Annotated in this window: 57 protein-coding genes (2 of these 57 cut by a window edge); 29 read left to right on the plus strand and 28 right to left on the minus strand. The window is 62.7% G+C overall.

Annotation, left to right across the window (positions count from 1 at the left end):
• On the minus strand, positions 1 to 493 hold the 5' end (the start) of the coding sequence (locus EY713_RS00260; RefSeq protein WP_131113032.1) for an ABC transporter permease. The gene continues 545 nt to the left of window position 1, outside the view; the window shows 493 of its 1038 coding nt (coding positions 1-493); the start codon lies at positions 491 to 493; the stop codon falls past the left edge of the window.
• Positions 494 to 832: 339 nt separating this feature from the next.
• On the opposite strand from EY713_RS00260, the gene EY713_RS00265 reads away from it, so the two are divergent.
• A complete protein-coding gene (locus EY713_RS00265) occupies positions 833 to 1066 on the plus strand; it encodes a DUF6894 family protein (RefSeq protein ID WP_131113033.1) in 234 nt (77 codons plus the stop codon).
• A 58-nt stretch (positions 1067 to 1124) separates the two neighbouring features.
• Here the strand turns inward: EY713_RS00265 and EY713_RS00270 are convergent, their stop codons facing one another.
• The 5 genes from EY713_RS00270 to EY713_RS00290 form a co-directional block, all read right to left on the minus strand.
• Entirely contained in the window at positions 1125 to 2012 is an 888-nt protein-coding gene (locus EY713_RS00270) for a PhzF family phenazine biosynthesis protein (RefSeq protein ID WP_131113034.1), read from the minus strand.
• A gap of 109 nt (positions 2013 to 2121) precedes the next feature.
• Positions 2122 to 3291, minus strand: coding sequence for a hybrid sensor histidine kinase/response regulator (locus EY713_RS00275; protein WP_131113035.1), 1170 nt, complete (start codon positions 3289 to 3291; stop codon positions 2122 to 2124).
• A 4-nt stretch (positions 3292 to 3295) separates the two neighbouring features.
• Entirely contained in the window at positions 3296 to 3721 is a 426-nt protein-coding gene (locus EY713_RS00280; protein ID WP_131113036.1) for a response regulator, read from the minus strand.
• The gene (locus EY713_RS00285) at positions 3705 to 5597 is read right to left on the minus strand and encodes a CHASE3 domain-containing protein (protein WP_131113037.1); all 1893 of its coding nucleotides are present in this window, start codon (positions 5595 to 5597) and stop codon (positions 3705 to 3707) included. Before EY713_RS00285 ends, EY713_RS00280 begins: the two co-directional genes overlap by 17 nt.
• Positions 5598 to 5748: 151 nt before the next feature.
• Positions 5749 to 5925 carry a DUF2256 domain-containing protein gene (locus EY713_RS00290; RefSeq protein WP_170314060.1) on the minus strand — a complete coding sequence of 59 codons (177 nt, stop codon included), beginning with the start codon at positions 5923 to 5925 and terminating at the stop codon, positions 5749 to 5751.
• Positions 5926 to 6056: 131 nt separating this feature from the next.
• Here EY713_RS00290 and EY713_RS00295 point away from each other — a divergent pair, with 131 nt between their 5' ends.
• Complete coding sequence (locus EY713_RS00295; protein ID WP_245572834.1) at positions 6057 to 7670, plus strand: cryptochrome/photolyase family protein; 1614 nt, start codon at positions 6057 to 6059, stop codon at positions 7668 to 7670.
• 81 nt (positions 7671 to 7751) lie between these two features.
• On the opposite strand, the gene EY713_RS00300 is transcribed toward EY713_RS00295, so the two are convergent.
• Complete coding sequence (locus EY713_RS00300) at positions 7752 to 8378, minus strand: YciE/YciF ferroxidase family protein (protein ID WP_131113039.1); 627 nt, start codon at positions 8376 to 8378, stop codon at positions 7752 to 7754.
• A 152-nt stretch (positions 8379 to 8530) separates the two neighbouring features.
• Here EY713_RS00300 and EY713_RS00305 point away from each other — a divergent pair, with 152 nt between their 5' ends.
• Positions 8531 to 9004: a hypothetical protein gene (locus tag EY713_RS00305; RefSeq protein ID WP_131113040.1), complete on the plus strand. Its 474-nt coding sequence runs from the start codon at positions 8531 to 8533 to the stop codon at positions 9002 to 9004.
• An 83-nt stretch (positions 9005 to 9087) separates the two neighbouring features.
• A complete protein-coding gene (locus tag EY713_RS00310) occupies positions 9088 to 9423 on the plus strand; it encodes a winged helix-turn-helix domain-containing protein (RefSeq protein ID WP_245572835.1) in 336 nt (111 codons plus the stop codon).
• 15 nt (positions 9424 to 9438) lie between these two features.
• Here the strand turns inward: EY713_RS00310 and EY713_RS00315 are convergent, their stop codons facing one another.
• Positions 9439 to 9645 carry a heavy-metal-associated domain-containing protein gene (locus EY713_RS00315; RefSeq protein WP_131113042.1) on the minus strand — a complete coding sequence of 69 codons (207 nt, stop codon included), beginning with the start codon at positions 9643 to 9645 and terminating at the stop codon, positions 9439 to 9441.
• A gap of 232 nt (positions 9646 to 9877) precedes the next feature.
• On the opposite strand from EY713_RS00315, the gene EY713_RS00320 reads away from it, so the two are divergent.
• Positions 9878 to 12166 (plus strand): heavy metal translocating P-type ATPase, encoded by a 2289-nt coding sequence (locus tag EY713_RS00320; protein WP_210215292.1) that lies wholly within the window; start codon positions 9878 to 9880, stop codon positions 12164 to 12166.
• Positions 12163 to 12609 (plus strand): Cu(I)-responsive transcriptional regulator, encoded by a 447-nt coding sequence (cueR, locus tag EY713_RS00325; RefSeq protein WP_131113044.1) that lies wholly within the window; start codon positions 12163 to 12165, stop codon positions 12607 to 12609. The genes EY713_RS00320 and cueR overlap by 4 nt, the downstream gene beginning before the upstream one ends.
• A 24-nt stretch (positions 12610 to 12633) precedes the next feature.
• Here cueR and EY713_RS00330 read toward each other — a convergent pair whose 3' ends face one another.
• Positions 12634 to 12894 carry a hypothetical protein gene (locus EY713_RS00330; RefSeq protein ID WP_131113045.1) on the minus strand — a complete coding sequence of 87 codons (261 nt, stop codon included), beginning with the start codon at positions 12892 to 12894 and terminating at the stop codon, positions 12634 to 12636.
• A gap of 246 nt (positions 12895 to 13140) precedes the next feature.
• Between EY713_RS00330 and EY713_RS00335 the strand changes: the two genes are divergently transcribed.
• The 3 genes from EY713_RS00335 to EY713_RS00345 are packed head-to-tail and all read left to right on the plus strand — an operon-like array spanning position 13141 to position 16865.
• Positions 13141 to 14637 (plus strand): sugar ABC transporter ATP-binding protein, encoded by a 1497-nt coding sequence (locus EY713_RS00335; protein WP_131119065.1) that lies wholly within the window; start codon positions 13141 to 13143, stop codon positions 14635 to 14637.
• 15 nt (positions 14638 to 14652) lie between these two features.
• Positions 14653 to 15747: an ABC transporter permease gene (locus EY713_RS00340; RefSeq protein WP_131113046.1), complete on the plus strand. Its 1095-nt coding sequence runs from the start codon at positions 14653 to 14655 to the stop codon at positions 15745 to 15747.
• Positions 15744 to 16865: an ABC transporter substrate-binding protein gene (locus EY713_RS00345; RefSeq protein ID WP_131113047.1), complete on the plus strand. Its 1122-nt coding sequence runs from the start codon at positions 15744 to 15746 to the stop codon at positions 16863 to 16865. The genes EY713_RS00340 and EY713_RS00345 overlap by 4 nt, the downstream gene beginning before the upstream one ends.
• Here the strand turns inward: EY713_RS00345 and EY713_RS00350 are convergent.
• Positions 16858 to 18261, minus strand: coding sequence for an MFS transporter (locus EY713_RS00350; RefSeq protein ID WP_131113048.1), 1404 nt, complete (start codon positions 18259 to 18261; stop codon positions 16858 to 16860). The genes EY713_RS00345 and EY713_RS00350 overlap by 8 nt on opposite strands.
• A gap of 112 nt (positions 18262 to 18373) precedes the next feature.
• Entirely contained in the window at positions 18374 to 18520 is a 147-nt protein-coding gene (locus EY713_RS22605; protein ID WP_165490977.1) for a hypothetical protein, read from the minus strand.
• A gap of 937 nt (positions 18521 to 19457) precedes the next feature.
• Here EY713_RS22605 and bcsA point away from each other — a divergent pair.
• The 4 genes from bcsA (at position 19458) to EY713_RS00370 (ending at position 27435) form a co-directional block, all read left to right on the plus strand.
• Complete coding sequence (gene bcsA / locus EY713_RS00355) at positions 19458 to 21635, plus strand: UDP-forming cellulose synthase catalytic subunit (protein WP_131119067.1); 2178 nt, start codon at positions 19458 to 19460, stop codon at positions 21633 to 21635.
• A gap of 91 nt (positions 21636 to 21726) precedes the next feature.
• The gene (locus EY713_RS00360; RefSeq protein ID WP_131113049.1) at positions 21727 to 24030 is read left to right on the plus strand and encodes a cellulose biosynthesis cyclic di-GMP-binding regulatory protein BcsB; all 2304 of its coding nucleotides are present in this window, start codon (positions 21727 to 21729) and stop codon (positions 24028 to 24030) included.
• A gap of 46 nt (positions 24031 to 24076) precedes the next feature.
• A complete protein-coding gene (locus EY713_RS00365; RefSeq protein ID WP_131113050.1) occupies positions 24077 to 25996 on the plus strand; it encodes a hypothetical protein in 1920 nt (639 codons plus the stop codon).
• 110 nt (positions 25997 to 26106) lie between these two features.
• Positions 26107 to 27435, plus strand: a complete 1329-nt coding sequence (locus tag EY713_RS00370; RefSeq protein WP_210215293.1) for an NAD(P)/FAD-dependent oxidoreductase — start codon at positions 26107 to 26109, stop codon at positions 27433 to 27435.
• A 34-nt stretch (positions 27436 to 27469) separates the two neighbouring features.
• Here EY713_RS00370 and ilvD read toward each other — a convergent pair whose 3' ends face one another.
• On the minus strand, positions 27470 to 29302 hold the full coding sequence (gene ilvD / locus EY713_RS00375; RefSeq protein WP_131113051.1) for a dihydroxy-acid dehydratase: 1833 nt from the start codon (positions 29300 to 29302) through the stop codon (positions 27470 to 27472).
• A 116-nt stretch (positions 29303 to 29418) separates the two neighbouring features.
• On the opposite strand from ilvD, the gene EY713_RS00380 reads away from it, so the two are divergent.
• The gene (locus EY713_RS00380) at positions 29419 to 29817 is read left to right on the plus strand and encodes a DUF6894 family protein (RefSeq protein ID WP_245572836.1); all 399 of its coding nucleotides are present in this window, start codon (positions 29419 to 29421) and stop codon (positions 29815 to 29817) included.
• Between the two features lie 123 nt (positions 29818 to 29940).
• Here EY713_RS00380 and EY713_RS00385 read toward each other — a convergent pair whose 3' ends face one another.
• Positions 29941 to 30714 carry an exodeoxyribonuclease III gene (locus EY713_RS00385; protein ID WP_131113052.1) on the minus strand — a complete coding sequence of 258 codons (774 nt, stop codon included), beginning with the start codon at positions 30712 to 30714 and terminating at the stop codon, positions 29941 to 29943.
• Between the two features lie 113 nt (positions 30715 to 30827).
• Between EY713_RS00385 and EY713_RS00390 the strand changes: the two genes are divergently transcribed.
• Together EY713_RS00390 and EY713_RS00395 are read left to right on the plus strand one after the other, a co-directional pair.
• Complete coding sequence (locus tag EY713_RS00390; RefSeq protein ID WP_131113053.1) at positions 30828 to 31169, plus strand: hypothetical protein; 342 nt, start codon at positions 30828 to 30830, stop codon at positions 31167 to 31169.
• Between the two features lie 128 nt (positions 31170 to 31297).
• Positions 31298 to 31579, plus strand: coding sequence for a hypothetical protein (locus EY713_RS00395; RefSeq protein ID WP_131113054.1), 282 nt, complete (start codon positions 31298 to 31300; stop codon positions 31577 to 31579).
• Positions 31580 to 31656: 77 nt separating this feature from the next.
• Here EY713_RS00395 and EY713_RS00400 read toward each other — a convergent pair whose 3' ends face one another.
• A complete protein-coding gene (locus tag EY713_RS00400) occupies positions 31657 to 32730 on the minus strand; it encodes a L,D-transpeptidase family protein (RefSeq protein WP_131113055.1) in 1074 nt (357 codons plus the stop codon).
• 107 nt (positions 32731 to 32837) lie between these two features.
• On the opposite strand from EY713_RS00400, the gene EY713_RS00405 reads away from it, so the two are divergent.
• A complete protein-coding gene (locus tag EY713_RS00405) occupies positions 32838 to 34007 on the plus strand; it encodes a dimethylmenaquinone methyltransferase (protein WP_131113056.1) in 1170 nt (389 codons plus the stop codon).
• A 102-nt stretch (positions 34008 to 34109) separates the two neighbouring features.
• Complete coding sequence (locus EY713_RS00410) at positions 34110 to 34502, plus strand: hypothetical protein (protein WP_131113057.1); 393 nt, start codon at positions 34110 to 34112, stop codon at positions 34500 to 34502.
• 15 nt (positions 34503 to 34517) lie between these two features.
• On the opposite strand, the gene EY713_RS00415 is transcribed toward EY713_RS00410, so the two are convergent.
• Complete coding sequence (locus EY713_RS00415; RefSeq protein ID WP_131113058.1) at positions 34518 to 34766, minus strand: hypothetical protein; 249 nt, start codon at positions 34764 to 34766, stop codon at positions 34518 to 34520.
• A 162-nt stretch (positions 34767 to 34928) separates the two neighbouring features.
• Here EY713_RS00415 and EY713_RS00420 point away from each other — a divergent pair, with 162 nt between their 5' ends.
• The 8 genes from EY713_RS00420 (at position 34929) to EY713_RS00455 (ending at position 43936) form a co-directional block, all read left to right on the plus strand.
• Positions 34929 to 36023, plus strand: a complete 1095-nt coding sequence (locus EY713_RS00420; RefSeq protein ID WP_131113059.1) for a sulfite oxidase — start codon at positions 34929 to 34931, stop codon at positions 36021 to 36023.
• A gap of 108 nt (positions 36024 to 36131) precedes the next feature.
• Positions 36132 to 38396: a putative bifunctional diguanylate cyclase/phosphodiesterase gene (locus EY713_RS00425; RefSeq protein ID WP_131113060.1), complete on the plus strand. Its 2265-nt coding sequence runs from the start codon at positions 36132 to 36134 to the stop codon at positions 38394 to 38396.
• Positions 38397 to 38545: 149 nt separating this feature from the next.
• Positions 38546 to 39427, plus strand: coding sequence for an SDR family oxidoreductase (locus tag EY713_RS00430; protein WP_131113061.1), 882 nt, complete (start codon positions 38546 to 38548; stop codon positions 39425 to 39427).
• A 67-nt stretch (positions 39428 to 39494) separates the two neighbouring features.
• Positions 39495 to 41141 carry a GMC oxidoreductase gene (locus EY713_RS00435; RefSeq protein ID WP_131113062.1) on the plus strand — a complete coding sequence of 549 codons (1647 nt, stop codon included), beginning with the start codon at positions 39495 to 39497 and terminating at the stop codon, positions 41139 to 41141.
• The gene (locus tag EY713_RS00440; protein WP_131113063.1) at positions 41138 to 41599 is read left to right on the plus strand and encodes a DoxX family protein; all 462 of its coding nucleotides are present in this window, start codon (positions 41138 to 41140) and stop codon (positions 41597 to 41599) included. Before EY713_RS00435 ends, EY713_RS00440 begins: the two co-directional genes overlap by 4 nt.
• Positions 41600 to 41617: 18 nt before the next feature.
• The gene (locus EY713_RS00445; protein ID WP_131113064.1) at positions 41618 to 42082 is read left to right on the plus strand and encodes a cupin domain-containing protein; all 465 of its coding nucleotides are present in this window, start codon (positions 41618 to 41620) and stop codon (positions 42080 to 42082) included.
• A 13-nt stretch (positions 42083 to 42095) separates the two neighbouring features.
• Positions 42096 to 43001 carry an SMP-30/gluconolactonase/LRE family protein gene (locus tag EY713_RS00450; RefSeq protein WP_131113065.1) on the plus strand — a complete coding sequence of 302 codons (906 nt, stop codon included), beginning with the start codon at positions 42096 to 42098 and terminating at the stop codon, positions 42999 to 43001.
• A complete protein-coding gene (locus EY713_RS00455; protein ID WP_131113066.1) occupies positions 42998 to 43936 on the plus strand; it encodes a VOC family protein in 939 nt (312 codons plus the stop codon). Before EY713_RS00450 ends, EY713_RS00455 begins: the two co-directional genes overlap by 4 nt.
• On the opposite strand, the gene EY713_RS00460 is transcribed toward EY713_RS00455, so the two are convergent.
• The 4 genes from EY713_RS00460 to EY713_RS00475 all read right to left on the minus strand — a co-directional run bounded on the left by EY713_RS00460 (position 43933) and on the right by EY713_RS00475 (position 47027).
• Entirely contained in the window at positions 43933 to 44871 is a 939-nt protein-coding gene (locus EY713_RS00460) for a 3-hydroxyacyl-CoA dehydrogenase (RefSeq protein ID WP_131113067.1), read from the minus strand. The two genes, EY713_RS00455 and EY713_RS00460, sit on opposite strands and share 4 nt — an antisense overlap.
• Positions 44872 to 44879: 8 nt before the next feature.
• Positions 44880 to 45194 carry an NIPSNAP family protein gene (locus tag EY713_RS00465; RefSeq protein ID WP_131113068.1) on the minus strand — a complete coding sequence of 105 codons (315 nt, stop codon included), beginning with the start codon at positions 45192 to 45194 and terminating at the stop codon, positions 44880 to 44882.
• A gap of 122 nt (positions 45195 to 45316) precedes the next feature.
• Complete coding sequence (locus EY713_RS00470) at positions 45317 to 46117, minus strand: alpha/beta fold hydrolase (protein ID WP_131113069.1); 801 nt, start codon at positions 46115 to 46117, stop codon at positions 45317 to 45319.
• Between the two features lie 106 nt (positions 46118 to 46223).
• The gene (locus EY713_RS00475) at positions 46224 to 47027 is read right to left on the minus strand and encodes an aspartate dehydrogenase (RefSeq protein ID WP_131113070.1); all 804 of its coding nucleotides are present in this window, start codon (positions 47025 to 47027) and stop codon (positions 46224 to 46226) included.
• 205 nt (positions 47028 to 47232) lie between these two features.
• Here EY713_RS00475 and EY713_RS00480 point away from each other — a divergent pair, with 205 nt between their 5' ends.
• Positions 47233 to 47649 (plus strand): cupin domain-containing protein, encoded by a 417-nt coding sequence (locus EY713_RS00480; RefSeq protein ID WP_342635969.1) that lies wholly within the window; start codon positions 47233 to 47235, stop codon positions 47647 to 47649.
• Between the two features lie 30 nt (positions 47650 to 47679).
• Here the strand turns inward: EY713_RS00480 and EY713_RS00485 are convergent, their stop codons facing one another.
• Together EY713_RS00485 and EY713_RS00490 are read right to left on the minus strand one after the other, a co-directional pair.
• Complete coding sequence (locus EY713_RS00485) at positions 47680 to 48135, minus strand: c-type cytochrome (protein WP_210215294.1); 456 nt, start codon at positions 48133 to 48135, stop codon at positions 47680 to 47682.
• A gap of 157 nt (positions 48136 to 48292) precedes the next feature.
• On the minus strand, positions 48293 to 49192 hold the full coding sequence (locus EY713_RS00490) for a DUF535 family protein (protein ID WP_131113071.1): 900 nt from the start codon (positions 49190 to 49192) through the stop codon (positions 48293 to 48295).
• 387 nt (positions 49193 to 49579) lie between these two features.
• On the opposite strand from EY713_RS00490, the gene EY713_RS00495 reads away from it, so the two are divergent.
• The gene (locus EY713_RS00495) at positions 49580 to 49759 is read left to right on the plus strand and encodes a hypothetical protein (protein ID WP_131113072.1); all 180 of its coding nucleotides are present in this window, start codon (positions 49580 to 49582) and stop codon (positions 49757 to 49759) included.
• A 51-nt stretch (positions 49760 to 49810) separates the two neighbouring features.
• On the opposite strand, the gene EY713_RS00500 is transcribed toward EY713_RS00495, so the two are convergent.
• The gene (locus tag EY713_RS00500) at positions 49811 to 50287 is read right to left on the minus strand and encodes an NfeD family protein (protein WP_131113073.1); all 477 of its coding nucleotides are present in this window, start codon (positions 50285 to 50287) and stop codon (positions 49811 to 49813) included.
• Positions 50284 to 51192, minus strand: a complete 909-nt coding sequence (locus EY713_RS00505) for an SPFH domain-containing protein (RefSeq protein ID WP_131113074.1) — start codon at positions 51190 to 51192, stop codon at positions 50284 to 50286. Before EY713_RS00505 ends, EY713_RS00500 begins: the two co-directional genes overlap by 4 nt.
• A gap of 187 nt (positions 51193 to 51379) precedes the next feature.
• On the opposite strand from EY713_RS00505, the gene EY713_RS00510 reads away from it, so the two are divergent.
• A complete protein-coding gene (locus EY713_RS00510; RefSeq protein ID WP_131113075.1) occupies positions 51380 to 51586 on the plus strand; it encodes a hypothetical protein in 207 nt (68 codons plus the stop codon).
• 46 nt (positions 51587 to 51632) lie between these two features.
• Here the strand turns inward: EY713_RS00510 and EY713_RS00515 are convergent, their stop codons facing one another.
• From EY713_RS00515 to EY713_RS00535, 5 genes are all read right to left on the minus strand, one after another.
• Positions 51633 to 52145, minus strand: a complete 513-nt coding sequence (locus tag EY713_RS00515) for a hypothetical protein (RefSeq protein ID WP_131113076.1) — start codon at positions 52143 to 52145, stop codon at positions 51633 to 51635.
• A gap of 179 nt (positions 52146 to 52324) precedes the next feature.
• Positions 52325 to 53677: a DUF2254 domain-containing protein gene (locus tag EY713_RS00520; protein WP_131113077.1), complete on the minus strand. Its 1353-nt coding sequence runs from the start codon at positions 53675 to 53677 to the stop codon at positions 52325 to 52327.
• 226 nt (positions 53678 to 53903) lie between these two features.
• Positions 53904 to 54293, minus strand: a complete 390-nt coding sequence (locus tag EY713_RS00525) for a pore-forming ESAT-6 family protein (RefSeq protein WP_131113078.1) — start codon at positions 54291 to 54293, stop codon at positions 53904 to 53906.
• A gap of 96 nt (positions 54294 to 54389) precedes the next feature.
• Positions 54390 to 55367, minus strand: a complete 978-nt coding sequence (locus EY713_RS00530; protein WP_131113079.1) for an SDR family NAD(P)-dependent oxidoreductase — start codon at positions 55365 to 55367, stop codon at positions 54390 to 54392.
• Between the two features lie 67 nt (positions 55368 to 55434).
• Positions 55435 to 56114 carry the 3' portion of an aldo/keto reductase gene (locus tag EY713_RS00535; RefSeq protein ID WP_131113080.1) on the minus strand. Its footprint extends 352 nt past the window's final position, so 680 of the gene's 1032 nt are visible here — the last part of the coding sequence; its start codon lies beyond the right edge, outside the window; the stop codon is at positions 55435 to 55437.

The following is a 56114-nucleotide window of genomic DNA, read 5'->3' on the forward strand; positions in this document are numbered from 1 at the left end:
AGAAGAGAAACAACCCCATCAGGCCCATCCAGAACACCGGCATGGAATAGCCGAACAGGCCGACGATCCGCACGACATGGTCAGGCCAGCGGCCCTTGCAGGCGCCGGCAACGACGCCGGCCGGCACACCCAGCAGAACGCCGAGGATCGTCGCGATGGTGGCGAGTTCAAGCGTGGCCGGAAAGAAATGCATGAGATCGGACAAGACCGGATTCGACGTGATGACCGACGTGCCGAGATCGCCGTGCAGGACCTTGCCGAGATAGATCAGAAACTGCTCCGGGATCGAGCGATCGAGCCCGAGCGCGAGGCGCGTCTGGTCGTAGGTCGAGCGCGTGGCGTGATCGCCGACGATCGCCAGAACCGGGTCGACCGGAATGAACCGACCGATCACGAAAGTGACGCATGTCAGGCCGAGCAGGCTGAGGGCAGCTGAAAGCAGAAAGCCGGATGTCGTCTTGGTGGACCGCCAGACGGCGAGGCTTACGTTCAAGGCGATGTCCAGATGATTAAACGATGACGCAGAGAACGCCCATCCATCATCGTGTCGTCCTCCTCATCAGGAATGCTGTCGAATTGCCCAGGATCGGGCGAGCCCGACCGCAATGCAAGTCGCGATCCAAGTTGCGCTCAAAATCGGATCTCTCGCCATGCTTTAAGTCGGCAGAGAGGCGTCATTCCAGAGGGGTCCGGTTGCTTCGATGGACAAAGCTGACAGGCTAACGATTGTCATAGCCAGCCGTGCGACTAACAACAGCATAAAAGAAATCTTTAATTAACCATATTCCGGCTAGAGTGGTGGTCTTGCTTCCAAGCAGGAAGGGGTCTCCCGATGAAGCGCTACTACTTCGACTTTTCGAGAGGGGCGGAAAACAACGACGATGTCGGATGCTGGCTCCCCAATGTGGAGGCCGCCCGGCTCGAAGCTCTCCATTTGCTGCCGACACTGGTGGCGCATCTCGATCGCCTCGAGGACCATACCGCCCTCCAGGTCACGGTCCGTGACGAGGCGGGTCGCGCCGTCCTGCTCGCCAAACTCTCGCTCGAAGCGCAGTGGCTCGGTTAACGACCGCACAGCGGAAGCGTCACGGCTGCAGGTGATCGCCGCCGGCCTGATCGTCTCTTTAAACCTGCGCCTCGCCGCTCAGGACAGGCACACAAGCACCACCCACGCTGGCCATAATACCGCCCGGCTCCCGCCAGGCCCGGACGTGAAGCAAACTGGGGCGGCCCATGTCGACGCCTTGATGCACGAGATAGGCCGCGTCGTCGTCCTGCGTCATCGAGAGTCGCAAAGCCGCGAGCGGCGCGGCCGCACTGCCGGTCGCCGCATCCTCGATCGTTCCGGTCAGGGGCGAGAACATGCGGGCCTGGATCGTCGCGCCCTCATGCGAATAGAGATAGAGCGCGAACCGTCCCGCGAGCGCCGGGGTCTCGAGCAACACCTGCCGGAACCGAGCCATGTCCGGTACGGCACGGCCCAAGGCGGTCGGCGACACTTCGGCCAGCACGAAGCCGGTGCCGACCGATGCGCGGACAGGCTGATGCGCGGTCGTGACGATGTCGTCCGGCTGCAGGCCAGCGCAAGCCGCGATGGCGTCCGCCTCGAGCGAGATCCCGAGCGACAGCGGCTGCGGAGCCGCAATCGTGGCGCGAACCACCGCCCCGGCGCCGTCGCGCTCAACCTCGACCCGCACCAGCCCCGCGATCTCCTCGAACAGCATGACGCCATCGTGATCGCGGCCGAGCTGAGCCAGCGCAAAGCCGGTGCCGACATTCGGGTGTCCGGCGAACGGCATTTCGGCCGTGCGATTGAAGATGCGGACGCGGGCCGTGTGGGCCGGATCATCCGGCGGCAGCACGAAGGTGGTCTCGCTGAGATTGAACTCCGTCGCCAGCGCCTGCATGTCGGCGTCCGACAGACCTCGCGCATCCGGGAAGACCGCGAGCGGATTGCCGCCGAACCGCCGTTCAGTGAAGACGTCGAACGTGACGAAACGATAAGCGGGCATAGCGAAGCTTCCAAAGGTCGGTGCCCTCTCGGGCCGAACGTCGACTTCTATAGAGCCAACGCCGGGCGGCGTCACGGCGCCTAGGGTCGACCGTGTGGCCGCTCCAGGATCACGTCTCTTCGGCGATCGCCACGGGCTCCGCGAGCTGTGATGCGGCCGCCAGCGTGAGGTGGAATGTCGTGCCGCGATCGACCTCGCTTTCGACCGACAAGCTGCCGCCTTGGCGCTCCATCAGGTCACGGCAGAGCAGCAGACCGAGCCCACTGCCGCGCTCGCCCGCGGTCCCTTTGGTCGAGACCCTTCGGTCGAGCCGAAACAGATCGGCGAGCTTGTCCGGCGACATGCCGACGCCGGTGTCGGCAACACTGATCGTGATGGCTCCGCCGTCGAGCCGGGCCGACACCGCGACGCTGCCGCCGACATGCGTGAACTTGATCGCATTGCCGACCAGATTACGCAGCACCGCGAGCAGCATGTCGCGCTGCGCCTCGACCACGAGGCCCGAACAATCATGGGTCAAGGCGACGGTCTTGGCCGCCGCTGCGGCGGCCGCGCCGGCCAGCGTCTCGCGAGCCACGTCGTCGAGCAGGACAGCGTCGAGATCGACCGCCGTGGTCTCCATCTGCAGGCTTGCCCAGGCGAACAGGCTTTCCATCAACGCATAGGCCTGCCCGGCTGCCTGATGCAGCCCTTGGGCACGACGCTCGACCGCCGCCGTGTCTTTTGTCGTGGCCGCCTTGCTCAGCACTTCGGACAGTCCGAGCAGCGCCTGGAAGGGATTCCGCAGATCATGCGCGATGATCGAGAACAGCAGCGTCTTCTGACGATTCAGCGTGTCGAGCGCGATCGACTTCGTTTCCGCCTCGCGTCGCGCCGTCTCGAGTTCGGCCAAAAACCCGCGGCGCGCCCGCGCATAGCGGATCGCGCGCGCCAGGATCGAAGGCGTTGCCTCGGATTTGGCGAGATAGTCGAGCGCGCCGGCCCGCATCAGACGGAGCGCCAGCTCCTCGTCGGTCTCACCGGTGAGCATGAGAACGGCGTGATTGCCGCCTTCGGGAGACAGTAATGCCTGGAGAACCTCGAATGCATCGATGTCGGGCAGGCGATAGTCGAGCAGCACGCAATCGAAGTTTTGCTGCGCGGCGATCAGCAAGCCGGTCGTTCCGTCCGCAGCCTCGATGAGATCGTGCGACAAGCCGGATTTGTTCAGCGCTCGACGCACGCTGGCCCGGTCCACGGCATCATCGTCGATGAGAAGAATACGAGTCGGGCTGGTCATGTCTTTACTGGGGGAACTCGACGATCTTCCAGAAATGCTCGAGCATCGACACGGCCTGCATGAAGGTATTGGCCGGATCCTGCTTGACGATATAGCCCGCTACATTGTGACCGTAAGCGCGCGCCTTGTCTTCCTCGGCCTTCGACGTCGTGATCATGAAGACGACGGCGGACTTGAGGTCATCGTCTTTGCGTAAGACTTCCAGAAATTCGAGACCATTCATCCGCGGCATGTTCAGGTCGAGCAGGATCAGATGCGGCTTGGGAAGCTTGGTCTTACCGTTTTCACCCCGAAGGATCTCGAGTGCTTCCAAACCATCCCGCGCCACCACGATCGGATTGCCGATCCGGCTCTTGACGAAGGCCCGCTTCAGGCCTTGCACATCAACTTCGTCGTCGTCGACCAGCAGCAGATTAACGGTCGGTGTCATCGTGTTTTCCCAACGCAATTTCGGGCCAGGTGAAATGCACCTTAAGCCCCCGGCCCGCTTCGCCCCCGCTCAGCCAAACCTTACCGCCGCGACGCTCGATCAGCTTCTTTACGATCGCAAGACCCATCCCGCTACCCTCCACCTCATCGCGCGGCTTCAATGTCTGAAACATACCGAAGACGCGGTCGAAAAAGCGATCGGGAATACCCGGTCCATCGTCCGTAACCGTAAATTCCGTGACGCCCTCGCCCGGCGCGGCCGCCACCATGACGTGCCCGACAGATGGGCGGTCATGATGCTTGATCGCATTCCCGATCAGATTTTGAAAGACCTGAGTCAGAGGCGCGCGCGGTGTCTGAAGTTTCGGCAGGGACGGGTCGGCCGTGATCTCGAAGCCCTCCGGCGGACTGACCAGCGCCGCGAGTTCTTCGACCACAAGGCGCGTGTCGACCGCATCGCTCTGATCGTCGGCTCGTCCGGCGCGCGAATAGGCCAAAAGATCGTCGAGCAGACTTTCGAGGCGCCGGACGCGACTTTTCAACAAATCCATGTTGGTCTGCGTGTCGCCCGTCAACACACCTTCGAGATCCTCCTCGATCCAGCTCACGAGATTCTCGATCCCGCGCAGCGGCGCTTTCAGATCATGCGAGGCCACATAGGCGAATTGCTCGAGTTCCTCGTTGGATCGCAGCAGATCGCGCGCCTGTTGCGCCAGCCGCCGTTCCATACGCTTGCGATCGGTGATGTCGGTCAGCAGCGTCACGACGCCGAGGACCGTGCCATTGGGGGCGCGATGCGGGCGGTAGAAAGCTTCGATATCCCGGCTCGGTCGCCCGGGGCGAAACAAGCGTTGCTCGAACCGCGTATCCTTGCCGCCGAGCGCGGTTTCGAGTTCGAGGCGCGCGCCGGGAAACGGGGTTGACCCGAACACGTCGATCAAGGGCTTGCCATAGACTTCGGAGACGTCGCCCTGTCCGAGGTCGAAAGTCCGTGAAAATTCGCCGTTGAGAAAGCCGACGCGACGTTTGTTATCGACATAACCGACCATGGCCGGCAGCGTATCGGCTGTGACGCGCAACAGAGACGTCCGGTCGAGTTCGATCAATCCCTTTTTGAACACCTCGACCGCACGGGCCATCTCGCCCACCTCGTTGCGCTGTTTGATACTCGGGACGACGACGTCGAGGTCGCGATGCGTCAGCCGACGCATCACTTGAGCCAGCAGGACCAGCGGCTGCACGATGAGCCGATTGATCGCGATGCCCATCCCGGCGCAGATCAACAGGGTGATGATTGCGCCGACGACGAGCACGAGCAATGAATTGTGTTTGGCCGCCTCCACCACCGCATTCTGATGGGCGAAGATCTGCTCTTCGCTATCTTGGATCGCCTTCAGTCTCGTCCTGAACTGGTCGAAGAGCCGTTTCCCGTCACCCTTCATCTCGATCCCGACAGCCTCGTCGCGCGTCGCTGACACCGCCATCTGATGAACGGCGGGCTCGCCGATGTCGGTCTGCCAATGGCGCGCCGCATCTTGGGCCTGGACGAGGAGATCGGTCTCGGTCCGGTTTTCCGTCACGAGACGCTGCAGATCGACCAAGGTCTGGTCGAGCTCGATGCGACCGGATCGGTATGGTTCGAGGCTGCTATCGTCGCCGGTCAGAAGATACCCGCGCAGCCCGGTTTCCTGGTTCAGCATGGCGACGCGGAAGGCGTCGAGCGAGGACATGATTTGGCGGGAGCGACCGCGCGCGTCGATCGCCTCGTTCTGTTGGGTTTGAGTCATGTAGAGGGCGAGGCTGCTCAGCAGCGACACCAGCGCGATCGCGCCGATCGCGCCGCCAAGCGAGCGGTTCAGACCAAACGAATTGGGCATGCGGAGTTCGACCCTTCCATCACCAAGGCGGCGTAGCGCATAGCATGGATTGCGCGGCACCGCTTCGGTTGCCGCGCTTCGAAACCGCCGTCGCACAAGCGTGAGGCATTCGGTCGGCGCCTGATGGCGCGGGGCGCCCTATCGGGCCTGATCAGTCGGCTCGCTTGCTGTCCGTCCCGCCGGTCGTGCCGCGTTCCCGCCGGCACCGATCGGAACAATATTTCACCTCGGACCAAACCGCCGCCCAAGCTTTGCGCCACGCGAAGGGACGGCCGCATGTGGCGCAAATCTTTTCGGGCAAATCCCCCTTGCGTCGCATTTTCGGCACGTGATCCCCCATCGACGCAGCGACCCGATGCGGCAAATCGCCAAGTCGCTCGTCTCGGCCCGAACCATCGGGCCCCTCTGGTTATATAGAACACAGACGGAACAGAGACAGGCTGAGGATTGATGGCGCGCGTGAAGGCACCCAGCGAGGGCGGGGCAACAACTCCGATTCCGAAGACGCTTCGCTTCGTCCTCGGCGACCAAGTGAGCCACGATATCTCCAGCCTGTCCGGTCTCGAAGCGCAGCACGACGTGGTCCTGATGGTCGAGGTGGCGGACGAGACGACATATGTGGGCCACCACAAGCAGAAAATCGCGTTCATCTTCGCGGCCATGCGGCATTTCGCGGCCGAACTGACCGCCAGCGGCGTAACGGTCGATTACGTCCGGCTCGACGACGCCGCAAACACGGGGTCGTTCACGGGCGAACTCCGGCGGGCCGTTGCGCGACATGCGCCCCATCGGGTCGTCGTCACCGAGCCCGGCGAGTGGCGCGTGTGGGAGATGATGCGCGCCTGGTCGAGCGAATTGGGCCTGCCGGTCACGATTGAGGATGACGATCGCTATTTCTGCTCGCGGGGGCGCTTCGCGCGCTGGGCCGAGGATCGCAAATCCTACCGGATGGAGTTCTTCTACCGGGAGATGCGGCGCGAAACCGGGCTGCTGATGCGCGGCGACGAGCCGGAGGGCGACCGGTGGAACTTCGATACAGAGAACCGCAAGCGGCTGCCGACGACGGTTCACCAACCGAACCGGCGTCGGTTCGAGCCGGATGCGATGACACGCGAGGTGCTCGACCTCGTCGCCATGCGCTTCTCCCATCATTTCGGCGATCTCGATGGGTTCGGCTGGGCTGTGACGCGAGCCGATGCGCTGGAGGCGCTGGAGCATTTCATCCGCGCGTGCCTGCCGCTCTATGGCGACTATCAGGATGCCATGAAAGCCGATGAGCCGTTCCTGTTCCACGCGGTCGTGTCGCCCTACCTCAATGCTGGATTGTTGACCGCGCGGGAGATCTGCGTTGCGGCCGAACGCGCCTACCAGCGTGGCGAAGCTGGTTTGAACGCTGTGGAAGGGTTCATTCGGCAGATCCTTGGCTGGCGCGAATATATCCGCGGGATCTATTGGCTTCGAATGCCGGGTTATGCGGCCACCAATATGCTTGGCGCGAGCCGTCCGCTGCCATGGTTCTACTGGTCGGGCGAGACCGATCTGAATTGCATCGCGAACGCGGTCGGTGACACCCGCCGCAACGCCTACGCACATCACATCCAAAGACTGATGGTGACCGGCAATTTCGCGCTTCTGGCCGGTATCGACCCGCGCCAGGTCGAGGAGTGGTATCTTGCGGTCTACGCCGATGCTTACGAGTGGGTGGAACTGCCCAACGTGCATGGCATGGCACTCTTCGCCGACGGCGGCCTGTTGGCGTCCAAGCCCTATATCGCGTCCGGCGCCTACATCGATCGGATGTCCGATTATTGTGGCCCGTGTCGCTACGATCCGAAGATCAAAAGCGGCCCGAAAGCTTGCCCGTTCAATGCGCTTTACTGGAATTTTCTGATCGAGAACCAGAACCAGCTCGGCAAAAACGCACGGCTCGCCATGCCCTATCGGACGTTGGCGCAGATGCGGCCGGAGCGGCGCGACGAGATTGTGCGCGAGGCTGGAGCCTTTTTGGCAGGTTTGTCGTCACAACCGGCCGAGCCGAGCGCGATGCCGAAGCAGGCTGCGCTCGAATTTTGACATGTCTCTTTGCTGCGACCAGTCGAAAAAAAGGGCGATGCTGCATCCGGCAGCATCGCCCGGATACCGGGTCGACGAAGACTAACCCTTGGCTTTAGCCTTGGCCGGCTTCTTGGCAGGTGCTTTCCCGCCGTCGTCGGATTTCGCGAGCTTTGCATTGGCTTCGCGATCTTCCGACTTCTCCTTGGACTCGCTCTCGTCGTCTTCCTCGCCTTCGCCCGCAGCCGCATTGGCGATCGTCTCGGCGAGTTGCGACAGCGTCTCGTCGGCAGCTTTCTCTTCCTGCAACGTTTCGTCGAGCAACTTCGCCGCGTTGTCGTGGCCGAGTTGCATCGCCCAGCTCTTCAACGTGCCATAGCGCGCGATCTCGTAATGTTCGACCGCCTGCGCGCAGCCGATCAGAACCGCGTCACCTGCCGGCGTGCCACCGAAATCCTCGAGGTCTTCCTGCATTTCGCTGACGATGCCCTGCATGGCCTCGCAGGTCTTGGCGCGTGCGGCCTTGCCGATAATCTCGAAGACTTGCTCGAGGCGTTCGACGTGGTGACCGCTTTCGTCGCGATGGTGTTCGAAGGCGGCTTTCAGTTCGGGAGCCTTGGCGGCCTTGGCCGATTTCGTGAGCGCGCGAACCGATTGCTTCTCAGCGAAATAAACGTCCTTCAAGGTCTCGTAGAAGGCGTCGGTCAGTGTCTTGTCTTTAGAAGCCATGGTGCACCCCGGTATTCGACCGCGCGGAACTGAGTGGTCGTGCTGCGCGAACGCCACGCGTCGCAACATAGTTTCGTCGTTATGACGTTGACGACAAACAATGCAGCGAGGGCCGCCTCCGCCGGAGCAGGCGGCATCAACCCGCCAGGCTCATGTCGCTCTCGTCCGCCTGCCGCAGCGATCAGCGTTGTCTCGACAATCCAAAACAAGATTTGAAACCGCAACGTCGATGCCGCGTGGATTCGATGTTGTCCGCGTCAAAGTCGTGGAGCCGGTCGTTGAGTGGACCAGCCGCGTTTTGCGATGAGAACTTTTATCACCGTGATGAAGTTGACCTCGGGCGGGTCGTGGAGAGCAATTGTGAAGGTGGGAACATGCTGAATCAAGCGATGATATATACGGGATTGGTCGTTGCTTTGGCTCAGCCGGCTTATGCGGAGATCAGTAAATACAACATAACCGACGCAGAAAAAGCCGCTTGTCACGACGATGTGATGGCCTTTTGCAGCGAAGCCTTTCCGGATGAAGACAAGATACTGGCTTGCATGAAAGTGAATAAAGCAAATCTGACGACAAGTTGCAGAACGGTCTTCAATGCCGGAATGAAGCGCCGCCACCTCGACTAAGTCATGTCAAGCCGTGGCTTGAAGTGGGTCATGTTCGGGAACATTCTCACGACCTGCCACCTTGGATCGCGATGCCGATACACGTGACCTTTCGTTTGGATTTCGACGACGAGCGTCGCCTCGGCCCAGGCAAAATCGCCTTGCTCGAAGCCATTCAAACCTCGGGGTCGATCGCTGCTGCCGGTCGACGTTTCGGGATGGCCTATCGTCGGGCGTGGCTCCTCACGGATGAACTCAACCGCATGTTTGCCGACCCCTTGGTTTTGACGCGAGGCGGCGGCCGGAATGGAGGAGGCGCGATCTTGACGCCCCTCGGCGAAGAGATCGTCGCAGCCTATCGCGAGGCGGAGCGCAAAATCAGGCAAGCAACGACGGTCGAGGTCGATCGCTTCGAACGTGCGCTCGTCAAACGCTCCTGACGCCTCGCGGATCCTCTAATGGCCGGCCGGGCTTGCGACGGTGTAACCCGCCGCCTCGATCGCGGCCGTGATGTCGGCGGGGGGCCGGTCCGTCTCGATCGAAACGATGTGGCTCGATAGGTCGACGACCACGACGGCAGCGGAATCGGTGGCTTTGACGGCCCGCTCGATCGTCGAGACGCAATGATCGCAGCTCATGTCGGGTACGTTCAGCGTCAGCATTGTGGCTCCTGGGTGTTGCGCGCCATCCAGGCACGTGTGGCCTCGATGGTGCGGGGTGCTCAGGGTGGAGAGTCAAGAGGCTCGATCAATCAGGACAACCGAGCCACCCCTTGACCTTCCCATCATGGGAAGCACCATATGGAGCGTGTCGGACACCCTCGCTTCTTGCGGGCGACGGATCGAAGGCCGAGCCATCGGCCGATCAGCCCATGTCCGACACGAAAGGACGCTCATGCGCCTTGCCATCGATGGAATGAGTTGCGCCTCCTGTGTCGGGCGCGTCCAGAAGGCCCTTGCGGCGACGCCAGGGGTTGCATCAGCCGCGGTCAATCTCGCGACCGAGCAGGCTGAGATAACCTTTGTGGCTGATCCTGATCCCGCAGCGCTGCTGGCGGCCGTTAAGCGTGCCGGATATGACGCCCGCGTGCTCGCATCGGGCGAGACGGATGACGTTGGGGAGACCACTCGCAAGGCGGAGCGCGAGGCGCTCGGGCGCCGGCTCGCTATCGCGATCGCCCTCACGCTTCCGGTTTTTCTGGTCGAAATGGGGTCGCATCTGTTCCCGGCGTTTCACCGGTGGATCATGGCAACAATGGGCGACTGGAACTGGCGCATCCAGTTCGTGTTGATCACGGCGCTTTTGGCCGGGCCCGGCCGACATTTCTTCCGCACCGGCCTGTCGGCCTTGCTGCGCGGCGCGCCTGACATGAACGCGCTGGTGGCGATCGGCGCCGGGGCCGCCTGGGCCTTTTCGACGGTTGCGACCTTTGCGCCGGGAGCGCTGCCGGCCGGAACCGCCCATGTCTATTTCGAGGCCGCGGGCGTTATCGTCACGCTGATCCTGCTTGGCCGCTCTCTCGAAGCCCGCGCCAAGGGGCAAACCGGCACCGCCATCCGGAAATTGGTGGGGCTGCAGGTCAAGACCGCGCATGTCATGCGGAACGGCATCGCCACCGATGTCGCAATCGCGGACGTGCGGGTCGGCGATATCGTGATGGTCCGCCCCGGCGAGCGCCTTCCGGTCGATGGCGAGGTCGTTGAAGGCTCGTCCTCGATCGATCAATCCGCCATCACGGGTGAACCCACCCTGGTCCGGAAACGCGTCGGCGATGCGGTGGTTGGCGGCACGATCAACAAGGCCGGATCGCTCACGTTCCGTGTCACCCATGTCGGTCGCGATACCGTTCTGGCCGGCATCGTCCGCATGGTGCAGAACGCGCAGGGATCACGGCTGCCGATCGAGGCGACGGTGGATCGCGTGACCGCCTGGTTCGTGCCCGCCGTGCTCGTCGCCGCGCTCGTGACCTTCGCGATCTGGATGGTGGTCGGCCCGGCTCCTGCCCTGCCGCTGGCGCTCGTCAACGCCGTCGCGGTGCTGATCATCGCCTGCCCATGCGCCATGGGCCTTGCCACCCCGACCTCCATCACGGTGGCGATCGGCCGAGCGGCCGGATTGGGCGTGCTGTTCCGCCGTGGCGACGTGCTGCAAACGTTGCGCGACGTCACGATCGTGGCGTTCGACAAGACTGGAACGCTGACGGTCGGGCGATCGACGCTGACCGACCTGACGGTTGCGCCGGGGTTCGAGGAGAATGACGTGCTGACGCTCGCGGCATCCGTGGAAGCCCGGTCCGAACATGCGACGGCAGGCGCGGTCGTGGCAGCCGCCGTCGACCGGCATCTCGCCCTGGAGCCTGTCGAGGATTTCGAAGTCGCGACGGGCGCGGGCGTGTCGGCGATCTGCCGTGGCCACCGCATCGACATTGGTTCGGCTCGCCACATGATCGCGCTCGGGATCGAGACCGGAAGCTTTGCAACGGCGGCAGAACGGCTCAGCCGGAACGGTCGATCACCCCTGTTCTTCGCGATCGATGGGCGCGGCGCGGCGGTCGGCGCGATTGCCGACGAGATCAAGCCGACCTCAGCGGCGGCGGTGTCGGCGCTGCAGACCTTGGGTCTCGAGGTCGTGATGATCACGGGCGACAATCGCCAGACCGCCGAGGCCGTCGGGGGTTGGCTCGGCCTTGCGCGCGTGGTGGCCGAGGTCCTCCCGGCCGGCAAGGTGGACGCCATTGCGGCGATGAAACGCGACGGCGGTCGCGTCTGCTTCGTCGGAGACGGCATCAATGACGCGCCCGCCCTCGCCACGGCGGATGTCGGGATCGCGATCGGAACCGGAACCGATATCGCGATCGAGAGCGCCGATATCGTGTTGATGTCCGGCAATCTGCAGGGGGTCGTCAACGCGATCGCGCTGTCCAAGGCCACGATGACGAACATCCACCAGAATCTCTTCTGGGCGTTCGCCTATAATATCGTGCTGATCCCGATCGCGGCCGGTGCGCTCTACGGAATCGATGGAACCTTGCTGTCACCCATGCTGGCGGCCGGCGCGATGGCGATGTCGAGCCTCTTCGTGCTCGGGAATGCGCTGCGGCTTCGGCGGTTCAAGCCACCGGTGCCAAAGCCAGCGACCGCGTCGGCGCAACAGCGGGCAGTGCAGGAAAGGAGCCTCGCATGAATATCGGAGAAGCCTCCAAAGCATCCGGCGTGTCGGCCAAGATGATCCGGTACTATGAGTCGATCGGTCTCATTCCAGGCATCATGCGAACGCATGCGGGTTATCGGGTCTATGGCGAGAGCGACGTTCATACGCTTCGGTTCATTCGTCGATCGCGCGATCTTGGATTTTCAGTCCCGGATATGACGCGGCTGCTGAAGCTGTGGAGCGACGGCTCCCGCGCCAGTTCCGACGTCAAGCAGATCGCGCTTCAGCACATCGCGACGATCGAGGCCAAAATGCGCGAGCTGCAGGAGATGGCCGACACGTTGCGCCATCTGGCAGACCATTGCCATGGCGATGACCGCCCAAACTGCCCGATCATCGACGGGCTCGCGGCGGGTTTGACGTCGCCGCCCCGCCCAACGACCCCGCGTCGTCGGGCGGAGCATCGCGGTGTTTAAACCGCGGTGGCGTGTTTCGATCTCTTAGTGGTGGCGGTGATGGCGGTGGTGGCGCATGGGCTTCATGCCGCGCGACCCCGTTGTACTCGTGCCGACGCCTGACCCGCTCATCCCCTTAGCGACCGCACCTGGGACGCCTGTGCCGCTGCCGGGCGCACCCGAACCACCCTGTTCCGCGCCACCGCCCGATCCGCCGCCCGAGGCGGGCTGCTGAGCCATGAGCGGCGTTGCCACGAAGAGAAGGCCGATCGAAGCGGCACCGAGTATTGTCGCGAAAGATTTCATTCAATTATCCTTTGATTGCCTTCGTCCTGCCTCGCCAGACGGCAAGCCAGAGCAGCGGTGGGGGCTAACGCAACACATCGATCTTCGTTGCCTGCTCGCACCGCGCGCGATGACGCATCGTCGCTGCGAACGCGGCTTGACAGGCCTTCCGGGCTAGCTTCCACTCAGGTTTGCCGGACGCAAAGATCCTGGCGCAAGCACAAGCCGACAGGCTTGCGCGGGAGGTCAGCCTTGGTCGCAAGCACGATGCTGCGGTTCGACAACGTCATGAAAGCGTTTGGGGGAACCCAAGCGCTGAAGGGCGTGAGCTTCGGCGTCGGTCGCGGCGAGATCGTGGCGCTGCTCGGCGAGAACGGCGCCGGTAAATCGACCCTCATCAAGATTTTGGGCGGCATCTACAAGGCCGATGCGGGTGGCATCAGCATCGGCGATCAACCCTATGCCCATCGTCCCGCTGCGCGGGGCGGTCGCCAGCCGGTCGCCTTCATTCATCAGGATCTCGGCCTCATCGAATGGATGACCGTGTCCGAAAATGTGGGTCTTGCGCAAGGCTACGCGCGCCGAACGGGGTTCGCGCGCTTCGGCGCGATCGATTGGGCCGCGAGCGGGCGCGTCGCGCAGCGCGCCCTGGCTCTGGTCGGATGCGATATCGACCCCGAGCGCCGGGTTCAAAGCCTCAGCCGCACCGAGAAATCTCTGGTTGCGATTGCCCGGGCGCTGGTGAGCGATTGCGACTTCCTCGTGCTCGATGAACCGACCGCCAGCCTTCCGGCCGATGAGGTCGAGCGCTTGTTCGCCGCGATCCGGAGCCTTCGCGCCCGCGGCGTCGGCATGATCTACGTGTCGCACCGGCTGGATGAGATCTTCCGGGTTGCCGACCGGGTGGTGGTGATGCGCGATGGTCGCCTCGTCGGCGAAAAGTCGGTCGCCGAAACCGATCCCGACGACCTCGTGCGGCTGATCGTCGGACGCTCCACCTTCGATGCCTTCGATAAAGGCGCCTTCCGGGCCGGCACAGCGCGGGTCACCGTCTCGAATCTCTCGACCGACGCCGCCGGCCCCGTCGATTTCGACATTCGCGAAGGCGAATTGCTCGGCCTCGTCGGCTTACGCGGCGCGGGTCAGGAAGAAGTCGGACGCGCCTTGTTCGGCGCCCTTCCGCATCGCGGACGCGTCACGATCGATGGCGGCCTTGTGGACCTCACCTCCCCCCGCAGTGCCCTACGGCACGGCGTCGGGTTGATGGCGCGTGACCGAACGGAAGAATCAGTCGCGCCGTCGCTGAGCGTCCGCGAGAACGCGTTTTTGAACCCGAGCGCTTGCCAGCGCAGCCTGCTGTCCATCCTGTCGCCCCGCGCCGAGGCGGCCCGTGCCCTCGATCTTGGCCGCAGCGTCGACCTTCGGCCCAATAGCCCGGAATTGCCGATCGAGCGTTTGTCCGGCGGCAATCAGCAGAAGGTCGTGGTAGGCCGCTGGCTGGCAACCGCCCGTAAGCTCCTGATCGCCGAGGATCCGACCGCCGGTGTCGATGTCGGGGCCAAGGCAGAAATCTATCGCCTCATCGCGCGCGCCTTGGGCGAGGGCCTCGCCGTTGTGGTGGTGTCGACCGACTTCGAGGAAGTCGCCCATATCTGCCACCGCGCCCTGGTGTTCAACCGGGGGCGGATCATCGCCGAACTGGCAGGGCCTGCCCTGACCATGGAGGCGGTGGTGCTTAGCGCCTCCGCGTCCGAAGCCGCATGAGCGAAGGGACCCCGGATGGCGCTTAACTCGGTCAAATCGAATGCGCTCGAGCCGACGCGCTTCGAGCTCGACCAACTCTCACCGATGGGCCGAGTGGTTCGCCTGTTGCCGGTCTATGGGTTGGTGATTCTCGCGGTCGTCCTGGCCGTGTTCTTCTCGTTGATTCTGCCGTCGACGTTCCCGACGCTCCTTAATCTCCGCTCGATCGTCTCCGACAAAGCCATCATCGCGATTCTGTCGCTTGCCGTGATGATCCCGATGGTGACCGGCAAAATCGATCTCACGGTCGGCTACGGCATCGTGCTGTGGCACATTCTCGCGATCAGCCTGCAGGTCTGGTTCGGCGTGCCCTGGCCGCTCGCCGCCATCATCGTGCTGCTGCTCGGGGCGGCCGTGGGTTTTCTTAACGGCGTCCTGGTCGAAGTCGCGCAGATCGATAGTTTTATCGCAACACTCGGCACCGGCACGGTGCTCTATGCCATCGCGATGTGGCATTCGAAGGGGCGCCAGATCATCGGGACACTGCCGGAGGGGTTCTTTACGCTCAACGGCGCGCGGTTTCTGGGCTTGCCCATCACCGGCTTCTACGTTCTCGCGCTGGCCGTGGTGCTCTGGTTCGTGCTCGAATATCTGCCGATCGGCCGGTATTTCTATGCCATCGGGGCCAACCCCAAGGCGGCGGCCCTCAACGGCATCCCGGTCCGGCGCTATACGATCGCGGCTTTCGTCACCTCCGGCACGCTGACGGCGGCCGCCGGCGTCATCCTGGCCTCGAAACTCCGGATCGGCCAGGCGAGCGTCGGGCTCGAATTTCTGCTGCCGGCGCTGGTCGGCGCCTTCCTCGGCTCGACCACGATCAAACCGGGCCGCGTCAATGTCTGGGGCACGCTGATTGGCGTCGCGATCCTGGCGATCGGCATTTCCGGCATTCAGCAGCTCGGCGGCTCCTTCTGGGTCGAGCCGATGTTCAACGGATTGACGTTGCTGGTGGCGATCGGGATCGCCGGCTACGCTCAACGCAAACGCGGCGCGGCCGCAAGTCCACCCAAAGCGGTGGTCCTGCGCGACCCACAAGCCGTGCCAACACCACGGGAGGACACACAACCATGACCAGACACCTGTTTCGACGCGGCGCAGCTTTGCTGGCCGGCACCGCATTTTTGACCGGCTTGGCCTTGAGCGCGGCGCAAGCCGATGCTCTCGTCGATGCCGCCAAGGCGAAAGTCGCTGCCGCAACGCAAAAAGCCGGCAAGTGGGACGGCCCGACGACGGGCCCGAAGGCCGCGACCGGCAAGACCATCATCTATGTCGCCGGCGATCTCAAAAACGGAGGCACCGAAGGTGTGTCACGTGGCGTCGACGAAGCCGCCAAAGCGATCGGCTGGACCCTGCGGATCATCGACGGCCAGGGCGAAATCTCCGGTCGCACGGCGGCGCTCAACCAAGCCATGGCGCTCAAGCCCGACGGCATCATCGTGGGCGGCTTCGACGCCATCGAGCAAAATGCCGCGCTCGGTGCCGTGAAAGATGCCGGTATTCCGTTTGTCGGCTGGCACGCGACGGTGGCGCCCGGCCCGGACCCGAAGACCGGCATGTTTGCCAACGTGAATACCAGGATCGCCGACGTGGCCGAGACAGCGGCCGATCTCGCGATCGCGGATTCGGACGGCAAGGCCGGCGTCGTGATCTTCGGCGACTCGCAATATGAGATGGCGATCACCAAAGCCCGCATGATGGAGGCCGCCATGAAGAAATGCAGCGGCTGCACCGTGCTGACGCTCGAAGACGCGCCGATGAGCGAAGCCTCGACCCGTATGCCGCAGCTCACCACCTCGCTGCTGCAGCGCTTCGGCGACAAGTGGACTTATTCGCTCGCGGTGAACGACCTCTATTACGACTTCATGGGACCTGCGCTTGGGGCCGCCGGCAAGTCGGGAACCGACACGCCCAAGAACATTTCGGCGGGAGACGGGTCCGAGTCGGCGTTCCAGCGCATCCGGTCGAAGCAATATCAGATCGCCACGGTGCCGGAGCCGTTGCACGAACAGGGCTGGCAGCTCGTGGATGAACTGAACCGTGCCTTCGCCAAGCAGCCTTGGTCCGGCTATGTCTCGGGCATTCATCTCGTGACCGCCGACAACATCGGCTTCGACGGCGGCCCCGACAACGTCTACGACCCGGCCAACGGCTATCGCGACGTCTATAAGTCGATCTGGAACGTCAAGTAACGGTCGCAACCGATTCGACGGCTTTCGCGGCGGGTCGCTCGATCCGCAAACAACTGACGATCGCGGCCGCCAGCGCCATGGCGGCCGCGACACCAAGCCCGATCCGAGGCGCGTTGGCGGCGAAGAGCGAAAATAGGATCGCCATGATGACCGCGCCAGACGTCTGGCCGAACTGCCGCGCGGTCGCCTGCATGCCGCCCGCCGCGCCGCTCCGCGCTTTCGGGGCCGAAAGCAACATGTTGCGATTATTCGGAGTCTGAAAGAAGCCGAACCCGAGCCCACCGATCACCATGAAGGCGATCAGAGGCGCGATGCTTGACGAAAGCGGCCATACCGCTGCCAGGGTCAAGCCGACCGCCATGCAGGCGGCCCCCAGCGCACAAAGGATCGCGGTGGAGACACGATCCGACAAGCGGCCGGCCAAAGGAGCCGCGATCGCCACCGTGAGCGGCCAAGGCGTCATATAAAGCCCGCTCATGAAAGGATCGAACCCGAGCCCATGCTGCAGATAAAAGGGGAGCGCCACGAAGGACAGCATCTGCGCGCCAAACATACAGACCGACGAAATGACCGAGTAGCGGAACGTCCCGCCGCGCAAGAGATCGAGCGGGATGAGGGGCGCGACCTGCCTCGTCTCGCGCCGCACCAGCATCATGAGGCTGACCGCCGCGACCGCCAGCAGCAGACCCGCGATCAACGGCCGGCTCAGCAGCCAGTCGGCACCAATGACGAGCGGGGCCAGAAACGCGATGTTGAGCCCGACGCTGATGAGATCGACGCGACGACCATGCGCCTCCGTGATCGGCAGCGCCCGCGCCGCAACCAAGACGATCAGACCGAGCGGAATGTTGATGGCGAAGAGCCAAGGCCAGCTCGCCAGAGAGAGAATGCCGGCCCCGAGCGTCGGGCCCGCGGCCGAGGATAGGCCCACCACAAGGGCGTTCATGCCGATGGCGCTGCCGAGCAGGCGATACGGAAAGGTGAACCGCAGCAAGGCCGCGATCATAGACATGATAGCGGCTGATCCCAGGCCCTGCAGAACACGCGAGGCGATAAGGATGGGGAGATTGGGAGAGAACGCACAGCAGGCGGATGCCAGCGTGAAGAGCAGCACGCCCCCGATGAAAACGCGTCGAAAGCCGATGCTTTCGCCCAAAGCCGCAAAGGGCAAAAGCGCGGCAACCAAGGCGACCTGATAGCCGGTGACGATCCACACGGATGCCGCCGCCGAGACCTGCAGCGTGGTCGCGATGGTCGGCAGCGCCACATTGGCGATGGCGCCGTCGAGAACCGCGAGAACAATCGCGGTCAGGATCGCGAAGGTCGCAACGTAACGTTGTGGCGTGGGGAGCCCGTCCGTGGGGATGGCGGCTTGGGGTGCGGACGGAGCATGCATGGACGACGTTGTAGAGCAAGACGCACGGGGATCAACCGGTTCCGTCTTGCCACGGTCGACCCCAATTCCGCGTCACAAACTCAGGGTCGAGACATCGCTCGACGGCTGCCGCTCAATGCCGTTTGTGGCGCCGGTGTTGCTCCCAAAGAGCGCCGGCACCGTCGCCGCCATAGATACAGATCAAGACGACCAGCGGGACTGCGGCAAAGACCATCAGCAAAGCATTGAATGAAGTCATCGAGACCGACATCATGGTCATGTCCTCCGATCCACACCGTGTTGTTCCGGCGCGTGACCTCCTAATATTACTCCTAACTCTATTCTGGCCGATATCACATTTGTGTGAAGTCGTACCGCCTCAGAATGTGGCCGCGACCCTGAACAGATCACGCAGATCCCGACCACGCGAGGGAGGCCATAATTCTGTTTCAGACCGGCCATCGCTTGTTGAGCGACTTGCCATCTCGGGCCGCCGAAATCACTCCGGATCGCAGTGATCGCGTCTTTGACGGCATCTGGATCGTCGTATGAAACTCGGTACGCGTGATCCGCGCCAAGGTGGAGAGATGCTTCCGCGTCGGCTTGATCGACGATGATCACCGCTTCGCTATAGGCGGCTATCAAACTCTTGGTAAACGGCTTGAACCCATCGAACCCGTGACGGTGTCGGAGCGCAAAGTGGCAAGCGCCTTTTTAAGTCTGATCTCTAGTAACGTAAGATCGGCTTTCTGACGCTAACGGTTCAGATAAGCGTCGATGACATCCAAGTAATGATCCCAGATATCTGATCCAATCGGCGCAGACTGGTCCCAGATTTCCCGATATGTGCTGAACATCCCGCCCCCGCCGGTTCCAGCCGGTCCCATCATCGGCACCGATTCTGCTCTCGCGTCGATATCAGCGCACCGGGTTAGCGGAAAGGCAGGCGGGCTTTTCCCACGTCACTCCCATTCTTTTAGGCCGGAGCAGTCTCTTGCCTCACAAGCACCACAAACTTTTGAGTAATGAGTTAATAAAAAATTAATATTACGAAACGGCACATGATAAAAAGTTGAATCAAATATTGACGAATCAGCCGTTCGCTCCCCTTTTATCGTCACCAGCAGCAAGGCGGTTACGGCGTCTCTGAGTTAGGAAGCTAGCCTGACAACATTGACGGCTGCCTTAACAGCAGAGAATTAGCCATGATCAAAACAATGACTTTTCTCATCTGGGGCATCGCCGCTGTTGTCACATTCGTCGCGGCTGGATTACCCCTCGGGGTCGAAGCACAGATCGCACTTGCGTGCTCGGCTTTGGTCGTCATGGTTGCGATCAAGCTCCTGAAGCTTTCGGGTGCCTGGCGTCCAGTGTTCCTGGCACTCGGGACGTTCGTGGTCTTGCGTTATGTGCTCTGGCGCTTGACCAGCACGGTGCCCTCGATCGACTCGCCGTTGGATTTCACCGCAGGAATGATCCTGGTCTGCGCGGAATGCTACTGCGTCACTATGCTGTTTCTCAGTCTCTTCACGGTTGCTGACCCGATCGACCGCCCCAAGGCGCCGCAATTGAGCGCGGCCGACGCTCCTGTCGTCGACGTCTTCGTGCCGTCCTATAACGAGAGCATCGACATCGTGGCGCCGACCCTCGCGGCGGCCAAGCGAATGACCTACCCGGCCGGCAAGCTCAACGTCTTCCTGCTCGACGACGGCGGTACCGAAGAGAAGGTGCAATCTGACAATCCCGGCATTGCCGCGAAAGCCCAGGCCCGCCGCGAAAGCATGCAGGCGCTCTGCCGCGAGCTCGGGGTCACCTATCTGACCCGCGATCATAATTCGCATGCGAAGGCCGGCAATCTCAACAACGGCTTGGCCCATAGCGACGGCGAGATCGTCGCTGTGTTTGACGCTGATCACGTGCCCGCAGTCGATTTCCTGACCGAGACGGTCGGGTTCTTCAGCACGGACGACAAGCTGTTTCTGGTGCAGACACCACATTTCTTCCTCAACAAGGATCCGATCGAGAAGAACATCTCGGCGGCCCACATGCCATCCGAAAACGAGATGTTTTACGGCATGGTCCAGAAGGGCCTCGACAAGTGGAACGCGGCGTTCTTCTGCGGTTCGGCAGCGCTATTGCGCCGGCAGGCTCTCGAACAAGTGGGTGGTTTCCAGGGATCCTCGATCACCGAGGATGCCGAAAGCGCGCTCGAACTGCACTCGCGCGGCTGGAACAGTCTCTATGTTGAAAAGCCGCTCGTGGCCGGCCTGCAGCCCGAGACGTTCGACGCCTTCATCACCCAGCGGTCGCGTTGGTGCCGCGGCATGGTGCAGATCATGCTGCTGAAAAACCCACTGTTCAAGAGCGGCCTTAGCTTGCCGCAGCGGCTCTGTTATCTATCGAGCAGCATGTTCTGGCTGTTCCCACTGTCCCGCATGGTCTTTATCTTTGCGCCAATGCTCTACATCTTCTTCGGCATGAAGATCTATATCGCGAATGGGCAGGAATTCTTGGCCTATACGCTGACCTACATGCTCGCCGCGCTCATGATTCAAAGCTATGTCTTCGGCCAGTTCCGTTGGCCATGGGCGTCCGACATCTATGAATATATTCAATCCGTCATGCTATTCCGCGCCGTCATCAGCGTCTTCATCAACCCGCGTCGTCCCAAATTCGACGTGACCGCCAAAGGACAGACGCTGGACGAAAGCCGCCTATCGGGCCTCGCCACACCTTATTTCGTCATCTTCTTCCTCGTGTTGGCCAGCATGATCGTGCTCGGCTTCCGATTTGCCAATGAGCCGAACACCCGCGACCTCATCACCGTGGTGGGCGTGTGGAGCGCCCTGAACCTGTTCCTGACCGGCATCTCGCTGGGCGCCGTCTGCGAGCTGCAGGAACGTCGCAGCGTTCCCCGCGTCAGCAGCAATCTCAAGGCAAGTCTCGTGTTCGGAACCGAGATTCTGCCGGTCGTGATCGAGGATATGTCCTTCGGTGGCCTGCGGGTGCGTCTGCTCGGAACCGCTCAGCTGCCGCCTCGCACCCCCGGCATTCTCCGCATCGTGAGCGGCGATGCACTTGGGACCGTACTCGAAACACCCGTGACGAGCGTCGGTCGCCGCTCCTTCGACGAGGGGCGGGGCGCCGGCCTCAAATTCTACGGCGTCAATGCGGATCGCTTCAAGATCATCGCCAAGGTCGTGTTCGCCGACATCACGCCGGTCCACCAAGGGCGGGTCGATAATTACAAACAGGTCGGCGTGCTTCGTGGCACCGCCATCATCGTGACCTGGTGGTTCGCCCAGACCACGCGCGGCCTCTATTACGCCGTGTTCCGTCGCGGCCAAGTCAGCGCCGGCCGAACCGACGCCTCGACCGAGACGACCACGAGCTGAGCCTCGATCCGATCCGCCGCCGAAGCATCCGCCCTTTAAGCGGGTGCCTCGAAGCCCCTGCACCCTGATCTCCCGTTCGAGAGCCGCCACCATGCTGGTCCCGTCGCCCCCCCTTCTGTCGACCCTGCTTCGTTCAACTGCCTTCGCGGCCTCCGTCCTCCTGGCGCTTGCCGGGCCGACGCAAGCGCAGTCGGCGGCTCAATTCCTGACAATCGGCAAACCGGGCACTCCGAGCGTCGATCAGGCCAATGCAGTCATCAAGCACCTGCCCGCCGGCCGCCTCGAACTCATGTTCAATGGCGAGAATACCACCAAGACCTGGCAGATCTCCCTTGGCCGCCTCGAAGCCGCCCGTACCCAAACGTTTCAACTGGCCTTGCTCAATGCGGTGTCGCTGCTGCCCGAGCGCTCGACCGTGAAACTGTCGATTAACGGCGTCACCTTGGCCACGATCCCGGCCTCGTCGCATGAAGAGGTCACCGCCTTTCCGGTGAAGATCCCGAACGGCCTCTTGGTGCCGGGCCTCAACACCGTTCAGGTCAGCGTGGCGCTGACCCATCGCGTCGATTGCTCGGTCAAGGCCACATACGAGCTCTGGGCCTCGCTTGATCCGGCCAAAACCGGGTTCATCGTGCCGAAGGACGCGGCTTTTTCGGTGCGCTCGCTCGGCGATCTCGCAGCCGAACCGCTCGCCGATGACGGCACGACGCGCATCCACATGCGCCTGCCCCAGGGCGCCGGTGAGGCCAGCATCGGCCAAGCCGGGCGCTTCATCGGTGCGATCGTCCGTCACGCCGGCCTTGCTCGCCCGATCGTCGACAGCGGCCCCGACCTTGGTCGCGGACCGGGCTTTGACGTCTTGATCAACAAGGGCGCGCTGCAGGACGACAGCATCAAAGCGCTGCATCTGCTGGCGCGTGACGAGACCCTGACGATCGGCCGCGACCCGGCGACCAACCGTCTCGTGCTGGTGCTATCGGGCAACGACGATGCCGACATCGAACGGCAGATCGACAGCCTTGGCAGGAGCGGGCTTGGATCGGTGGCGCGCAGCGGCGGATCCGTCATCAACAGTGGCAGCCGCCGCAGCTTCGCCGAACTCGGCTTCGCGACCGAGAATTTCGCCGGCCGTCATTACATGTCGAGCCTCGACATCACGCTGCCGTCCGACTTCTACCCGGCCAACGACCGGGCCCGCCTGCTGCTCGATGGCGCGCATTCGGGCGCCCTCGACGACAACAGCGCGCTCGTGTTCCGTGTCAACGGCACCCTGGTCTCGACCATGCCGCTGGCTGGCGGAAAACCCGAACGGCTGCAGCATGCCATCGTGGAACTGCCGTTACGGTTCTTCCACCCGGGCCACAACGAAATCGCGATCGAGGGCATGACCAGTTCGCCGCTCGACCAGCAATGCGACCATTCCACCATGTCGCATGACCCACGCCTGATGATCGCCGGATCGTCCGAGCTCGAATTTCCCGACTTCGCGCGGCTCGTGACCCTGCCGCAGATTCCCTCCGCGCTCTCGTCAAGGACGGTCGCGGACGGTCAGCACCTGAACCTCTACCTCCCGAACGCGGATAGCGGCTCAGTCGGCGCCGGGCTCACCCTGTTGGCCAATATGGCAGCGAGCCGGATCGACGTCGGATCTCCTGCCGTGCACGTCGGCTCCGTCGCGAGCAGCGATGCGCCTGGCATCGTGATCGGCACCCCCGATCAACTGCCCGAGACCCTCGCCTCCGGCTTGCACGATATCGCGAAGCCAGCCTCGAACGAACTGCCTGTGGTGGCCGAAACAGGCGAGGCGCGCAGGGCCGAGCCGAACCCGATGAGCACCGACATGCCGCTCGATGCAGCCGCAACGGACAACAGCGTCATGGTCAAGTCCGGCGTCCAAGCGGTCGTGAACGGGGCGGAGCAACTTCTGCGAAGCCGGGGGTTCTTCTTCTCGGGCAATCAGAGCCGGTTCGATCGGCTGCCCGCCACCAGCACCACGATGCTGATCGCCGCTATCGCGCCCGATGTCGGGTCTGCGTCGATCGGGGGTCTCGAACTCCCGCATTTCACGCGGAACCCGTCTCAATGGTTGGTCGTGACCGCACCGACGGCCGACCTGTACCAAAACGGGATCGCCCATCTCGTCGCCAACGGGCAATGGTCTGATCTCGCAGGCCAAGCCATCAGCCTCAACGTCAAGACCGACGCGCTGCAATCGATCCAACCCGCCCGAGTCACCTATGTGATGCCCGAGCGGCTGGTCCTGTCCGACATTCGACCAATTTTCGGCGGCGTCTTGTCGAACAACATCATGCTGAGCATCGCGCTTCTCATGCTGCTCATGACGATCCTCGGCGTTTCGACCCACATCCTCATTCGCCGCACGGGATCGAAGTAACGCCACACCGCGTCTCGATCCGTCGTTCTTCAGGAAAGCCTCCGCCATGCCCATTCGCCATCCCGTCCTACTCTCGGTTCTTCTGCTCGGCGCCTCGACCGTGGTCCACTCGCAGGCGGTGCGAAGCGCGGCGGAGGTTCCGCTTTCCGCCTCGCTGTTCAGCGCGCCCTCGACGACTACCCCCGCCGAGGCGACGCGCGTCCCTGGCGGCCCCTCGACACTCTCGCCCGAGCAGCAGGCCGCGCTTGGCGGCACCCTGCCCCGCGGTGCGAAGTTCGACACGCCAAGCGCCTTCGTGCTCCAACGGCCCAAGCCGCCTGGATCGAGCCAGGATGGCACAGCCTCCGACAAGGCCGCGGCCATCGATCTCGGTCCGCTGCGGTATTACGCGGCCCAGAACGATCTTGCGCGCGTCGCGGCCGAGATCCGTCTGCTCCGGTCGAGCTATGCGGGTTGGGAGCCGCCGGAGGATCTCTTCGCCGAGGTGCGGAGCGGCGTCTCCGAACAGCCGCTCTGGGATCTGTTCGGCAAGCATGACATCGTCGGCGTTCATGCCGCGATGGACGACATGCGCGCGCGTATTCCCGGATGGCAGCCGTCGAGCGATCTCAGCGGCAAGCTGGCCCTGGCCGAAGCCTATGACACGCTCGTCAAGGCGTCGGACACGCAGCAATGGGGCACCGTAATCGACATCGCGACCGCGAGCCCAGGGCTGCTGACCTGCGGCAACGTCGACGCAATCTGGCGCACCGCCGAAGCGCTGGCACAATCCAATGACGAGCAACATGCGGCCGATGCTTATCGTTTCGTCATCGCCTCGTGTCCCAAACCCGAGGACCGCCTTGCGACGGTGCAAAAGGCGAACGGAATCCTTAAATCACCCGAATTGATTGAGAACCTCATTCAGAGTGGTAAGCGCGTCGGCGGCCACGGAGAATTCGATCAGGTGCGCTTCGATGTCCTCCGCCAGAAGATCGGCGAGGCGGCGGCTGGGAAATCCATAGATACTCCGGCCCAGTCCGACATCGACGCGCTCGCCGCAAACGCGCGGGCCAGTGGCGGCAAGACCGATGCCCAGTTGCTCGGTTGGTATGCTTATTCGCACAAGGACTATGCCAAGGCCGAGACGTGGTTCACCATGGCGCTGCAGAATGGCGCAAATCCGAAGAGCGCCGAGGGGCTGGTGCTGACCCTGCGCGATGGCGGCAAGCTTGCGGACGCCCAAAAGGCGGCGATCCAATATGCCGATCTCGACCATCCCAATCGCAAGCTGATGATCGAGATCCTGAGCGCAAACCTCGGTGCCCCGGGCGCGACACCGTTGAACCCCGCCGATCTCGCCATGCTGGGGCGGGCCATCGACACCGAGGCGTCGGCCGATGGCGCGCAGGCCTATGGCTGGTCTCTCTATAAGGCCGACGACCTCGCCGGAGCCGACGCCTGGTTCCACAAATCCGCGGCGTGGCAGCCGAGCGAATCCGCCGCCATCGGCTTGATGGTCACGGCCAAGCGCCTCAAGCATAACGCCGAATATGCCGCGCTCGTGGCGCAATATCGCACTGTCTATTCGCGCGTCGCCGATCTCGACAAGCTGATGCATGGCAGCACTAACATCGCCATGACGTCGACCCGCAAACAGCCTCGTCTGGCGCGTAACAACAAGGGAACCCACGCCCGCGTCGCTCAATCGGAGGACGGTGGCTGGGATCAGAGCGCGACCGCGATCGTCAAAACGTTCGAGAGCGGCCAATACGACCAGGCGGTCGCGATGCTTGAACAGCGGAAGAGCCAGGGCCGATCCGAGCCGCGTGGCCTCTCTGTAGTGCGTGGCTGGGCCATGTATCACAAGGGCGACTGGACCGGCGCCCAGCAGGTCTTCGCCGATCTCAAAAATGGCATGCCGCGGGAAAGCCAGGAGGGGCTCCGCGTCATTCAGCAAGGCTACACCAACCCGCGCTATCGCTGAGGTCGTCGCCCTCTCGGGCAATGGCCTCGTGACGCTCGAAACTCGGCATGGCATGGTTTTGTCAAAGGGTCGATGCGACGACACGGGGCGCCATGCCCGATGAGGGTCAAATGGGTCCAGAGGTCGATCGGGTCATTCCCGATACAGAGATGCCGCGTCATGCCGAAGTCGTCATCATCGGGGGCGGCATCATCGGTGCCAGCGCGGCCCTGACGCTGGCACGGCGGGGCATCTCGGTCGTACTCTGCGAAAAAGGGCTCGTGGCGGGCGAGCAATCCAGCCGGAACTGGGGATGGGTTCGCAAGGCGCGGCGCGATCCGCGCGAGATCCCGCTGGTGATCGAAAGCCTGCGCCTCTGGACCGATATGAACGAAACCGTGGGGGCCGAGACCGGCTTTCGCACCACCGGTATCGTCTTCGCGGCCGACAACGACAGCGACGTCGCGCGTTTCGAGACATGGCTCGATCATGCGCGGCCGTATCAGATCGACGCGCGCCTCATTTCCGGGAGCGAACTCGATCGCCACTTGCCAGACGGCGGATCGCGCTACAAGGCCGCGCTCTATTGCGCCAGCGACGGCTGCGCCGAGCCCCAGGCCGCCACACCCGCGATCGCGAGAGCGGCGCAGCGCGACGGAGCCGTGATCCTCACCGATTGCGCCGTGCGGGGGCTGGATCGAGCGGGTGGGCGCGTGATCGCCGCCGTCACCGAACGAGGCCGCATCGGGTGCAATGCCGTCGTGCTGGCAGGTGGCGCGTGGTCGCGCCGCTTCCTTCGAGACCTCGATGTGACGTTGCCACAGCTCAAAGTGCGGTCCAGCGTGCTGCGAACCGCACCGCTCGACGGCGCGCCCACGACCGCCTTCTGGGGTGATCACGCGGCCTATCGCAAGCGGCTCGATGGCGGTTACACGATCGCCAACGGCAGCGTGAACGTCGTGCCGATCGTGCCGGACAGCTTCCGCTTCCTCAAGCACTTCCTCCCGCCGTTCTGGGACGACCGAAAAAGTCTGAGGCTCCGCGCGGATCACCGCTTCGCCGAGGAATGGCGCGAGGAACGCCTGGTTCCGCTCGATGAGGTGTCGCCCTACGAGACAACGCGCGTGCTCGATCCCGAGCCGGACCGGCGCTACAACCGCGAGGCGCTGGCGCATCTCGTCAAAACCGTTCCGGCTTTCGCCGGCGCCCGCGTCGTGCAGGAATGGGCCGGCATGATCGACGTCATGCCGGATGCGGTGCCGGTCATCTCACCGGTCGATAGCATTGCCGGATTGGTGGTCGCAACGGGCTTTTCCGGCCATGGTTTCGGCATCGGCCCTGCCGCGGGTCGGCTCGCCGCGGATCTGGCGACCGGTGCCGCGCCTCTGGTCGATCCGCGTGAGTTCCGTTTGTCGCGCTACAGCGATGGCTCCAACCCGCGCGCCGCCGTCGGCATCTGAGCGACGGACGACGGCACGGGCGGGAGCAGCCGCGTCAGATTTTGCGAACTGCGCCCTTGGCGGCACTCGTCGTCATCGACGCATAAGCCCGCAGGGCTCCCGACACCTTGCGCTTCCGCACCTCGGTCGGGTGCCATCCGGCCTCCTCCTGCGCCTGCCGACGGTCGGCAAGCTCGGCATCGCTCACGGCGAGATGGATCGAGCGCTTCGGGATATCGATCTCGATCCGGTCGCCTTCCCGTACGAGCGCGATGGTGCCGCCTTCAGCGGCTTCCGGCGAGACATGACCGATCGACAGGCCGGACGAGCCGCCCGAGAACCGTCCATCCGTCACAAGGGCGCAGACTTTGCCCATTCCCTTGGATTTCAGATAGCTGGTCGGGTAGAGCATTTCCTGCATGCCGGGGCCGCCGCGCGGCCCCTCGTAGCGGATCAGCACCACGTCGCCCGGCTTGACGCCGCCGTTGAGAATACCGAGCACCGCCGTATCCTGGCTCTCGAAGATCCGCGCCGTTCCGTGAAACGTCAGGATCGAGGCATCGACGCCCGCCGTCTTCACGATACAGCCGTCTTCCGCGAGGTTGCCGTACAGCACCGCGAGGCCGCCATCCGTCGAATAGGCGTGTTCGAGATTGCGGATCACGCCCGTCTCGCGGTTCGTGTCGACATCCTCGTATCGGCTGTCCTGGCTAAACGCGACCTGCGTCGGCACACCACCGGGGGCCGCTCTGAAGAAGTGATGGACGCTCTCGCTTGTGGTGCGCTTGACGTCCCAGCGATCGAGCGCCGCCCCCAGGCTTTCGGCGTGGATCGAGCCGACGCTGCTATCGAGCAAGCCGGCGCGATCGAGTTCACCCAAAATCCCCATGATGCCACCGGCGTGATGGACATCCTCCATGTGAACGTCGGCGATGGCGGGCGCGACCTTGCACAAGACCGGAACCCGTCGAGATAAGCGGTCGATATCCGCCATGGTGAAGTCGATCTCGCCTTCATGGGCAGCGGCCAGCAGATGCAGCACCGTATTGGTCGAGCCGCCCATCGCGATATCGAGCGTCATGGCGTTTTCGAAGGCCGCGAAACTCGCAATGGCACGCGGCAGCACCGACGCGTCATTCTGCTCGTAATGGCGGCGGGCGAGATCGACGATCAAATGCCCCGCCTCGACGAACAGACGCCGACGGTCGGCATGAGTCGCCAGCGTCGAGCCGTTGCCCGGCAGCGACAAGCCGAGCGCCTCGGTCAGGCAGTTCATCGAATTGGCCGTGAACATGCCCGAGCAGGAACCGCAGGTCGGGCAAGCCGAGCGCTCGATTGCCTGCACATCCTCGTCGCTGACGCGGTCGTCAGCGGCCGCCACCATCGCGTCGACGAGGTCGAGTGTCTTGACGACACCGTTTTTCAACGTGACCTTCCCGGCCTCCATCGGGCCACCCGACACGAACACGACCGGGATGTTGATCCGCAGGGCCGCCATCAACATGCCGGGCGTGATCTTGTCGCAATTGGAGATGCAGACCATGGCGTCCGCACAATGAGCGTTGACCATATATTCGACGCTGTCGGCGATGAGTTCGCGCGAGGGCAACGAATAGAGCATGCCGTCGTGGCCCATCGCGATGCCGTCATCGACCGCGATCGTGTTGAATTCCTTGGCGACACCGCCGGCCGCCTCGATCTCGCGCGCCACCAACTGGCCGAGATCCTTGAGGTGGACGTGACCGGGGACGAACTGGGTGAACGAGTTCACGACCGCGATGATCGGCTTGCCGAAATCGCTGTCCTTCATGCCGGTGGCGCGCCAGAGGCCGCGTGCGCCGGCCATGTTGCGACCGTGGGTGGTGGTGCGTGAACGATAGGGAGGCATGAGATCGGACCTTCGATGTTTTACGACTTTACTTCGGCCTATTCCCCTCGGCGGCCGCAAGCAATCTTTTCGACGTCCGATCTCGACTTTTAGCTCCCAGCTTTGCGTCTCCCGACATGACGACACCTCCTGTTCGGCCGGCCGGACCCGATGGACGCGGCAGTGCCTTCAACGGTCTGTTGCGTGATCCGATGGAACTCAACCCACCCCCGATGCGATGTCACTCCACGATCGGCCGGAGAGCAAAAATGCAGCGGTATCACTTCAACGTTTATGACGGCGTCGCGTCGATCGACAACGAAGGCACGGAACTCGTCAGCATTGATGAGGCTCGACGCCACGCGCTCGAATTGGCCGGAGAACTTCTGAAGGAAGAGGCTCGTCAGCGGCGCTTCGGAGACGATTGGCGCGTCGAGGTCACCGATCACCGCGGGCTCATCCTGTTTCGCATGGATATCAATGTTGCGGAGACAGCGGCGTCCTTACAGCGCAACGGCCCGCCGGAGTGCCGGTAGATCGACCCATCGCCAAACGGCGTCCGCAAAGACGGTTAGGCCGTTTCGGTCGCGGCGGTGAAGCAGGCCGCCAGCGCCTGTGCGGGCCAAGCCGGTAGCGATCGGAGCCCTGCGCCCGCCGATTCAGTCGAGAAGGTCGATCCAGACGGGCGCATGATCGCTCGCGTTGTCGACGCCCCGCACGGCTCGATCCACCCCTCCTGCGACGAGACGCGACACGAGCGCGGGGCTGACCAGCAGATGGTCGAGCCGTAAACCGGCGTCCCGCGTCCACGATTGGCGCAGATAGGCCCAGAACGTGTAGACGCGCCCGTCTGGGTGAAGGTCGGCGATCGCGTCCGTCCAGCCCGCCCGCAATAAGGCCGCGAAGGCGGCGCGTGGGGCCGGCTGCACGAGAGCATTGTCCAGCCAAGACCGCATCGCATAGATATCGTGGTCTGTGGGCACGACATTATAGTCGCCGGCGAGGACAGCTGGGACATCGTCGCGTCGAAGGCTTGCCGCATGGGCCAGCAATCTCTCGAACCAAGCCATTTTATAGCTGAATTTTGGCCCTGGCTGCGGGTTACCATTGGGCAGATATAAGCAGCCGATCAGCACGCCATCGACGGCGGCCTCGATGTAGCGGGCCTCGTGATCGAGCGGGTCGCCCGGCAAGGCGCGGCGCGTTTCGATCGGGTCGAGGTCGCGGGCCAGGATGGCGACGCCGTGATTGGCGCCCTGCCCGCTCCATACGGCCCGATATCCCGCCTTGGCGAGAGTCTCATGCGGGAAGGCAGCGTTGGTGCATTTAATCTCCTGAAGACACGCCACATCCGGCCGCGCCTCCTCCAACCACGCCAGCAAGTTGGCGATCCGCTGGTTGATTCCGTTGATGTTGAAGGTCGCGATTTTCATACCGTCGTCGAGCGCTTCCGACCGTTTCAGTGACGCTCGACTGTCGGGCGTCCTCGATACGGTGTACAGCACCGGCGTGATCGTAACGGTGCGACACCTCCGGATTTTCCGCCATGTTCACGCTTCGTGAAAAAGAAATCTTCGACGTCACCACCCTCACCTGGGTGCACAAGCTCGATGCAGAATATTTCGTCCGGTTTCCCGTCGAGGGCGGCACGTTCAAGCTCGGGCTCAAGATCTACGAACTCGACATCGGTGGCTTCGACTTCGCGCAGAGCCACTTCATTCGCGAGCCGTTCCGTCTGTCGGACCAGATCCACGAGCCGGCTGTGTCAAACAGCTCTGATTCAGCGCTCGAGCGTGCCGTCGACGCCATCACGGCTCGGTATGAAGCTGCGGTTCAGGCGGGCGAGCAGCCGCAGGCCGCCTGGTTTGTGACCAATCCCGATTATTAAAGCGGCATCGTGAGGCCGAACCGCTCATGAACGCGTTGTGAACCCGACCAGCACGGGACGTTCATGATGTCCCTGCTACGGAAGCGTAACGGCCAGGGCATGTGAAGCCTGGCCAAGGGAGAAAACCAATGCTCAAGACCAATTTCAAGCTCGGCGCCATCGCGCTTGTGCTCGCATGTTCGGCTTTCGCCAACGGCACTGCCTCCGCGCAGGGCTATGACGGTGGTCGGGACGACGGTTATCACGGTGGGTATCATCACCATCACGATGGCTATGGCGACCGTGAGATGCATCACCGTATGATGCGCCACGAAATGATGCGCCATGAGATGATGCGTCACGAGATGATGCGTCATGAAATGCGTCGTCACGAGATGCACCGCATGATGCGAAACGACATGAACGACTAAGCTTTTCATCACCAGCGTTAAAAAAAATGGCTCCGAAAGGGGCCATTTCTATTGGGGTACAATCAGGAGATGATGCCTTATGGCTTGACCGACGCTGCTGGGGCAGCGGCCGCGATGGGCTTGTCAGTCGTCACAGCGGGTTGAGCCTGGTCCTCGAAATCGACCGGGACGCCCTTGCCAACCATCGAGGCGAGATCCTCGACATCCCAATTGGTCAACCGGATGCAGCCATGCGACTGAGTCTTACCGACGAGATCGGGCTCCGGCGTGCCATGGATGCCGTAGCCCTCGTCCGACAGGTCGATCCACACGGACCCGACCGGATTGTTAGGGCCCGGCGCGATCCTGAACGGCTTCGTCGATTTCACGCCCTTGAAGGCATATTTCGGATTGTAGGTGTAGTCCGGATTATGGGTCACGTGCACGACCGAGAATTGGCCGCTCGGTGCGGGCTTCTCCTCGCTGCCGATCGACGCGGGGTAGAAAGCCAAAAGGGCGCCATCGGCCGCGAAGGCGCGGACAGCGTGATCGGCTTTGTCGACGACGATGCGGGCGACCTTGGCCGGAGCACCGCGCTGAACGACGACTTGAGGGACCACGATTTTCACCCCAGCCTCGAGCGTGTCATGCGGATTGAGCGCTTTCAGCAAGCTCGGGCTGACATGAACCTCTTCCGACAGCATCTCGGCGATGTTGCGGTAGCCCATCCGGTCCAGCTTGGACTGCTGTTCCATCTTGGCCGGGATGCGTTTGACGAAGGGGCCCTTCGCTTCTGCAGCCGAGATGGGGCGTTCGGTCAGCACGGGCGCCGCATCGTCGCCGACGAGCTTATTCCATGTCGCTTGATCGAGGTGCCCGCTCACCGGCAATTTCATTTGTGCCTGATAGGCCGCGATGGCCTTACGGAAGTTATCGCCGTCGATCCCGTCGATCGCGCCGGGAGAGAACCGCGCCCGATCGAGCAGGACTTCGGCCTTGACGACCTCCGGGACGGGCCGTACCGACGGTTTGTCCGAAAGCGGCGAAAACGTCGCGGCATTGACGGAGTCGAGCGACACGGTCGCGGCTTTCTCAGACACGGCTGCCAGCGCCGTGGTCGAGACGAGAGTGAGACAAAACAGCAAGGATGCCGCGGAGGCTTGACGACGCATATGGATAGACCTTGCTGGTTTCGCTATGAACGCGGCGGGCGGCAGCGAAGTTGCCCGAGCGTGCTACGTCTTTGTAGCGGCCGATGTGTCAACGAAAGACCGTTCCCTTGAAGATCACGCAGCTGACCCATCACGACCTCGACGGCTATGGGGCGTCGACCGTCGTCGCCTCCTATGCGGAGGTCAGCCGCGTCGTGCATGTGCCGCGCTACTCCGATGTCGGCGGCGTGGTCGATATCGAACTGCAGCGCCTCACCCGCGCCAAAGAGCCCGAATTGCTGATCATGACCGATCTCGGTCTCGAACCGGTTGCGGTCACGTTCATCAAGGCTTTCGCGGCCATGAACCAGAAGCGGACCACGGACCAGCATCATCGGTTGATCGTGCTCGACCACCATGCCTCCTCGATCGACCAATTGGGCGCGCAGGGGCTGTTGCCGATGCCGACCCCGATGGAGGGATGGCCGAGCCTGAAGCGATTCTCACTCGACGACGAAGCGATCGTCGTCATGATCGACGACACCCGCTGCGCCACCCGCATGGCGCAGGATCACCACGCCCTCTACGCCACGACGACGCCGGAGCCCCAGGTCGCCACGGCGCTCGCGACGCTGGTCGAGGCGATCGACGCGGTCGATCTCTGGCGCAAGGATCGACCGATCTTCCGTCAAGCCCTCGTGCTCGACGAGGTGTTCTGGGACAATGTGTCGGGATTCATTCCGCTCGACCACCCCGGCCATGACGGGTTCATCGCCCATTTGCTGCTCGGCATGGCGACCCGCCTCGGTGGCGGCGCGACCCCGGCCGAGATCGAGCGGGAATCGGGCAGCCTTCGCGCGAGCGTGATCGACGCCATGGTGGCGGGGCAGCCCGGCGATGATCCGAGCCTGACGACCCGGATGCGGATCGCTCCTTTGCTGGCACGCTCGCCCGCTCTGTTCCGACGGCTGAAGAATGGCGCAAAGCTATCGTTCGGCCTTGATGCCGGAACGTTTCAGCGGGTTTCAGATGCCATCATGGTGAGCGGCGATGCGCCGCTGGTCATCAACGTGCAACGGTCGGGCTCGATGTCGTTCCGCTCCAACAACGAGACGGCGCTGGAGGCGGCCCGCTTGTTTCGCGGCGGCGGCCACAAGGATGCGTCGGGCGGGCGGCTGATCAGCGGGGCGGTCTCGTCGCTGGCGGATGCGGTGGCGCAGGTGGAGCCCGTGCTCGATCCGCCAAAGCCGGATCTATCCAGCAACCCGTTCGCGGCGTTGCAGAAACTAAAGACCTGACCCGCTACATCCTCGGCTTCATCGAACATTTGGACTAGAACCGCAGCCGGAGCCGCGACACGGTCCCGCCCTGCTCCACGCCCCGCGATTGGAACGCCACTCATGCTGCACAGCGCTATCGGCCAGCTCGAACAGATCGATGGCGAGGATTATCTCATCACCAACGAAGGCGATGAGGGCTATGTGCTGTTCGGGCCTTACGAGGTTCTTGATCCGGGCAGCTATCAGGTCGAATTTTTCGCCATGCCCGGCGAGATCGATGGCAGAACCTGCTGCGTCGTCGATATCCTGAGGCGAGGCCGGACCGTGGCGGCCGAAAAGGATTTTACGGCGGCGGACCTCATCCAGCGCAACGGCCTCATCCAGCTGCGCTTCGAGGTGATCGCGCGCGACAGCTACGAATACCGGCTGATGGCCACCGGCAGTTCGGCCCTGCGGGTCCGCTATCACCGACCGATCCGTCGCTTGCCGGATCTGGACGTCGCACCGACCTGACCGACGAGACGCCGCTTACTCGGCCTCTTTCAGCGGATCGTGGACACTGACGCCCGGATCCTCGAACAGGATCGAGATCGGCGACTGACCCTGCTTCACCCTGACAACCTCGTTCGGCCCGATCGTCAACTCGACTTCGGCACCGTCCCCGAATGAAATTTTCAGGCGGCTAACTTCGCTTTCGGCCCGAATATCGGTTTGTTCGCCGGGCTGAAGCTCGAGAAGGCGGGTTTCACCGATACCGAACACGTCGCGATTGGCCATGGTGGGGCTCCATTTGTCGGATGCGAATGCCGATGGCACCCGCAAGGGTCAAACCTGTTAGGACGCCGCAGGGTTGGACTCAACGCCTTTTCGGCAATGGTCCCGGCGTCGATGGAACGCCCGTGTCGGGCACGCGGTTCATGACAGGTCTTGGAGGCTTCCATGTTCGGCATATCAGATCGCCCGCACGGCCTGATCGTTCACTCGCAGGCGCCGTTCAATGCCGAGCCGCGCCTTGATCGCCTGCGACGATCCTTCATCACGGCGACGGATGATTTCTACGTTCGATCGCACGGGCTTGTGCCGCATCTCGATCCGGCCTCGCATGACATCACGATCGACGGGAAGGTGGATCACCCCTTACGTCTGACAGTTGCCGACCTCAAAGCGCAGTTCAGCCCACGCTCGGTGGTGGCGACGATGCAATGCGCGGGAAACCGCCGCGCCGATCTCCAACAGGTTCGGCCGACGTCGGGCGATCCATGGTCCGCCGGCGCGATCGGCAACGCTGAATGGACAGGCGTGTCGCTGGCGGATGTGCTGCGGGCCGCCGGAGCCGGGTCTGATGCGGCTTGGCATGTCGCGTTCGAGGCAGCCGATCTTGCCGATAACGAGGGCGCCGAGCCCGCGCCTTATGGCGTCTCGATCCCGATGCCGAAGGCGATGTCGAACGAGGTCCTGCTCGCCTGGGGCATGAATGGTGAGCCCCTCCGGTCCGAACATGGGGCGCCGCTTCGTGTGGTCGTGCCGGGGTATGCGGGCGTGCGAAGCCCCAAATGGCTGACCTCTATTCGGGTTCAGCCCAGCCCGTCCGACGCGGTCCAGCAACGCCTCGATTATCGTCTGTTTCCGTCGCACATGCAGAAAGGCGATGACGACATCGCGTGCGGGACACCGATCAACCAGATGCCGCTCAACGCAGCCCTCTGCGAGCCAAGCGACGGAGCCGTACTGAAGCGCGGGCCAACGATGCTTCGGGGTTATGCGATCGCGACCGAACGAGCCGTCACGCGGGTCGAGCTTTCGATCGATGACGGCGCCACATGGTACCAGGCTACGATCGAACCGCACGACAGGCAGCCGTGGAGTTGGACCTTCTGGAGCGCTGAAGTGACTTTAAACCCCGGTCGCTACCAGCTTACGCTTCGGGCGTGGGACGCTGCGGGCCAGACCCAACCGTCACGGCCACATGACGTTTGGAACCACAAAGGTTATCTCAGCGCGGCATGGCATCAGGTGCGTGTCTCGGTCGAGTGACCCCGCGTTTGGCTGGGCGACGTTCATTGCGATAACGGATCGTCTTGAGCTGTCATCGCCGCTCGTCTGCTCTGCAGAACTTAACCTAAAGCAGACGCGTTGAGGGGTATGACAGACAGCGACGCGCGACCGGCTTTTGGGTCGAGTTCTGAAATCACTCGGCTTCTCGAAGCCGCTGCCCATGTCGCGGGCTGCCCAATCGCGATTTATGCCGAGCGGAGCCCCAGTGGTTTTCGACTTACGGTCCATCCTGGCCTTGATCGTCATGATGTCGAGTTGCTCGCTTTGATCGAAGAGGCGGCCGAAAACCTCTCGAATATCTTTATCGTCGACGATCTCCATGCCGACGTTGATCGTGATCCCGCCTGTTTCGACGACCCTGCCGTCCGATTTTTCGCCGCGATCCGCCTGCTCGATCGACAAGGCGAGTGCCTCGGTGTGTTGGCGATCGCGGACGAGCGACCCCACGCCGGCCTTAGCCCCGCGCAGAGTTACGCGCTCGCGACGCTTTCGGCGCATTTGCTCGGCTTGGTTCAACTGCGGCGACCCGATCAACGGGTTGCACCAGAACGGGCGACACGGGAGCGGTGGTCGACATCTGAGCGGCTGAGACTGCTCGAATCCGTCGTGGTCCATGCCAATGATGCGGTATTGATCACCGAAGCCAGTCCGATCGATCGTCCCGGTCCGCGGATCGTCTACTGCAATGCCGCTTTTGAGCGAACCACCGGCTACTCAGAGGCCGAGGTTCTGGGGCTGACGCCGCGCATCCTGCAATCCGATCAGACGGATCGGGCGTCGCTCGATCGCCTCAGACTTGCACTGCACCAATGGAAACCTGTCGAAGTCGAGCTTCTCAACACCCGGAAGGACGGAACCGTCTTTTGGGTCGAATTGAGCATCGTGCCGGTTGCCGACGAGGCCGGTTGGTTCACACACTGGATTTCTGTCCAGCGTGACGTCACCGACCGCAAGAGGGCTGAGGAAATTGCGGTCCGGGCTCGCTTGACCGAAGCTGAAAACGAAGCCTTCGAAAAAGAGATTCTGAGCCGAAAAAACGCGGAAAGAAAGCTGCGCTTCGATGCGTTTCACGACGATCTGACCAAGCTTCGCAATCGTGCGTTTTTCATGGACAGATTGACGACCGTTCTCGGACGTAAGACCAATCCTCGATCGACCTATTGTACTGTTCTGTTTCTCGATCTCAATGGCTTTAAACTTGTCAACGATAGTCTTGGCCATCGCGCCGGAGACGTGTTGCTGATCGAAACTGCCTTGCGCTTGCGAAGCTGCATTCGACCGGGCGACACGCTATCGCGGATCGGCGGGGACGAATTTGCGATCCTGATCGAGGATACGATCGACGCCACGAGCGGCATCAGTGTGGCTCAGCGGGTGTTGAATGCCTTGAGCCGACCGGTCAAAATCGGGCACCAGGACGTCTTTTCATCGGCCAGTATCGGCATTGCGCAGTCATCGGAGCTGTTCCTGCATGCCGAAGAGCTGCTTCGAAACGCCGACATCGCGATGTATACGGCGAAGAGGGGTGGAACCGCCGGCTATGCGCTGTTTACGCGTTCCATGCATGTGGCGGCCGTCGCGGCTCTCGAAATGCAAACCGACCTCAGACAAGCCATTGGGCGTGACGAGTTCGTGCTGTTGTTTCAGCCGATCGTCGATCCTGCCTCGGCTCGCATCACGGGCATGGAAGCGCTTGTCCGATGGCAGCATCCCGAGCGTGGGTTGATCGGGCCCGCCCAGTTCATTCCACTGGCTGAGGAAATCGGCGTGATCCGGGATCTGACCCGGTGGGTCTTGCGGGGCGCCTGCGCGCAGATGAAGGCGCTGGATGCGCGTCATGCGGGGCGAATGTTACGATTGAGCGTCAACGTGTCTGGAAATGAGCTTCTCGAGAAAGAGTTCATCCCAGAAATTCAGCAACTCCTCGACGAGACGGGCCTCGAAGCCCATCGACTTCAGCTCGAAATCACGGAAAGCGTGTTTATTTCACGTCCGGCGGCTGTTGGACAGGTTCTCGAAAATCTCCGATCGCTTGGCATTCGCATCGCGTTGGATGATTTCGGCACCGGCTTTTCGTCGCTGAGTTACCTCGATCGCTACCCCATCGACACGATCAAGATCGATCAAAGCTTCATCGTTCGAATGCTCGCACGGGAGCGTACCCTCGCGATCGTGGAAACCATCATCGATCTTGGGAAGACATTGAAACTCGATGTCGTCGCCGAGGGTGTCGAAAACGAAGAACAACTCGGAAGGCTCCTCGAACTCGGGTGCAGCTCCGTCCAAGGCTTCTTGTTTGCGCCCCCGATGTCCGGCTCCGCCATCGACGCATTGTTGATGGGAACGCCGTAGAACGATTGGTCGATCGACACCCGGCGGCGACCCCTCGCGGCCGCCTCTCGTGTTTTTTGGCGGCAGATCAGGTTCTCTGGAACGTGAGCAGGTCAAAGCCGTTGGCATGCAAAGCCGACGATTCTCGCGGCTGCTCGGAGCGTCCTCCCATGACAGACCCGCAAACCGCCGCCCAGAAACCGACCGAGGCAGCAGCATTCGACAGTGGCCGCTTACCGAAGGCGCCCTACCATCCCGTCTTGACAGGACAACCGGCCCTGGTCACGGGCGCAAATTCTGGCATTGGGCGAGCCGTCGCGATCGGTCTGGCGCGAGCCGGAGCAGATGTGGTCGTCAACTACGTGACTCACCCGGAGACCGCCGACGAGGTCGTGCATGAGATCGAGGCCATGGGGCGGCGCGCGATCGCGTTGAAGGCGGACGTCAGCAAAGAAGACGAGGTCGAGCGGATGTTCGCCGACGCCATCGCGCATTTCGGCACGCTCCATATCGTGGTCAGCAATGCCGGCCTCCAGCGAGACGCGGCTTTCGACGAGATGACGTTGGATCAGTGGAACACGGTCATCGGCGTCAACCTGACGGGTCAATTTCTCGTCACGCGAGCGGCGGCACGCGAGTTCAAGAAGCGCGGCGTTATCCAAGCCGTGTCTCAAGCGGCCGGCAAAATCATTTGCATGAGCTCCGTTCATCAGGTCATTCCCTGGGCGGGTCATGTCAATTACGCGGCCTCGAAGGGTGGCGTCATGCTGCTGATGAAAAGCATCGCGCAAGAATTGGCGCCGCATTTCATTCGCGTCAACAGCATCGCGCCAGGTGCGATCCGCACCCCTATCAACACGGAGGCTTGGAACACGCCAGCAGCCTACGAGTCGCTGATGACGCTCGTGCCTTACAAGAGGATCGGTGAACCCGACGATATCGCCCAGGCGGCCGTTTGGCTGGCCTCGGATGCCGCGGATTACGTGACAGGCGCGACTTTGTTCGTCGATGGCGGCATGACGCTTTATCCAGGATTTGCGACCGGAGGCTGAAGCCTTTCATCAGCGCCACGCCGATCAACAATCGGCTCCATTACCCCTTCATCTTTGGGAAGAACCGATGTCCGACACCCATTACGACGTGATCATCATCGGTTCTGGCCCGGGAGGCGGCTCGGTCGCGCACCGTCTGGCGCCGACCGGGAAGCGCATTCTCATTCTCGAACGTGGCGACTACTTGCCGCGTGAGCAGGAGAATTGGAGTTCCAAGACGGTCTTCGTGGATGCCAAATATCAGACAACAGATATTTGGCATGGCCGGACCGGAGAGACGTTCCACCCGGGACTCCACTATTTCGTCGGCGGCAACTCGAAGGTCTATGGCGCGGCCTTATTCCGGCTACGCGAGCGGGACTTCGAGGAAATTCAGCATAGCGAGGGCATCTCGCCGGCTTGGCCTCTCTCCTATGCTGATTTCGCGCCCTACTACGATCAGGCCGAAACCCTGTTTCATGTCCATGGACAGGGCGGAGTCGATCCCAACGAGCCGCCGCGAACGCAACATTATGCCTATCCGCCGGTGTCTCACGAGCCGATGATCCAAAAGCTCAGCGATGGCTTTGAACGGCAGGGCTTGCATCCGTTCCACTTGCCGCTCGGCATTTTGTTGGACGAGCGCGACGGCAAGGCGACCCCGACCAGCATCTGTATACGCTGCGATGCATTTGACGGCTTTCCCTGCCTGCTCAACGGCAAGGCTGATGCCCAAGTCATCTGTATCGATCCGACTCTTGCCCGCTACAACAATGTAAGCCTCCTGACCAACGCCTATGTGACCCGCCTCGACACCGACGCTACCGGCAAGGTCGTGGACAAGGTGCGGGTCACCCGGAATGGGACCGAAGAGACTTATTCGTCCGATCTGGTCGTGGTGGCCTGCGGGGCCTTATCGTCGGCACTGTTGCTGCTGCGCTCCGCAAACGAGGCGCATCCGGCGGGGTTGGCCAACAGTTCGGATCAGGTCGGCCGCAACTATATGCGCCACAACCAGTCCATTCTGATGGCACTTCTCAAGAATAAGAATACGACGGTCTTTCAAAAGACGCTGGCCGTGAGTGACTTCTACTTCAAGTCCGATGATTGGGAGTTTCCGCTCGGCTTGATTCAAATGTGCGCCAAGGCTCACGGCGAGCAGGTGCGGGGCGAGGAAGTGTCCGGCTGGCTGAGCGACTGGCTGCCCGAAACGCCATTCGATGTCCTGGCCGATCATGCGCTCGACTTCTGGCTCTCGAGCGAGGATCTACCGCTCGCGGAAAATCGCATTTTCTACGATGGTGATCGCGTGGTGCTCGATGTGCATGAGACCAACATGGAGGCGCATCGCCGCCTGCGCGACAAACTCAAGGAGATCATGCGAAAGGAGGGAGCGGCTCCGGTCCTGCTGGAACGCAAGCTGTATTTCGGGAAAGACATTCCGATCGGCGGAACCGCGCATCAGGCCGGGACGCTGCGGTTTGGCACAGATCCGGCCACATCGGTGCTGGATCTCGACTGCAAAGCGCACGACCTCGATAATCTTTATGTGACGGATGCGAGCTTCTTTCCCTCGATCGGCGCCGTCAATCCGACCCTGACCATCATCGCCAATGCGCTGCGGGTGGCCGACATTCTCAAGCGACGACTTGGTGCATCCGAAACGCCGGTCGATGAGCCCGCTTTTGGGAATAGTCGCGTTCTAGGAGAGCAGAATCAGAAAGCCGCTGCATGACTTGGCTCAATCTCGTCGGTATTCCGTTCCTGATCCGGTTTTGCCTTGTTGTGCTGTTTCCGTTCAGCGCCTTGGACAAGATTTTCGATTGGAAGGGCGCGATGAAGCAGGCGACGTCCTCCGTCCTGCCGGGCGGTCCCGTGCTGCTCGTCGTCGCGATCGTGGTCGAGCTCGTCTGCCCGATCATGGTGGTGGTCGGCTGGCACGACCGACTGGCGGCATTTCTAATCGCCGGGTTCTGCGTCGTGACGGCGGTGCTCTATCACGAATTCTGGCGTTACGGCGATTTCTGGGCCAAAGGCAACAGCCAGGGTCGGTCTCACTTTTGGGATTTCCTGAAGAATTTCGGTCTGGTCGGCGGCTTGATGCTGCTCGTCTTTTCGAGCGCGCTCTCGCCTGTGCAGGATGTCGTGGCCCATCCGCTGTCGTCGTCCCCCTATGGCATGACACAACCTTGACACCGACAGGAGCCGAACATGGCTGACCCGAGTAGCCGCCCCGAGGCAACACCCACGGTGCCGTATTGGCATGCCTATGTGGATCAGGATGGCGTGAGCCGACAGAAGCGTTGCGCCCTCACCGCGTTCGAACAAAAAAGCATGAGCGGCGCAGCCCCTCAATGGAACGATACGCTCAGCATGGCGCCGTCAGGCGTGACCATCTGTGTCTTGCCGGTGGGCTGGGTCGGCGATTGGCACGAAAACCCAAAGCCGCAATGGATTATTCCGCTCTCGGGCCGGTGGTTCGTGGAGACGATGGACGGCACGCGGGTCGAAATGGGGGTCGGCGAAATCTCGTTTGGCGAGGATCAGGATTGCACGGCCGATCACGAGGGCCATGTGGGACATCGCTCCGGGACGCTGGGCGACGTCCCCTGTGTGCAGATGATCGTGCAACTCGACATCACCCCAACGGTGAACGAGCCCGGCCATTGGATCTGATCGGAGCCGCATCATGGAGCAGCCGTTCGCGGTCATCGATCCTCGCTTCAAGAGTTTCGTCCTCCCAAACGCGCCGTTGCTTCGTATCGGCGAGGGCTTTGGCTGGACCGAAGGCCCCGTCTGGTTCGGCGACCAGCAATGCCTGCTGTTCAGTGATGTTCCCAACGACCGGGTGATGCGCTGGACGCCAACGGGCGGCGTGTCGGTGTTTCGCCAGCCCTGTGGCTTCGAGAACGGACATGCGCGAGACCGCGAGGGCCGGTTGATCTCGTGTTCACACCATGATCGCTGCATTCGTCGAACGGAGCTCGACGGAAGCCTCACGATCCTTGCCGATCATTATCGCGGCAAGCGGCTGAACTCGCCGAACGACGTCGCCGTGATGGCGGACGGGTCGGTGTGGTTCAGCGATCCGCCCTACGGCATCCAAACCGACTACGAGGGCGGCAAACAAGAGCCTGAAGTGCCGCCGAGATTGTACCGACTCGATCCAAGCGGCGATCTCGACATCGCGGCCGACGATTTCGACGGCCCGAATGGCTTATGCTTCTCACCCGACGAAAGCCGGCTCTATGTGACCGAAACCGGCAAGCAGTTCGACAGCGATCCGGTCCAGCATATCCGCGTGTTCGATGTCGGGGCCGATGGCAGACGACTGCTGAATGGCCGCGTATTCCATAAGATCCACCCCGGCAACGCGGATGGGATCAGATGCGACAGCGATGGGAATCTCTGGAGCGGCGCGGCCGACGGTGTGCATTGTCTGGACCCCGACGGCACATTGCTGGGCAAAATCCTCGTCCCATCGCTGGTCTCTAACCTTGAGTTTGGCGGCCGCAACAAGAGCCAACTCTTCCTCTGCGCGGGCCAAAGCCTCTACACGATCGCGGTCAACCGACGCGGAGCGCGTTGGCCATGACGCCTGTACTTGGACAGACCGCCATCACGACGGTGAGCCTCACGGTCCCCGATCTCCGAAAGGCCGAAGTCTTCTATCGCGACGCTCTCGGCTTCGAGGTCATCGACCGTGTCGACAAAGTCGATCGCGGAATGGCGAAGGCTCTGGGCGCGCCTGACGCGGCAATCGCACGCGTGACCATGCGGCTCGGCCACCAGCGGATGGATCTTTTGGCTTTCGATCCACCTGGGCGATCTTATCCGGCTGGTAGCACCTCGAGCGATCTTTGGTTTCAGCATTGCGCGATCGTGGTGCGCGACATGGCGGCCGCTCACGCTCATGTCAGTGCTTTTGCGATCACGCCGATCACCATGGGCGGCCCACAGACCTTGCCGCCGAACACCGGCTCCGTTTCGGCGTTCAAATTCCGAGATCCGTTCGGGCATCCGTTCGAATTGCTGCACTTTCCAGAGGGGATCGGAGATCCGAGCTGGCATCGACCGGGGCGCGACGCCTTGTTTCTCGGCATCGATCATACGGCTATCGCGGTCAGCGATGCCGCTCAAAGCATCGCATTCTACGAGAAGCTCGGCTTCACACTATCGTCCCGGTCGTTCAACTCCGGTGCGGAACAATCCAAGCTCGATGCAGTCGCGGACGCGTCGGTGGTGGTCGTCGCTCTCTCGCCCACCGAAAGCCCACCCCATCTCGAGTTGTTGGCTTATCGGACAGGCACGCGGCGGCCTATCCCGCCTCACGAAAGCGCCGGCGATATCGCGCTGAGCCGCACGGTGATCGAGGTCGACGATCTCGCGTCGCTGGTCGCATTCTCAAATGACGGCAGTCACCCACTCTCGGCGACTGCATCTTGGGATCGCCGCGCAGCTTACTCTCTCTCGGATCCGGACGGCCATCGTCTGATCCTTCGCGAGCGCGTGTCAGTGGAGGAGGATTAAACCAACCCCTGCTTCAGCGCACGGAGGGACGTGATGGCGGCATCGCGCCATTCGGTCCGCTCCCCGATCTGATCGAGCGGCAGTTGATCGCGCGTGTAAGCCTCGAGCATTGCAACCGCTTCCGGCGTGACGATGGGACCGGCGTGACCGTTCTGTTTGGCCATATCGTCGAAGATGAAACCAAACCGATCGAGATAGTCGCGAATTCCGCCCGCCGCGTTGAGATCGACACCCTCGAACGGCCCGAGGAACGCCCAGCGCAGTCCGAAGCCCTGGCTGATGATCTTGTCGATGTCGCCGGGTGAAATGATGCCGCTGTTCAGGCATCGCAGCATTTCGACCACGAGGGCAGCCTGCAAGCGGTTGAGCACGAAGCTCGATTGCTCGAAGCGGATCAGCACCGGCACCTGCCCGCATCGCGTCATGAACGCGAATGTCGCGTCGGTGATGGCCTGGTTGGTGAACGGCGCCGGGCAGATCTCCGTCACGGGCAGGAGATGCGGCGGGGTTGCTGGATGCACCACGATGCAACGCGCACGGCCGGGCAAATCCGAGGCGAAAGTCGAAACTGGAAAACTCGAGGTCGTCGTCGCCAAAATGGCCGTAGGCTTCGCGAGTGTCTCGAGTTCGCGGAAGATCGCCTGCTTGCTCGCGAGTTTCTCGTCGATACATTCATGCACGAAATCCGCATCGTCGACGGCTTCGGCAAGCGTGTCGGCGACCGTGATACGCTCGAGAACCGCCTGGCGGGCCGCAGCATCACCGACCAGGGCTGCCGATTTCTCAAGCGCTTCGGCGATCCGCTCGAGCGCCTTCGCCCGATTGTCGTCGAGGCTGTCATAGAGGCGCACAGGAACGCCCGCTCGGGCGAACACGATCGCCCAGGAGCGCCCGATGATACCGCTGCCGACGATGGCGGTTCGTTCGATCTGCATAGTGGTTCTCAACGCAAGGGGGAAAAAGAAACGGGTGAGAGGATACGGGTCGTCTGAAGCTGCAAAAGATCGCCGACCAGCGCGAGATAAGCCTGCCAGCGTGGGTCCGACAACATCTTGGCGCGACGCAGCTGCCGATCGTCAAGGCTTGAAAAGGACCACCAGGCGATCACGTGGTTCAGTTCACCGATTTCGGTGGTGAAATAGCCGTGAAAGGTCCCGAGATAGTCGAGCTGCAACTGCAAGCCATAGTCCCGATAAGTCTCGACGAAGATCGCGAGCTTCCCCGGCTTCAGCGTGTAGTCGCGTTCTTCGACGATCATCGATCCGTCCTTTCGTGACGCTTCATGTTGGGCGAGAGGGCGTGAGCCGGCTCGGCATCACTGGTGATCCATCTTGCACGTGATGCTCCAGAGACGCGACCCGCGACCGTGAAAGCCGGACATCACGCGACGCCGTGCTGGTCGAGAAAGGCCGCGACACGTGTCGCGAAGGGGGCCGGGTCCGTTCGCGGGTGAAAATGCGCGCCCGCGAGTTCGCAAAACTCGGCGTGCGGGATCAGCGATCGAAGCCGATGAGCATGGTGGATCGGAATGAGACCATCGTCGCGCGCGCCGACGATCAGCGTCGGCTGAGCAATGCGGTGAAGCTCTGCCGAGCGATCGAAATCGAGCAGCATGCGGACCCGCGCCGCCGTGACGGCGAACGGCGCGAGCGCGGTGGCGGCGCTCGCGACCGCCTTGTCCAGTTCCGCCTCATGAGCATCGATAAACGCGGGATCGTAACCGAACACGTGGGTGAGTTGCTGATAGGCATCGGCCAGTCCCGCGTCGAGCAGCGCAGCCCTTGCGCCGAACGCCGCCCGGAAACGCGCATCGGAGCGGTCCCAACCGCCACTGATCACCAGGGATCGGGCGCGCTCGGGCGCATCCAGCGCAATCGTCTGGACGATGGCGCCGCCGGTCGAATGACCGACCAGATGCGCCGCGCCGCAGCCTTCCGCATCGAGGATCGCCAGAACGTCGCGCGCGATCCCGTCGATGCGATAAGGTCCAGCGGGCCGTCCACTCCGGCCCGCGCCGCGATGATCGACGACCAAGAGATCGAAACGACTGGCCAGGAGCGCGACGACGCCGTTCCAGAAGCGACCGTCGCCTCCGAGCCCGGGTATCAGGACGACGGGCGGGCCGGAGCCGACACGCTCGTAATAGATGGCGCAACCATCGGCTGCCGTGATGGTCGTCATGCCGCACTCCCCGGTTCAGGCCGATCCCGGCCGGACGTCGTGCTGCCGAACGCCGAGCCAAGCCCGACGATGTCGGCGCCAATCACCACGAGACGATGCAGGGCGCTCAAACGACGACTCGCTCGGCAAGGCGGCGCACCGCAGCCGCCAGACTGGCGGCCGTCAAGGCCGACGTCTTCGGATTGTCGGGCGACGGCCGATTGGCAAACCGCATAAAGGCACAGCCGAGTTCACTGTCGGCCTCGATTTCATGCGTGTTGAGCGACACAGACGGGTCAGCCACCACGCGAACCGAAACCGGCGAGGGTGCCGCGGCGAGCGCAACCGTCAAGCCAGCGTTGAGATTGCGTGGATAGAGCGTCGCGGCTTCAGCCGCCGTTCCTTCGAAGAGGGTGATCTCTCCGGTGAGCGCGTCCGCGTCATAGCCCCGAGCCGCAAGCTCCTGACGCCAAGCTGCCGGCGGCTTGCGGGACGTATAGCGGACCCGTGCATCGACGGTTCCGCGGAGCGCTGCCAGATAATCGAGACCGCCGAGCGCGCCGGACGGGATGACGAGGCGGCTTCCGCCAGCCGAGGCCGCCGTCTCGAGCCGCGCGAAGAGTTTGGGGTCGGCGAGCGCTCCGGTCGAGGCGGCCACGACCGTGATGCCGGCCGAGAGCAAGTCAGGCCCATAGGTCTCGAGCGCTCCCTGCCCTGCGGCTTCGACCACGATCGATGGGCGTACCGCCAGCAGATCGCCCAACGTTTCGACCACACGCACGGAGGTTGGAACGATGCGCCGCGATGCCGAGTCCGGCCGAAGCAAAATGGTCATCTCGTCGCTCTCTCGACGCAAACGGGACAGGAGATCACGGCCGATCGCCCCGAAACCGATGATGCCGATCGAAAGCGGCTTGGTTTGTGAAGTCATAACCACTCTTGTCACAGATCCAGATGCTGAATGAGCCCGCAAGGCGGTGACGCGGATCGCCACCGGCGACCTGCATCGCATTCTAAACGGCTGTTTGGCTGAAGAAACCGTCTTGTGGCAATTGAGGCTCGCGAAACGCCCAGATTTGCGACATCTATCTGCCAAGCGTCGCCCAAACCGCGATCGATCGCAACGATCGAACTAAGTGCCGAAGGTCAACATCATGGACATTATCGACCACGCCAACACCCCGCTCGAACAATGGCGCGAAGGCGTCATGACGCAGATGAGGATGTCTTTCATGCTGGGCGGGCGTCAGCTTTGCATCTTCGATCAGTTTTGCGACCCCGGACTCGGTGCGCCGACGCATATTCATGCGGTCGAAGAAGTCCTCGAAGTCATTTCCGGCAGCGCCGATATCTGGGTCGATGGCACCACGACGGCCGTCCGCCCCGACCAGTCTGTGCTGATTCCGGCCGGTGCCTCGCATGGGTTTCGCAATACGGGAACCGATACGTTGCACGTGCGCGCGACTTTGGCGGCGTCGATCTTCGAGGCGCAATATGAAAGCACCAAGGAAACCAGTCGTCGCTGGAGCCCGGCAATTAAGTCGGTCGGATAAGCGGCCTCTCCACGGCAGGAAGTCAAGGCCTTACGGTTGCGGGGTCTGCGGCCCTTTTGACGTCAGATAGGCGATGACGGCGGCGCGATCGTCGGCATCGGCGAGACCCGCGAACGGCATACTGGTGCCCGGCGCAAATCGCTGCGGATCGGTCAGCCACGCATCGAGCCTGGCGCGATCCCACACGCCGCCGACCGCTCGCAAAGCTGCCGTATAGGCGAAGCGGCCACGGCGCCGGGCAACCGGACCATCCACGACACCATAAAGATTCGGACCATCGAGATCCGGGCCGTTGCGCCCAATCGAATGGCAGGCGGCACATTGGCGAAAGACGGTGGCGCCTCGATCGAGCAAGGCCGCTTCGCCGGGAGCCGCAACCGCGGTTCCCTCGGTCTCGGAGCCGAGCCAAGCGTGACCGGCCATGACACCGCCGATCAGGAGAACGCCGATCAAGGCGGCCGCCGCCGTTTTGCTGATCCTGACCACGGCCGAGCTGTTCTCCAATGATGGTTTTACCGACCGACGAGAGGGCTTTCGCGGCGACGCTTGTCAAGCCGACCGATTGTCCTCCCGAGCGTGCGGCAATCGGGGCGTCGATGCTGACCCCTTGCCAGCATGACGGTTCGCTCGATCGAAAACCGGCTCAGGCGTGACGCGGACGGAGCAACCCAGCCCACACGCCGCCCGCTGCCTCCGCGATACTGGCCTTCAGCCGTCGCTTCGCCCGCGACCGGATCCGATGGATCGCCTTGATGAGGGTCAGAGACTTGTGTTGCAGCGGGACCGTGATGGTGAAAAATCCGTCTTTGGGCTCGCTGGCACCGAGAGACGTCAAGAACTCATCGTAATTGCGTCTCAGCGACGCTTCGACGGTCTGGCTGTAGCAAACCTGGTTGCAGGCGGTCGTCGCCATGATCATGTCGACGCCGCTTCTCTCGGCCAGTCCGGACAGCACAACGAACAGCAGCGCCTGCGGCGTGATCTCGCCGAGCAACTTCGTGACGTGGCGACTGAGGTCTTTCGTGCCTCCGATCCCTTGCATCCGCGAAATCAACACCACCCAGTCGCGATCGACGTGGAGCATCTCCCCTCTGACGAAGGTGAATGAGGTGACGTAGAGCGGTTGTCCTTGGAAGCGCGCGATCAGCGAAATCTCCCCCTCGATAAAAACGTCGCGGGAGAAATGGACGACGACCTCGCAATCCTGCGTGGCATAAAGAACAATTTCGCCATGCAACAGGCGCTCGAAGGCCGTGGCGGTCAGCAACGATCGCAAGAAGCGCATGTTGTCGAGGAAGTAGATCGTCCGGTCGTCCCGTTGGATATTCCGGGCCAGATACTCCGCGCGAAAACACTTCGTGATCGATAGCGAGCTCCCGACATCCTCTTTTAGCTTGCGCTCTTCCGTGTCGAGGAACGTCTGAATAAGAGACCAGACATCGATTCCGTTCGACAAATGGAAATCAACCACCTTATCGCTTTCGGCATCGCGGCCGAGGATGCGTTTGTAACATTCGATCACATCATGGCGGGTTGCAAGCATATTGATCGCTAGGGTAATTCTCTGAAAGCCGATTCCATGTGACTATAAGGAAAACAGCCGCGTGACCATGGCCAAATTTTTAATAGACGTTATAGCCGGAGCAGGTTTTTAGTATAGTAGGCCTAACGAGCGATTTTATTGACGATCATCGATTAATTTTAGTGCCGTCGTGGGATTGCTACCCACGAATGACTTTTCAACCGGTCGATTATAGCTGCGCGAATTTCAGCGCTCGCTTCGGGCGCGCTCCTGCCGAGGATAGGAGCGAGCTACCGATAGCTGTTCGACCTGGGTGTAGCGGGGCGGCCGCCGGGATCGAGCGACGCAGACCTTTGCGCGGCCCCGGCTCTATGCGAGGACGTGGAGCCTCGTATCATCAAGGAGAACATGATGGTCACCGAAGAAGCCGTGCTTAAAGCGTTGGACAAGCCACGCTCGATCTACTCGATCCTTCAGGCCGTCAACCCGTCGGGGTCACAGGAAGAATTGCAGATTCTGCTGATGAAAATGCGGGATCAAGGCAAGCTGAAATTCGATATCAAGAAAGGAAGTTGGCGACCGGCTTAGCTCGGGCTTGAAGCGGCAAGCCTTATCGCGTCGACCGGGGTCCTGAGCACTTCAGCTCGGATCGTCGCTGTGTCGATCCGGCGAGGTCTCAAGCGGCAAGGTCTCGATCGGCGTGACCAGCAGCGTCGTCCCATCCAGCCCGACAACCCGGAGGCTCGCGCCAGCTTCTGGGGTCGCGCCCGAGCTAATTCGGGCCAGCCATGTGCCATCGCCCAAGCTCACGCGGCCGTCCGTCCCGTCGAACGCGAGCGCACGACAGGGTTTTCCGATGAGGCCGACCGATGGGGCATTGATGCCACCATCGGCCGCACCGCGTTGCCGACGCCGCAGGACCGGAATGCTGAGCGACGCCACAAGACAGATCAAGAAGGCGCCGACCTGCCATTGGAAGTCGAGATGAAGCGCCAGGGTCGCTGCTCCACCGGCCATGGCCCCGAGCCCGATCCAGAGTAGAAAGACGCCGGGATGCAGCAGTTCGGCCCCGCAGAGCACGATCCCGACCATGATCCAGACGCCACCATCGGTCACTTGACCGGACTACCCATCTGCATCGCCGCAAGCGCCTGGGTGATGCCGCCTGCGAGCCCGCTGCTCTCGATCGGGATCACCAGCGTCCGGCCTGAGGGATTGCCCGCAAGTTGACCGATGGCGTCGATGTATTTCGTCGCCACGAAGTAGCGCAAGGCTTCACCGCCCGCTCCCTGCGCGGCATCCGCGACGACAAGCGTTGCCTTGGCTTCGGCTTCGGCCAGCGCCACGCGCGCTTCAGCGTCCTTCAGCGCGGCCGCGAGACGGCCTTCCGCCTCGAGAACGCGGGCCTGTTTGGCGCCCTCGGCGCGCGCCACCTCGGCTTCCCGCTCGCCGTTGGCCCGAGCGACCGTCGCACGTCGCTCCCGCTCGGCCGTCATCTGCAGGTTCATGGCCGCGACGAGATTGGCCGGCGGCTCGATCTTCCGCAGCTCGACGCGGCTCACCTTGACGCCCCATGGCGCCGTCGCATGGTCAAGCGTTTCGAGGAGCCGGGCATTGATCTCCTCACGTCCCGAAAGCGCACCATCAAGATCGAGGGCGCCGATCACTGAACGGATATTCGTCATGGCCATCGAGGTGAGGGCCTGCACGAGGTTCTGCGCCCCATAGGCCGCTTTCCCGGCATCGAGGACGCGGTAATACATGATGCCATCCACGACGACGGCAGCATTGTCGCGCGTGATGACGGCCTGTTCGGGAATTTCGAGGACGATTTCCTGGACGTTCATGCGGCGTCCGACGCGTTCCACGAAGGGCGTCATGAGATTGAGGCCAGGGTTCAATTGGCGCGTAAACCGCCCAAAGCGTTCGACCGTCCAGACTTGGCCCTGCGGCACCGTGCGGATGCCGAGCGAGACGGCGAGAACGATCAAGACAGCGAGCGCAACTAGAACATAAACCATGCATGATCCTTGTGAGCGTTCGACGCAGCGGTCAAGCAAGGCGCTTCAGTTTAGCGCCCCGCGACCACCAACCGGCACGCATGATCTTTAGGGACCAGATGTGACGTAGCGAAACCCTAGTCTGAACTCTCGTCCGCCGTTTTTCCCGCATCGCACAATTGTCATGTTGCGGTGCAATATTGCTTACATGTCGACCGAATCGTTCAAATCGGAATGCGTGGTCCTTGTGGCTCGCCACCATAAAGCGCCGTTCGGCTTTCGCTGGGAGGTTCGTCGCTTCGGCATTGGCGCGAGCCTCGAGCGATCGACGCGCAGTTACCCGACCGAGACGGCTGCCCGGGCGGCGGGCGATGCCGCGCGCGCTGTCATCGAGGGATTGCAGAAGGCCGGTTGATCGCGCCACCGTGGCGCTCGATGCCGACCGTCCTTCGGCTCTTCTGTCATTTAAACCCGGTCTGACGATCGGCAGGGCTCGGGTCGGTGAGGCCATTGGGTTCTGCAGCCGTTTCCGTCACACCGTCGACGACAAACCGATAGCCTTTTTCGGCAATACCGCGTGCGACATCCGGGCTTGCTTGATACGGACCCTCGAGCGTCCAATCGCGGTTGCCGAGATTGGACGGCATTGTCCCGCCAACCGCAATGACAAGCCGTACGGACGGCTCCTGCTTGCAGATCCAGGCCTCGAACCCTGATGTGTTGTGCTGACTCGGTGGCGCCACCGCCGAGCCATGCTCCACCCTGCCGACCCGGATATTCTGCCGTTCGACCAGATAGGTCTCGAGATCGCCGTTGGCGGCTTGTTTCAGATCGGCGATCGGAATGCCGGCAGCCGCCGCGTCGTTCGCACAGGCTTTCGCCTGATCGTGCATCTCGGCCTTTTCCCGAACCGGCTCAGGCGCATCGAGATGATCCTCGACCCATTGTTCAAGCCATTGCTCGACGTCCACCATGTCGAATGCCCTTTCGTCCGCGTCGATGATCGGTCCGCCACACCGGCGGCCCACGATCGCTGCAGGTGAACGAGATCGCGCCCGCACGGTTCCGCCGGGGCCGGCAAGCGAGATCAGCAAAGACCCTCCACCGATCAACCGCGTCGGGAGCAGGACGCGTTTGTCCTGAGTACCAGACGCTAAGTCAGACCGATCCGAGCATCGCCGTGAGACGGAGGACGATCGCCACCGATGACGGCGGCGGGGCCATGCTGACGCATGATGCCCAAGCGCCGATGCCGCGCCCGGAGATCGTCGAGATCGGCCGCCGTCGCGATGCTGCGCTCGCCATCGCCGAGGACGAGATCCGCATGTCGCTGCAGAGCGTCGACGCGGCTCACCTGATGCTCGCAACTCACGACCGCGGTCAGCACTTCCACCATCCGGATCAGGACGGCGGCGCTCCCGGCCGCGTTTTGTCTGATCATGTGAAACATCGTGTCGGTCAGGCCGTCGTAATCGACCCGCGGCACCACGAGCACCGGCCGCCCACCCTTTACGGAGACGCCGCTCGGCAGATAACGCGGGGCCAATTCGCAGAGTGCGGCACCCAGCCGTTCCAGCACGCTCATGGCTGTATGCGGATCGTTGATGCCGGGCGACAAGGCGCGGACCGCGACCTCGACCAATTGCCGAACGGCGAATTCGAGGTCGGCGGAACTGATCCGCTGCGGCCCAAGCGCGGTTGCGTCGCGGATGGCCTCGCCGACCCCCTCGACCATTGGAGACACGAGCGCGATCGGCGCACCGGGAAACAGGTAGTCGCCCGGCCGCGCGAGCAACCGAATGCTGGTCTCGTGCTCCGCCGCCCAAGTCGCCAATCCCTCATGGTCGAGCTGCTGGAGATAGCCGCGTCGGGCATCGACGACCGGCTCTGCGCCGCGCCACATGTCGGGCGCGGGTGGGGCGGGATCCGCTTGATCGTTGCCGAGACGCGCCAGCGCTGCCGAGACGTCGCGGCTCACCAATTCGATGACCGTATCGACGTTGATGCGCCCAGCCATGTGGTTCACGAAGAACACCAGCGTGGCGACGCAGACGAAGGCGAGCAGAATGCCGACGCTGAGCGACACATGGGGGACGAACTCGCCTTCACTCTGGGTGCGGACAGTTCGCAGCACCATCAAGGCATAGGAAAACGTGCCCAGATACGTGCCGAGCGTGATCTGATTGCCGCGATCCTTCGTGAAGTTGCGGAGGAGGCGTGGGCCCATCTGACCCGCCGCGAGCGACAGAGCCGCGATCGTGATGGAGAAGACCGTTCCGGCGACGCCGATCGTCGAGGAGGCCACGGCGCCGAGCAGGGTCCGGGCGCCCGTGCCGCCGCCATTGTAGAGCCACGGGCTGTCCAGAAGCGCGGTCGGCACCAGGCCGCTCCGATCGAGGCTGACCAGCCCGACGGCTAGAAACACGCCGAACAGGACCATCAGCCCCGGCACGATCCAGAATGTTTCGCCGAGGATACCGAGAAAATTACGAAGCCGGGCCTTCATGCGGCCGACCGCATGGCCGGCGCAGCGGGGAACGGGTCGGATCGGCTGGAAAGAAGCATCATGCCCTGAGGTGTGACGCATGATGGCATGGGACGCTAGTCGTGTCGTCGTTCCTGCGCGTGGCCGATGCGGCTCGTCGCGTGGGGAGTCGCCGCGGTGACCCTCCCCACGCGCTTAGAGCGTGGCACGTCCATCGGTCTCTCGACGACGCCATCGCAGACGTGACTTATTTGGGAAGCTGCGCGCCAGCCTGCTTGATGGCTGTCGACATGGCCTGACACAGCTTCTCGACGGACGAGCCTTGCGTCTTCGCGGCTGCCTCGAGATCCTGCTTGATCCCCATCGCGGCGATCATGCCCTTGCGGCCCGTCGCCTCGGCCTCGTCACCACTACTTTTATCGGTCGACGGAATCATGCCCAACAATTTCTGCTGCACCGCAATGGTCTCTGCATCCGAAAAACCCTTGTCCTGGCAAAATTCCAAGACACCGAGCTGATTTCGGCCGGCCTGATACATGACTTTCATCTGATCGGCTTGGCTTTGTGCTTGAGCCGACGCGGCTCCGATCACGCAAGACGCAAGCGTCACGACCATCATGCCTTTGGACACCCGCATATTTTCTCTCCCTACTTTGATTGACCGTTTTGGCCGGGGAGAGACATACAGATCCGGATGCAACACGCCAATGACGTTCCCGTGAGGCTGGGCCCGTCAGCCTTGCAGCATGTGCTCGCTCATCTCCCAGAGCCGCCGAGCGGAAGCCGGGTCGAGGGTGTGTGACATGGCGTCGGACGGGATATGATCGGCGGACAGAGACATCAGCTCGTCGTTCAGCGGAGCGATGTCGTTGTCCTTGAGATAAACCCCGCCAATTGCCGCTAGCAGCGGGCTTGTGGCCGCAAACACGATCGTGCTGGCGCCCTGCTGTGGCGTTTTCTTTCCGGCCAAGGGGTCGATGATGGGGCGACCGGTCTCGTCGATCAGCCCCATAGCGCGGAGGGCATCGGGCCCGGCCGACGCGTTGAGCTTTGTCCCCACGACGACGCCTGGGTGGACCGCGTAAGCCCGGATGCCGTCGGCGGCGCATCGGCGATCCAGCTCGACTGTGAAGAGCACGTTGGCGGCCTTTGATTGGGCGTAGGCGGCCCGGCGATCATGCCCCGTCACGAAGTTGGGATCGTCCCATCGGATTTTGCCGAAGCGATGCGCGCCGGAGGTGACGTTCACGACGCGGGCGCCATGAGCGGCCCGCAGCGCCGGCAGCAAGGCCCGAGTGAGCTGAAAATGCCCGAGATGGTTGGTCGCGAACTGAGTGTCGAAGCCCCGCGCGTCGTGTGTCGGCCCGCCGGAGGCGCCGGCACAGTTGATCAGGACGTGAAGCGGCCGGCCCGTTGCCAGCCAGCGCGCCGTGAAGGCATCGATCGAGGTTGGATCGGTAAGGTCGAGCTGACCGACCTCGACGTCATCCAGCCCGGATAAGGCGGCTCGTGCCCGGTCAACGTCGCGCGCCGCCACCGTGACGGAGGCTCCGGCTCTGCTCAGCGTCCGGGTCGTCTCGAGGCCGAGGCCGGCGTGGCCGCCCGTCACGATGACGCTCTTGCCTCTGAGGTCGAGACCCGCGACGACGTCGTCCGCGGTCGACGCGGCCTGGAAGCCGGTCCCGATTGGGTGCTGCTTGTGGGTGGTCATAACAAAATCCTGGAGATGGTCGGTCGAGAGTGCCGGAGAACGGCGGTGAGCCGGGCGTCTGTCGTAATCAGGCGGCCCGTCGCTCGATAAGCGGACGGCGGCGGAGGGTCGCGTCCAGCACGGCGGGTGGTTCGTAGGCCCCGCCAACCGGTGCAACGTTGGTCCCTGGCGCCACGATGGTATCGATACGGTCCAACGTCTCGTCATCGAGCCGGACCTCGGCGCCGGCGAGCAGGTCGTCCAACTGCGGCATCGTGCGTGGCCCGAGGATGGCCGAGGTCACGCCGGGATGCGCCATGACGAAGGCCATGGCCAAGTGGGTCAGTGACAGTCCCGCCGCCTGGGCGACCGGAATGAGCCGCTCGACCGCGTCGAGGTTGCGCTCGTCGGACATCTGCTTAGCGAAGACCTTGACGCGCAGGCTGTCGGGCATCGCCTCGCCCTTGCGGTAGCGTCCCGTCAGCAGGCCCTTTGCCAGCGGGCTCCACACCAGGGCGCCCATACCGTATGTCTGGCAGAGCGGGAGCACCTCCCCTTCGATGCTGCGGTTGAGGATCGAATAGGGCGGCTGCTCCGTGCGGAAGCGCGCGAGACCACGTCGTTCCGCCACCCACTGGGCTTCCACGATCTCGGAGGCGGGAAAGGTCGACGACCCAATGGCACGCACTTTCCCGGCCCGCATCAGGTCGGTCAGCACCGACAGAGTTTCCTCGACGTCGGTGTCCGGCGACGGTCGGTGTATCTGGT

It is taken from the genome of Lichenihabitans psoromatis, assembly GCF_004323635.1.
GTDB classification, from domain to species: Bacteria; Pseudomonadota; Alphaproteobacteria; order Rhizobiales; family Beijerinckiaceae; genus Lichenihabitans; species Lichenihabitans psoromatis.

Bases quoted from the DNA above. Each gene is read 5' to 3' on its own strand.
- EY713_RS00430 (WP_131113061.1), top strand. From the start codon at position 38,546: ATGACAGACCCGCAAACCGCCGCCCAGAAACCGACCGAGGCAGCAGCA.
- EY713_RS00285 (WP_131113037.1), bottom strand. From the start codon at position 5,597: ATGCCCAATTCGTTTGGTCTGAACCGCTCGCTTGGCGGCGCGATCGGC.
- EY713_RS00360 (WP_131113049.1), top strand. From the start codon at position 21,727: ATGCTGGTCCCGTCGCCCCCCCTTCTGTCGACCCTGCTTCGTTCAACT.
- EY713_RS00530 (WP_131113079.1), bottom strand. From the start codon at position 55,367: ATGACCACCCACAAGCAGCACCCAATCGGGACCGGCTTCCAGGCCGCG.
- EY713_RS00420 (WP_131113059.1), top strand. From the start codon at position 34,929: ATGTTCGGCATATCAGATCGCCCGCACGGCCTGATCGTTCACTCGCAG.
- EY713_RS00435 (WP_131113062.1), top strand. From the start codon at position 39,495: ATGTCCGACACCCATTACGACGTGATCATCATCGGTTCTGGCCCGGGA.
- ilvD (WP_131113051.1), bottom strand. From the start codon at position 29,302: ATGCCTCCCTATCGTTCACGCACCACCACCCACGGTCGCAACATGGCC.
- EY713_RS00445 (WP_131113064.1), top strand. From the start codon at position 41,618: ATGGCTGACCCGAGTAGCCGCCCCGAGGCAACACCCACGGTGCCGTAT.
- EY713_RS00305 (WP_131113040.1), top strand. From the start codon at position 8,531: ATGTCGCTCTCGTCCGCCTGCCGCAGCGATCAGCGTTGTCTCGACAAT.
- EY713_RS00270 (WP_131113034.1), bottom strand. From the start codon at position 2,012: ATGCCCGCTTATCGTTTCGTCACGTTCGACGTCTTCACTGAACGGCGG.
- EY713_RS00350 (WP_131113048.1), bottom strand. From the start codon at position 18,261: ATGCATGCTCCGTCCGCACCCCAAGCCGCCATCCCCACGGACGGGCTC.
- EY713_RS00490 (WP_131113071.1), bottom strand. From the start codon at position 49,192: ATGCTTGCAACCCGCCATGATGTGATCGAATGTTACAAACGCATCCTC.
- EY713_RS00275 (WP_131113035.1), bottom strand. From the start codon at position 3,291: ATGACCAGCCCGACTCGTATTCTTCTCATCGACGATGATGCCGTGGAC.
- EY713_RS00320 (WP_210215292.1), top strand. From the start codon at position 9,878: ATGCGCCTTGCCATCGATGGAATGAGTTGCGCCTCCTGTGTCGGGCGC.
- EY713_RS00505 (WP_131113074.1), bottom strand. From the start codon at position 51,192: ATGGTTTATGTTCTAGTTGCGCTCGCTGTCTTGATCGTTCTCGCCGTC.
- cueR (WP_131113044.1), top strand. From the start codon at position 12,163: ATGAATATCGGAGAAGCCTCCAAAGCATCCGGCGTGTCGGCCAAGATG.
- EY713_RS00475 (WP_131113070.1), bottom strand. From the start codon at position 47,027: ATGACTTCACAAACCAAGCCGCTTTCGATCGGCATCATCGGTTTCGGG.
- EY713_RS00415 (WP_131113058.1), bottom strand. From the start codon at position 34,766: ATGGCCAATCGCGACGTGTTCGGTATCGGTGAAACCCGCCTTCTCGAG.
- EY713_RS00330 (WP_131113045.1), bottom strand. From the start codon at position 12,894: ATGAAATCTTTCGCGACAATACTCGGTGCCGCTTCGATCGGCCTTCTC.
- EY713_RS00455 (WP_131113066.1), top strand. From the start codon at position 42,998: ATGACGCCTGTACTTGGACAGACCGCCATCACGACGGTGAGCCTCACG.
- EY713_RS00450 (WP_131113065.1), top strand. From the start codon at position 42,096: ATGGAGCAGCCGTTCGCGGTCATCGATCCTCGCTTCAAGAGTTTCGTC.
- EY713_RS00380 (WP_245572836.1), top strand. From the start codon at position 29,419: ATGACGACACCTCCTGTTCGGCCGGCCGGACCCGATGGACGCGGCAGT.
- EY713_RS00370 (WP_210215293.1), top strand. From the start codon at position 26,107: ATGGGTCCAGAGGTCGATCGGGTCATTCCCGATACAGAGATGCCGCGT.
- EY713_RS00280 (WP_131113036.1), bottom strand. From the start codon at position 3,721: ATGACACCGACCGTTAATCTGCTGCTGGTCGACGACGACGAAGTTGAT.
- EY713_RS00390 (WP_131113053.1), top strand. From the start codon at position 30,828: ATGTTCACGCTTCGTGAAAAAGAAATCTTCGACGTCACCACCCTCACC.
- EY713_RS00410 (WP_131113057.1), top strand. From the start codon at position 34,110: ATGCTGCACAGCGCTATCGGCCAGCTCGAACAGATCGATGGCGAGGAT.
- EY713_RS00470 (WP_131113069.1), bottom strand. From the start codon at position 46,117: ATGACGACCATCACGGCAGCCGATGGTTGCGCCATCTATTACGAGCGT.
- EY713_RS00520 (WP_131113077.1), bottom strand. From the start codon at position 53,677: ATGAAGGCCCGGCTTCGTAATTTTCTCGGTATCCTCGGCGAAACATTC.
- EY713_RS00400 (WP_131113055.1), bottom strand. From the start codon at position 32,730: ATGCGTCGTCAAGCCTCCGCGGCATCCTTGCTGTTTTGTCTCACTCTC.
- bcsA (WP_131119067.1), top strand. From the start codon at position 19,458: ATGACTTTTCTCATCTGGGGCATCGCCGCTGTTGTCACATTCGTCGCG.
- EY713_RS00425 (WP_131113060.1), top strand. From the start codon at position 36,132: ATGACAGACAGCGACGCGCGACCGGCTTTTGGGTCGAGTTCTGAAATC.
- EY713_RS00345 (WP_131113047.1), top strand. From the start codon at position 15,744: ATGACCAGACACCTGTTTCGACGCGGCGCAGCTTTGCTGGCCGGCACC.
- EY713_RS22605 (WP_165490977.1), bottom strand. From the start codon at position 18,520: ATGACCATGATGTCGGTCTCGATGACTTCATTCAATGCTTTGCTGATG.
- EY713_RS00335 (WP_131119065.1), top strand. From the start codon at position 13,141: ATGCTGCGGTTCGACAACGTCATGAAAGCGTTTGGGGGAACCCAAGCG.
- EY713_RS00395 (WP_131113054.1), top strand. From the start codon at position 31,298: ATGCTCAAGACCAATTTCAAGCTCGGCGCCATCGCGCTTGTGCTCGCA.
- EY713_RS00300 (WP_131113039.1), bottom strand. From the start codon at position 8,378: ATGGCTTCTAAAGACAAGACACTGACCGACGCCTTCTACGAGACCTTG.
- EY713_RS00365 (WP_131113050.1), top strand. From the start codon at position 24,077: ATGCCCATTCGCCATCCCGTCCTACTCTCGGTTCTTCTGCTCGGCGCC.
- EY713_RS00510 (WP_131113075.1), top strand. From the start codon at position 51,380: ATGTCGACCGAATCGTTCAAATCGGAATGCGTGGTCCTTGTGGCTCGC.
- EY713_RS00440 (WP_131113063.1), top strand. From the start codon at position 41,138: ATGACTTGGCTCAATCTCGTCGGTATTCCGTTCCTGATCCGGTTTTGC.
- EY713_RS00340 (WP_131113046.1), top strand. From the start codon at position 14,653: ATGGCGCTTAACTCGGTCAAATCGAATGCGCTCGAGCCGACGCGCTTC.
- EY713_RS00265 (WP_131113033.1), top strand. From the start codon at position 833: ATGAAGCGCTACTACTTCGACTTTTCGAGAGGGGCGGAAAACAACGAC.
- EY713_RS00465 (WP_131113068.1), bottom strand. From the start codon at position 45,194: ATGATCGTCGAAGAACGCGACTACACGCTGAAGCCGGGGAAGCTCGCG.
- EY713_RS00495 (WP_131113072.1), top strand. From the start codon at position 49,580: ATGATGGTCACCGAAGAAGCCGTGCTTAAAGCGTTGGACAAGCCACGC.
- EY713_RS00315 (WP_131113042.1), bottom strand. From the start codon at position 9,645: ATGCTGACGCTGAACGTACCCGACATGAGCTGCGATCATTGCGTCTCG.
- EY713_RS00525 (WP_131113078.1), bottom strand. From the start codon at position 54,293: ATGCGGGTGTCCAAAGGCATGATGGTCGTGACGCTTGCGTCTTGCGTG.
- EY713_RS00515 (WP_131113076.1), bottom strand. From the start codon at position 52,145: ATGGTGGACGTCGAGCAATGGCTTGAACAATGGGTCGAGGATCATCTC.
- EY713_RS00385 (WP_131113052.1), bottom strand. From the start codon at position 30,714: ATGAAAATCGCGACCTTCAACATCAACGGAATCAACCAGCGGATCGCC.
- EY713_RS00460 (WP_131113067.1), bottom strand. From the start codon at position 44,871: ATGCAGATCGAACGAACCGCCATCGTCGGCAGCGGTATCATCGGGCGC.